This window comes from Streptomyces sp. NPDC050085 (assembly GCF_044460595.1).
GTDB lineage: Bacteria > Actinomycetota > Actinomycetes > Streptomycetales > Streptomycetaceae > Streptomyces.
The window spans coordinates 1-56,709 of the sequence record NZ_JBITJZ010000006.1 but is presented as its reverse complement, the minus strand read 5'-3'; the positions used below and the strand labels follow the sequence as shown (position 1 = coordinate 56,709).

Below are 56,709 nucleotides of genomic sequence, written 5' to 3'. Positions count from 1 at the left end.
CCGTACGCCGGATCCGCCGTGCGCGGTGCGCGGTGCGGGCAGCGAGCGTCACGTCTTGGATGGTGCGGCTCGGTGATCGCATTGCGACTGGGGCATGCGCTGAGCAAGGCGTGGATCTCGGGATGGCGTGGGTGGTCACCAGGATCGCGCGGGTCGTCCGGGCCGCGGACGAGGGGGGAGAGCCGGTCGGGCCTCGAGCACGCCGGGGTGGTGGCCGCGCGCGGTGAGGAGGCGACCTCCCGGCTGGACCGACGCCGCCGCACCTGCCGGACGGCCGTCCTCACCGGACACGACGCCCAGGTCACACAGGAGGGCTTCACGGCAGGCCAGAGCACGCTGGTTCTGGGCGCCACCACCGCGGTCGGGTGTCGACATCGACGTCATGCTCGCCAAGCGGAAGACGTCCGTGGGCGACCCCCCTGTGCCGGCACCGGCGGGATCCTGACGTCGGCTGTGACCCGGTCGGGGCCCGGGCGTTGAGCAGATGACGTCCTGTTGCCCATGAGCGGGGAGAGCACCCCATGTCCATCCGTACCGTCATCGCCGGCGCCGTCCTGGCCCTGACCGCGCCCGTCGCCTGGTCCGGTTCGGCGCAGGCCGTCGAGCCGGAACCCGGCACTGGCACGGTCGTGCTGTCGAACGAGGCGTACGACGGCTTCGTCCGCACAGACAAAGGCGAACAGGAGCTGATCGTGCGGGACCCGTCCTACCGGGAGGCGTGGCTCGCCTGTCTCGGCTCAAAGGAGCCGAGCCACGTCGAACCGAACGGCTGGGGCCCCGGCTACGTGTGCCTCCCGGACGGCGCGGTGCAGTGAAGGAGGCCTACGACCCGATCAGGGGTCGTGTGCCTGCAGCCCGCTGCCGCGGCACCTGCGCCAGCCGTTCCAGTCACCGGTCCTGAAGTTGGTTGCTCGTGCCCGCCGCCGTCCCCATCGGTGACCAGGCACCTGCTGTTGCACTTGTACTCGCCCTGCTGGTGGCAGCGGACGATCTCGCAGTGGCGCGTGCGTCGCTGGACCGGGCGATCGGCGCCGACGTGCGCTGTGCGGCTGCGTTGCCCGGGACCGACACCGCGATCGGAACGGTGGCCGCGACGACCGCGATGAGCACGGACGCGTGGGCGAATCGGCGACCGTCACGACACCAAAGCCGTCGAGCCGCACTTCGACCAGGACGCACGGCACAGTGAACCCTGCCAATCAGTGCCAGGGAGGAACACGTGCTCGGTCTGGAACTTGTCGTGCTGTTGGGGATCGCCGTGCTGGTCGGTTCCGCCCTGGGCGACCGGCTGCGCATCGCCCCGCCCGTGGTCCTCATGGCCATGGGCGTGCTGATCGGTCTGATCCCCGCACTGAGCAAGGTCGAACTGCCCTCCGAGGTGGTGCTGCTGCTGTTCCTGCCCGCACTTTTGGCATGGGAGAGCCTCAACACCTCCCTGCGTGAGATCCGCCGCCACCTCACCGACGTCGCCCTGGCCGCCACGTTGCTGGTCATCGCCTCGGCGGCGTCGGTGGCGTGCGTCGCGCACGCGCTCGGCATCGACTGGGGTCCCGCCTGGGCACTGGGTGCGGCGGTCGCACCGACCGACGCGACCGCGGTGAACGTCGTGGCGCGTCTCCTGCCCCGCCGGGACATCACGCTCCTGCGTGCCGAGAGCCTGCTCAACGACGGTACGGCGTTGGTCGTCTACGGCATCGCGGTCGGCGTCACCGTCGGCACCGAGGACGTCACCGTCCCGCACGTCGGATGGCTCTTCGTGCTCGGTTACGGAGGTGGCGCGCTGATCGGCTTCGTCACGGGCACCGTGGTGCAGTGGATCCGGGTCCGGATGACGCAGACGGACGCACTGCGCGGCCAGGTGCTGATGCTGCTCGCCCCGTTCTCCTCGTACCTGCTCGCGGAGGACATCGACGCCTCCGGGGTGGTCGCCGTCGTGGTGTGCGGACTGATGCTCAGTCAGAGCGGGCCGCGTACGGTGCGTGCCGAAGTGAGGGTCCAGGCGCAGAACTTCTGGATGGTCGCCACCTATCTCCTCAACGGCTCCCTCTTCGTGCTCATCGGTGTCGAACTCGACTTCTCCGTGCGCACGATGGGCGACGACGGGATCCCCCGAGCGCTGGGCACCGGATTCGCCGTGGCCGGCACGCTCATCGCCGTGCGGTTCGCCTACTACTTCGGCGTCGCCGCCTTCTTCCGGATCGCCCGCAGGGGTACGGCCCGGGCATCGGGCACGACGTACTCGCAGCGGCGTTTGACCGTCAGCGCCCTGTCCGGATTCCGCGGGGCCATCTCCCTGGCCGCGGCTCTGGGCATCCCCTCCCACCTCGACAACGGCGATGCGTTCCCCTCCCGCCAGCTCATCGTCTTCGTCACCGGTGTGGTGATCGTCGTGACGATGGCGCAGGCGCTGGTCCTGCCGCGGGTGGTGCGGTGGGCGAGGATCCCGCACGACAAGTCCGTGGCCCGGGAGGAGTGGCTCGCCGAGTCGGCCGCGTTCGAGACGGCGCTCGCCGCGCTGCCCGACCTGGCCGAGCGCCTAAGGACGGCGCCCGACGTGCGTGCGGCGATCCTGCGCTCCCACCAACTGCAGGCGGACACCCTGGCCCAGCGCTGCGCCGCGATCCCGGATGACCCGGACGAACTCGCCCTCCACCCCAGGCGCCTGACCGACGACCACACGGCTCTCAGCCTCGCTCTGCTCGCGGAGCGCCGCGCCGTGGTGGTCCGGTTGCGGGACACGGGCGACATCGACGACACGGTGCTGCGACGTATCCAGGGCCGCCTGGACACCGAGGAACTCCACCTGCTGGGGCACGCACCGGTGGAGTGAGACACACGGGTGTCGACGGTCGGGCGTGCGCCGGCCCTTTACACCCTCCCAGAGCGTTGGCATGGTCATGCCCCTATATGCGCATCAGCCGCACATGTCGGGGGGACATCATGCTGACCCGCCTGCTCCACTCCTTGGCGCACCACAGACTCAGATCCACCGGACTCATAGCCGTCGCGCTCGCCGCCGTCGTCGCCGCGCTGCTCCCGCTGACGGGAAGCAGCCCGGCCACCGCGGCCATCGGCCCCGCCGCCGCTGGAAGCGTCGACCCGCGGCACCCCATGGCGGCGCCCCACGAACCGGTGGTGCCGGCCGACGCGATGGAACCGACCGCTCCCGTACTTCCGCGCAACGGCTGGACCGTCTCCGCGAGCGACGAGGAGACGGCGTCCGAGAACGGACGCGCCGTGAACGTGCTCGACGGCAGCACCGCCACCATCTGGCACAGCAAGTGGAGCGGCACCGCCGCACCGCTGCCGCACACCCTCACCCTCGACATGCACCGCAGTGCCGTCGTGTCCGCACTCGTCTACCAGCCGCGTACCAACAGCGCCAACGGCAGGGTGGGTTCGTACACCATCCAGTTGAGCGCCGACGGCACGAGCTGGGGTTCCGCCGTCGCCTCGGGCACGCTCGGCGACGACGCCACGGCCAAGACGCTGAGCTTCGCCGCGCAGGGCACCCGCTATGTGCGGCTCACCGCGACGAGCGAGGCCGGGAACCGCGGCCCCTGGTCATCGGCGGCCGAGATCAACCTCCTCGGCGATCCCGGCTCACCGGCCGCCGTCGTCGACCTGTCGCGTACGGGGTGGACGGCCTCGGCGAGCGACGAGGAGACCGCCGCCTCGGGGAACGCCGCCGCCCAGGTCCTCGACGGCGATCCGGACACCATCTGGCACAGCCGCTACTCAGGCACCGCGCAGCCCCTGCCGCACAGCATCACCATCGACATGAAGAGCGTCCGCGACGTCTCGGCCCTGACCTACCAGCCGCGCAGGTCCGGAGCGAACGGCCGGATCGGCGCCTACACCGTGACGGCCAGCACGGACGGCACCACCTTCGGGACGCCCGTCGCCAGAGGCACGTGGAAGGACGACGACACCGTGAAGGGCGCCACCTTCTTGCGCACCGTCAGCGCGCGTTACGTCCGTCTGACGGCCACCACGGAGGCGGGCGGGCGCGGGCCGTGGTCGTCGGCGGCGGAGATCCGGCTCAGCGCTCCGGCGAACCCGGCGACCGCCGGCTCCTGGGGCCGGATCACCGGGTTCCCGCTGGTCCCCGTGGCCACCGCCCTGTTGCCGAACAACAAGCTGCTTGCCTGGTCCGCGTACGGTGTCGACCGCTTCGGGGGGAGCAACGGCTACACGCAGACCGCGATCATGGACCTCGGCACCGGAGCCGTCACACAGCGGCGCGTCGACAACACGCACCACGACATGTTCTGCCCCGGCATCGCGCTCCTCAGGGACGGCCGGGTCCTGGTCACCGGCGGGAGCAACGCCGAGCGGGCGAGCCTCTACGATCCGGCCACCGACACCTGGTCCGCCACCGAGGACATGCACATCGCCCGCGGTTACCAGGCCATGACCCTGCTCTCCACCGGCGACGCCTTCGTCCTCGGCGGCTCCTGGAGCGGCGGGCAGGGCGGCAAGGACGGAGAGGTCTGGTCGGCGTCCACCGGCAGTTGGCGCACCCTGCCCGGCGTGCCGGTGACCGACACCATGACCGCCGACCCTGCGGGCCCCTACCGGGCCGACAACCACCAATGGCTGCACGCGACTTCAGACGGCCGCGTCCTCCAACTGGGGCCGAGCAAGCAGATGAACTGGATCTCGACGCAGGGGGACGGCTCCGTCACCGCCGCCGGAACGCGAGCCGACAGCGCGGACGCCATGAACGGCAACGCCGTCGCGTACGACATCGGCAAACTCCTCACGCTGGGCGGCGCCCCCGCCTACGACAACGCGACGGCCACGCGGCGCGCCTACACGGTCGACCTCGGCACGGGCGGGCAGCCGCAGGCCGCGCGGACCGGCGACATGGCCTTCGCCCGTTCCTTCAGCAATAGCGTGGTCCTGCCGGACGGCAAGGTCGCCGTGTTCGGAGGTCAGTCCTATCCCGTGCCGTTCAGCGACGCGACCTCCACGCTCACGCCCGAGATCTGGGACCCGGCGACAGGGCGCTTCACCGAGATGGCGAGCATGGCCGTACCGCGCAATTACCACAGCGTGGCCAACCTGCTGCCCGACGGGCGCATCTTCTCCGGCGGCGGCGGCCTGTGCGGCGACTGCGCCACGAACCACGCAGACGGAGCCGTCTTCACACCGCCCTACCTGCTCAACGCCGACGGCACCGAACGCACCCGGCCGGTCATCACCGGCACCGTGCCCGCCCACGTGGCGGGAGGGGCGGCGCTTCCCGTGACCACGGATTCGGCGGTCACCTCGTTCGCCCTGGTGAGGGCCGGCGCGGCGACCCACTCCACGGACAACGACCAGCGACGCGTACCGCTCACGTTCACCCGTCACAGCACGACGTCGTACACCCTCAGCGTCCCCTCGGACCCCGGGGTGGTGCTGCCCGGCAGTTACCTGCTGTTCGCGCTGAACTCGGCCGGGGTCCCGAGCCGAGCCCGGATGGTGAACGTGGGCTGACCGCGCATGGGGCCGTGCATCCACGAGACCTCGGCGACGTTCATGTCGGTGCCCGCCGGTCACTCGTACGGCAGTGAAGTGACGCTGTCGTGCGGGTGGTTGGCGGTGTCGGTCCTTTCGTGTCCACTCCTTGCCGTCCTGTTGCAGCCGATGTGCGACCACAGGCGCAGGCTGATCGACCCGGCCCTTCGGCTCGCGAGACCACGTGGTGGGCCGGGTGTGGTGAGTGGAGATCATTCCGACCAGATCGCCGGTCAGGGAGATGACCGGCAGAGAGGCCACCGCCGACACTCCCGCGTCCTGGAGGACCTCCAACGCCGTGGTCCCCACGAACGTCGAGGCGCGCGAATGTCCGCGGCGAAGACGGACCGTTGCCGCTGAGCCGCCGCGCCGCAGCTGCTTGCGTGACCGGTGGCCTCGACGCGGCGAAAGAACGACAAGAACGGCTGGTGGAAACCCCGTTGCACGGAAATGCGCAGATTTCCAGAGACGGGGTCGAAGAGCTGGGAATTTCCCATCGGCGCCCCGGTCACACGCAATGCCGTTGCCAACGCCTCCCTCGGCACCCGCTCATTGCGCTCCTGGGCCCTGGCGGCCGATCCGGCACGGCGGTCCTCGTGACGTACAAAGCCCGTAGCCCGCCGTTGAGACGGAGCGCCCGCAGCCTGGGATCACCGGTTCCCGCACTTGAAGTTCCCGGCCTGCGGCTCGCACCAGCTTTTCCAGCGCCACGACCATTTCCACTGCGGCTAAGCCCAGAAACGAGACGCCACTGAGATCGAGCACCATACGGCAGCCGTGGTCCGGGAGTCGTTGAGACGTCGATACCGGCCACTGACAAAGATTGGGTCATGCGCATCACGTCCGTCCCAACCCAAGGGCGCGAGGAACAAGCAAGGCTAGCGAGAGGAGGTGCCAACACGTCCTGGCCGCAGGGGAGTTCAGGTGGGTGACCGATACGGGTCGACTAACGTGAACGGTGGATGACATCGCGGGCCGCGGCGAGCGTCGTACCAGGGCCGAGTTCGACCAGCCACCACGTCGCACCGGCTGCCACGTAGGGGGCCGGATCGGTGTCCGGCGGGAGAACCGCGGCGATGTCTCCCGTCTCGTCGCCACGCAGTTCCCTCAACGTCTCGGCGATCGCAGCGAGTTGACCAGGATGCTCCAGATTGACCGGCACGAAGCCGTCGTGTCGTGCCGCCCGCCGCAACGGCGCGACTTTGCCGGGGAAACCCGCCACCCAGACCGGCACGCCGGGACGCTGTACGGGGCGCGGCAGGAACCGGATGCCGTCGACCACGTAGTGCGTACCGAGCAGATGCACCGGTTCGCCGCTCCACGCCTGCGTGAGTACGTCGAGGGACTCGTCGAGCATGCGAGCCCGCGTCCGGGCATCGAGCTCCTCGCCCGTGCGCGACCATTCCTCGCCGAATCGGTCGTCCCCGAGACCGACACCGAGTGTGAGGCGTCCGCCGGACAACCGGTCGAGGGTGGCCGTCTCGCGAGCCACCTTGACGGGACGCCTGCGTGCCAGCGGTGTCACCATCGGCCCGAGCCGGATCCGGCTCGTCGCAGTGGCCACCGCCGCCAAGGACACCCACGGGTCGGCCAACTCCCGGACCGGCGGCCGCCACTGCACGTGGTCCCAGAGGAAGAAGCCGTCCCATCCGGCCTCCTCCGCTTCGACCGCCAGGTCCGCGACGATCCGCGGATCCGCAAGCTCGTCGAACGGGGCCAAGAAGAGTGCCGATCTCATCGCATCACCCCAGGATCGTCGACGTACGCGTCGCAAGTGACAGTGCCACAGCGCTTCTCGCGGCGCACCGGTCCGACAAGCAACTCTCGCGGCGGCGACGTCGACGTCGACCCTCAGATGCCGCGGGGCGGGATCGCGTACGGCGAGGCTGTCTCCCACGAACAGTCCTGGCGGGCCAGGCCGGTGCCTGAACCGATTGATGTTTCTCCGACCTGGCCGAGAACCTGACCTGACAGGAGACGCAGACGCAGCACAGTGGACGGCGATCCAGAAGTCCTGCTGGGACCCTTCTCCTCCCCGGGTCCGAACGCGAACAGGCGGCCGCGGACCTCGACCGGAAGCCCGGCGCCCACCTGATCGGTCCTGAGGAAGGTGACGGACGCCGAGTATCACCTGGTTTGAGTAGGATCGTCGTCATGAGTGGCGAGACTGACCTGCGGAAGTTGCTGAACGGCATGAGCCCCGAGCTGCGGCCGGGCCGCTATGTGTTCACCGTCGTCGAGGGCGATGTCCCGCCAGGCCTCACCCCCGTGGTCACCGTTGCCGAGCAGGAGGGGCTCACCCTGGTGCTCCGGCGTGAGGACGCCGACGCGGCCGGGCTTCCCTACGACTACGTGGCCGCCTGGATCACGCTGCGCGTCCATTCCGCCCTGGATGCCGTCGGACTCACCGCCGCAGTTGCCCAGGAGCTCGCCGCGGCGGGCCTGAGCTGCAACGTCGTGGCCGGATTCCATCACGACCACCTCTTCATCCCCTACGAGCGTGGAGCCGAGGCGGTCACGTTGCTGACAGACCTCGCACAACGGTCCGTCTGACCCGGCCAACTGACCTGACCGCAGGCATTCGTTGACGGCCAGGCCGGTACTCCGGCACGTCGCACTGCCGCGTGCGACACAGTGACGCCTAGAGGCTGATGCCGATGTGGATTCCGCTCCTTTTCGGGAGGACGGGGTAGTCGTCGAATCCCGGCAGGACGCCCCGGTAGGGGTGGCGCGAGCCGGCCTGGGCCTCGGGCACACACACTCCCGAACAGTCGGCGCCGCCGGCGGCCGGGTCGCAACTGTCGCGGGGATCGTCGAGGCAGGCGTAGCCCTCGGGGCACGGAAGACCTGCGAACCCGGCGCACATCTGGCCTTCGGGGCATCGTGTGGCTACGGGTGAGGCGTGGACGGCAGGGACTGCCAGGCCGAAGCCGGACAGGGCGAGGACGCCGGTCAGGACAGCGGCGCGCAGGTTGATCATCGGGGGCCTCCAGGGTTGGTCGGCGGATTGTCGTATGACTTCCAGCGAGGGCGCTCGGGTGCGTCCGGCGCGGTGGCCAGGGGGTCCCTACGTGTGCCGCCATCTGGTCGATGGCTGGGCGGGAACGACAGTGCTCGTGCTGCTGCTCGGTCGTGCGGTCGCCGCACCGATGCCCGCGCCCGCGCCGCCGAGAAGGGCCGTCCGGAGGTCGGGCTGATGGCGAACGCGTATCTGGTGGGCAGTGCCTTCGCCTCCCTGTCGGAACCGGTAGACCCCGCCGACCAGGTTCGCTGTCCGGGCGGCGGGCGGCGGGCGGCGGGCGGCGGGCGGGAGGAGCGCGGGGGAGTCGTCGGTGCCGGTGCGCCGCGGCTCAGTGGTGTGGGTGTGCCGTCGGGCGCGACGTCCTCGAACCGCACCCCCGCTCGCCGTCGCTGGTGCTGGCCTTCGCGCCGGCAGCAGCAATTCCTACGCGACTTGCGGTGCATCCACAGCGCAGTCGTCGCCGCGATTGGGCCGGCCGATCAGCAGCCCCGACGTTGGTCATCACCAACGTGTACTTGGCTGTTGTGATCAGTGCCGTTGGAATGCCAGATCTCGTGGCCGCAAGTGCTCGCGTGGCCCCGCCGCTTGCAGGACCACGTCCAGTACCCGTGCCGGATCGGCTGCGTAGGCATGCGAGAACCACGCCATGTTGGCCTCCACCACGGCCCAGCGGCGGCCTGGGCGGTACGGGTCCAGCAACTGCCCGACATCCACGACGACGGCACTCGGCAGTGTGTGCCCGGCTGCGGCGGTCAGCCGGTCGGTGAACTCCGTGATCTGGTCGGCGACCGCCCGGTCCGCGCGGTCCGCGCCGAGCGGGCAGGGGTCGAGCCGGCCGAACACTGCGTACCGGCTCGCCGTGGCGATCCGTCCGTCCAGCAGGAACAGCCGGTACTCGGCCGCGAAGGTCACCACATCGGACAGCAGCACCGGTGTTGCCGGGTCCAGGCCGGAGGACAGCCGCGAGCCGTCGGTGTAGACATCGGCCGGGAAGGACTTGTCACGGGGCGGCTTGACGAACGTCGGCCGGTCGATCGCCCGTGCGTCCGCGATGGTCCCCGCCCGTACCCGGCGGCCGGTGAACTCTTCCGGCAACCCGGTGAGCCAGCCGTCTGCCGGCTCCAGCAACGCGAACCCGAGTCGACCGGCCAGCCGCGCGCCCGCGACCGGTCCGCCGTACCAGTACGCGGGGCCGGTCAGGCCGGGCTCCTCCGCCGCCCTGACCGACATGCCTCGGCCCGCCGCCTCGACGGCCAACAGTTCCATCGTCGACGTCCGCCGCCCAGGCATGACCAGCACCGCGAGTCCCTCCAGTACTCCGCGAAACCGCCACGCCAACCCCACCGGGCCCACCACCGCAGCGGAGAATCCTCCGCCGCAGGCCCGGACGAGCGGTCCTCAAGGTCCTCAACGACACGGGGCGCCGCGACACTTGGCGACTCCGGAGCGGGAGGCCGGTGCGACGCCTCCACTTCGCGCCGGCCGAGCACGAGTTCGCCGTCACCGCGGGAATTGTCACAGAGACCGCGCGTGCTGCCCACGCCGGACCCCAGCATGGGCAGCGGCGGATGTGGCGTCATGTCAGTCGACGGCAGTGCCCTCGAGCTCGACCATCTGGCCGGGGATCGCCAGACGCGTCACGCCGAGCATGGTGGTGGTCGGCGCGACCTCGGCCGCGCCGAGTCGGCCCGCCAATACACCGTAGTGCTGGAAGAGAAGGTCGACGTCGGTCGTGTAGACGTTGAGCCGGACGAGGTTCGCGAGGGTCATGCCGGCCTCGGCGAGCACCGCCTCGATGTTGTCGACGCTCAGCGCCAACTGCGCTGCCATGTCCCCGTCGTGCTCGGGCCTGCCCTCTTTGCTCATCGCGGTCTGCCCCGAGAGGTACAGGGTCCGCGAGTGCCCGGAGACGACCTCACCCTGGTTGAAACCCATCTCGACCGACCACGTCACTGGGTTGACCGCGTTACGTTCCATTACCGACTCGCTCCGTCCATTCGGTCCGCTGAACTGCGTACGGTCAACAACGCGGCATTCGCCGGGCGTTGACGTCACACACAGCAGCGTTCCATCAATACGTGACACCCTTGGTCATGTATTTGGTTAGGGTTTTCGTATGCGCGCGGACCGGCTGGTTTCCCTGGTGCTCCTGCTGCGGCAGCGCGGTCGGATGACCGCGGAGACACTGGCTCTTGAGCTGGAGGTGTCCACCCGCACTGTGCTGCGCGACATAGAGGCACTGTCCACGGCGGGCGTCCCGGTCTATGCCGAGCGTGGTCGCAACGGCGGCTTCGCGCTCCTGCCCGACTTCCGGACAGCGCTCACCGGACTGAATCACAACGAGGCGCTCGCCCTGCTCGTGGCGGGATCGCGCCGCGGAGCCCAGTTGTTCGGCCTCGGTTCGGCCCTTGCCTCGGCCATGCTCAAGGTGGTCGACGCGCTGCCCGAGGGGCTTCGGGACACCGCAGCCGATGCGGCACAGCGATTACTCATCGACCCGGAGACCGACCTCCTCTCGCGTCCCGTGGCGGCCGAGGACGTACCCGACGCCATCGTGGCGGAGGTCCGGTGCGCGGTGCTCGCCGGCCACAAGTTGCGCATTCACTATGCGGCGGTGGACCAGGACCCGAAGTGGCGCACGGTGGACCCGATCGGCCTGGTCACCGTACGAGGACAGGGCTACCTGCTGGCCGAGAGAGCAGGCGAGGACCGCACGTACCGCTTGTCCCGGGTGCTGGCCGCCAAGGAACTCGACGAGCCCGCGCAGCGACCGGACACGATCGACCTGGACCGGGCCTGGCAGGAACGCAACGCGCGGTTCCGGTCCGGCGGCGACAAGGTTGCCGTGCTGGTCCGGGTGGACCCGAAAGGTAGGGACCACTTGGTCGGCACCGCCTTGGCCGTCTACGCGGAGGAAGCGGAGGAAGCGGAGGAAGCGGAGGAAGCCGACACGGACGGCCGGCTGCGGCTCAACGTGATCTTCCAAGACGCGAGGCACGCCGAGTGGGCTCTGTGGCAGCACGCAACCGACGCGGAGGTCCTGGCCCCGCAGTGGCTGCGCACCTCCCTGTACAACCGCGCCGTCACGGTCGCCGCCCGCTACGGGCCGTCCGACTGAGCCAATGGTTCGGGTGGGGCCGGTCACGAGGTCGGTGCCCGGGGAGCCACCGTCGCGAGCATGCTCTTCCATTCAGGATGTGTGTCGGACATTCAGGATGTGTGTCGGACCAACTTCGTCGGCCATCGGACTTCGCCGTACTGACCGAGGGGCAATCGGGCGGGGATTTCGCGGGACCCGGCAGCGCTGTGGAATCCGGTCCAACTACGTGCACCTGCAGGCCAGTTGGAGCAAGCAACCGAACCCCGCTCGCTGAGGCTCTCGCTACCCGTGGCCGCGCGTCAGCGGTCTGGTCCACCGACGGCCCGGTTGCCAGTCAGCGGGTCGCGCTCGTGTTCCGCACAGTACGTTCGTTGTTGTGCAGGCCATGGTCCATGCCCTGCTCCCGTTCCAGGCGGATCATGTCTGCCGATCGGTAGTTGAGGATGTACGCGCGCCGGTGTCGCTCGGTGCTGTTTCCGCGCGAATAGTGCAGGGTTCCGCCGCCGTGGGCGGCGCCCTCGCCCGGTGCGAGCGGTACCGGTACCGCACCTGGTTCCGCTTCCGAACAAGGACACTCGAGTGCCCCACCGCCGCTGCCGGCCGGGCGGTGCGGACGAAGAGGAGCGCGGTGCGAGCCGCGTAGGTACCACATGCAGCCGTTGTCCGGGGTGGCCGCATCCAGGGCCACCCAGATCGAGACGGCCCGGGTGTCGGGCAGGTCGACCCAGTAGGCGGCGTCCTGGTGCCACGGAGTGGGAGTGGCGGTGTGCGGCGCCTTGTCGATCAGCATGTCGAAGTCCAGAACCAGGTCGTCACCGGCCAGTTCCCTGGCCACGTTCAGGGCCCGTTCGTGCAGCGGCAGGTTCGCCAGTTCGGGGCAGAGGGCGGAGGGCCACATGATCTGGGTGATGGACTCCGGCGCCTTGCCCTGGGCTCCGGACACCTGGGTGGCGGTGCGTCCTTCCGCGCCGGCTCCCAGGTCCGAGCGTTTGGCGCCGCAGTCGATCTCGCCGCTGAGGAAGCGGTCGTAGATGTTGCGGTAGACATCGACCTCTTCGTCGGACAGGAGGGATCCCACGGGGGTGAACCCGTCGGTGCGGAACCGTTCGGACCGGGTGGTTTCGGTCTCGGTCTCGGTGTCGCCGATGGAGGGGGAGGGGGAGGGAGTACTCGAGCGAGTCGTCATGGCGGGAACCCTAGGAGCGCCTCCGGCACCTTGGCGTTGCCGTTCCTCCACCGTAAATTCTGCTCATGCCCCTGCTCACGCCCGTGCCGCCGAGCGACGCCATCGACGTGATCTCCACCGACGAGCGCACCATTGTCGACCTCGCCGATCGGATACCGGAACCGTTCATGGCGCTGGGCCGGTACCGCTACTTGCAGGCCCGCGATCCATTGCCCGTCCAGAGGCACCACGAACTGCTGGTTCTGGCCGTGCCGGTCCGTGGTGCGTTCGCCTTCGACATCGACGGAGTCGAGCACCGGGTGCACCCCGGACAGTGGCTGCGCATACCCCCGGGGCGGGCGTACCGGACCGGTGCGGGTGCAGAGCCCCGCGGCGAACTGATGTGGCTCATCGTCCGCGCGGTGACGGAGCCCGCCGGCGCCGTGCACCGAGCCGTGGAGCTGCTCGCGCAGAACACGGGGCCAGTGATCCGGACCCTTCCGCACCAGACGGAGTCGGACCTGCGGCGGGTCTTCGGTGTTTGCGCGGCCGAACGGTCCTGGATCAACGACGCGCTGACTCATCACCTGCTCAGTACCGTGGTCCTCGGCCTGGCCGCCGGCACCACTCCGGCCGGCGCGGAGGGGCGCACCTGGCCGCACCGCGCCATCGCCCACACACTCACCTGGATCGAGGACCATCTGACGGAGCCGATGGACGCGGCGGGGCTCGCCGCCCTGTCCGGCCTGTCGACCAGTCACTTCTACGAGGAGTTCCGCGCCGCCACCGGTACCAGCCCCAAGGACTACATCCTGAGGTGCAAGGCCGACCGGGCGAGGGACTGGTTGGCCGAGGGGTCGGCCATGAGCGTCACCGAGATCGCGCAGGCGCTCGGCTTCTCCTCGTCTCAGCAATTCGCCCGCGTATTTCGCCGCTACCAGCACTGCGCACCGTCCGCGATGCGCAGTGCTGGCGAGGGTGCTGGACGTTCCGCCAGGAGAATCGACCCGCAGTCAGCGGGTGCCGGCCTTGAGCAGCGGAGGCAGGAGGCACATTCCCGGTGAGGTTCGGGTGAGGAAGCTGCACCTGTTAACCGGTGTGGTCCCCGAAACCACCTTCCCGCACAGTTGCATCCGCGACTGGTGCGGGTCGATGTAGTCGAGGGTGCCGACTGCGTACGCGGCGTCGTACGGTTCGGTCTCCCGCAGGTGGCGGACGACGTCGCCGAGAAGGAAGTTCACGCCGGGTTCGTCGCCGAAGTGCTGGATGGCGCGGCGGTGCTGGGTGGGCGACTGCTCGATGCCGGTCACGCGGGCACCGTGAGCGCGGGCGACGTGGACGGCGTGGTGGCCGGGGCCGCAGCCGATGTCCAGGACGCGTTGGCTGGTGAGATCGCCGAGTACTTCGGATCCCGGTCCGACGCCTTCCCAAGGGCCCCATTGGAGGCGCTCCGGAACGGGTGGCATGTAGGCGTGGCCGAGCTGTCGCTGCCCGTACGTGTTCCAGTCCTCGGCGTTGATCTCGTGGGTGTGCATGCGGGATCCCTCCCCTTTCGGCTGGTCGTGTTACGGGCGGAGCGCGAAGCAGCAGTAGGCGTCGTCGAGTTGCGTCACGTCGGCGCGCGACCACGTGCAGGTGAGCAGTTCCTCATCGGCGGCCGTGATCTCCCAGTCGTGGGGATCGCGGTCCCGGCTGCGGTGAACGGACGTCGCCACCCAGAACGTCCCGCCCGGGACGAGGAGTTGGCGGACCCGGGCGAGGAACGCCGCCTTGTCCGGCGCCCACCGGTAGACCAGGCGGCAGGTGATCAAGGCGAAGGCGGGTGCGGGCAGGCCGGTGGGGTCGTCGTGGTCGAAGTCGTGGAGCCGGAAGTCCAAGCCGGGGTGGCCACGGCGTGCGAGGGCCAGGGCCTCGGGCGCGCAGTCGATTCCGGTGGGCCGGTGGCCGAGGTCGGCAAGGGCGTGGACGAGGGCGCCGTCCCCGGAGCCGATGTCGAGTGCGGGTCTGCCGTGTCCGACCCCGACCTGTCGGCGCAGTGCTTCGCGTTCCGGGCCGTCGATGCTCCGGTAGCGGCGGCCCGACTGCCACAGGCGTTCCCAGTAGGCACCCGCCTCGTGTCCTTCGTACGCCCGTCTCGGCGCGGCAGGGGATGAGTCGATCACAGGATTCCCTTTCGACCGGAGGCCGGATCAGACGGATTCTGGGGCGCTCGGCCCCTGGGGCAGCGGGAGTTCGGGCTGCTGGGTGTCGGCGGGAGTCAGGTCGCGATCGATGATGCGCTGAACATGCCGGGCGAAGACGGCCTCGCCGTCGGCGTTGAGGCGCATCAGCGCGACCATGCCGGTCACGATGACGTCGCAGACCTCGGCCTCCACGTCCTGCCAGGTGTGCGAGTAGCCCTTGCGGGGGTTCTGCCCCGCCGCGCCGATGGCGGCTTCCGCGACTTCCCCTGCCTCCTCTTGGATCTTGAGCAGTTGGAACAGGATGCGTTGGTCGTGCGGGAGATCGGAGTGGTCGTCGAGCAGGCCGACGAGCTGCCTGATGGCCTGCCAGGCGTTGGTCATGTTGGTCATGTTGGTCTCGTCTCGTTTCGTTTCGTCTCGGGAAGTGAGGAGAAGGTCAGCGGTCCTTGGCGAGCGCGACGAGGTCGGCGAAGTGACCGCCTGCGTGGACGAGTTCGTCGTACGTGCCGTGCTCGATCACGCGCCCCTTGTCCATCACCAGGACACGGTCGGCGAGCCTGGTGTTCTCCAGTTGGTGGGTGACGACGATCGTCATGCGTTCCGCGGCGAGGCGCTTGATCTGCATGAAGATCGCGTGTTCACCGCGGGCGTCCATCTGCGACGTCGGCTCGTCCAGGACGATCAGGGGAGTGCGCCGGTACAGGGCGCGGCCGCACACGAGGCGCTGCCACTGACCTCCCGAGAGCTCGGCGCCGCCCCACAACTCCCGGGCCAGCAGTGTGTCGAGCCGGTGGGGCAGCTTCTCGATCTCGTCGCGCATCCCGACGGCGTCGATGACGTCCCACACCGGGCCGTCGTCGTAGGTCTTGGGCTGACCGAGCGTGATGTTCTCGCGGACTCGCAGGGGCCAGGCGGCGAAGTTCTGCGGCACCAGCGCCGTGCGGCTCCACACGGAGTCCGGTGCGGCCTGCGCGAGGTCGATGCCGTCCCACAGGACCCGGCCCTTGTCCGCGAGCAGGATTCCGGAGATGGCCTTCACCAGGGTCGACTTGCCGGAGCCGTTCTCCCCGACGACGGCCAGGATCTCGCCGCGCCGGAGCGTGAGCGAGACCCCGTCGACCGCCGGTTCGTCCTTGCCGGGGTACTGGTAGACGACTTCGTCCAGACGGATCTCCTCAACGGTGTCCGGGATGGTCAACTCGCCACGCTTGGGTGCGCGTTCGCGGGCCATGTCCAGGAAGTTCTGCATGTCGGCGAGGTAGAGCGAGGTGTGGAACATCGCGGCACCGTGGATGACGAACTGGGACAGGGCCGCCAGGGTGGTCTGCACGGCCACCACCGCGGTGGCCGCGACCGGCAGCGCGATGCGGTGGGCGGAGGCCAGCCAGGCGAGCGTTGCCCAGGTGCTGAGCAGGAAGACGCCGCCCAGCGCACTGGTGACGAGGACGATCCGCAGCATTCGGGGGGCCGCGGTCAGGATGCGCTCGTCGATCCGCTCGGACAGTGCCCGGTACCAGTACGTGAGGTAGCCGGTCATGCCGTTGGCACGGACTTCGTCGCCGTAGCGGGAGTAGGTCGCCACCCAGCGCATCATCGAACGGACGTTGCGGTCACCGACGTTGAGGTAGTGGGTCTCGTAGTCGACGCGCGCGGACAGTACGGCGCCCGCGCCGGCCGGGATCACGGCGAGCAGGAGCAGCGGCAGCAGGACGGGGTGCAGCGCGGTGATGACGCTGCTCGCTGCGACCATGCGGAGCAGGGCGGACATGAACCGCTGGGCGTCCTGCACCATGAGACGGGTGCGGGTCACTCCGACCTCCGCGGCCTCCTGCCGGTCCGCGAACCCGTCCTCGGCGTACACGGCCGACTCCACGCGGCACACGGCCTCGACGAGCGCGACGTCCGCCTCCGTCAGGAGCACCGGCGTGATGCGGCCGTCGGCGTAGGAGGACAGAGCACTACTGATTCGGCCAACGAGGGCGGCCGCCGTCACCACGATCAGAGCGGGCAGGGCGGCGTGCAGCCGTTCGGACACATCTCCCGTTCCGAGCAGGTGCTTCATGGCGAGCGCGGTGAACGCGAGCAGCACGGCGGCGGCGATGCCGGTGAGCACCTGGCAGGCGAGCAGCAGGAGCACGCCGGTCCTGTCGACGGCCCAGGCCATCCGCGCGCTCTGGGCGAGCACGGTGGGAAGGCGTCGGCACATCGCCCCGAAACTGGCATCTGCCAGCGGGTTTTGGCCGTGCTTGCCCTCGAAGGTGATGGCGGCCGGGGGTGGAGGGGGTGGTGTTTCGGGGGTTGATGTCGAGGCGTCAGTCACTGTTACCTGGTCCCTCCTCGGGCCTGGGGTGCCGCACCTGAATGGCTCGGCAGTGCACGGCATAACGACGCGGCCGGAGATTCGAACGCGCTCGATTCCGGACGCTGTTGAGCCCTTGGAGCGCAGGGGATCCGGGCCGGGGAACCTGCTGCACGGCCTCTGAGAGGTGGCGCGGTGTGGCCGAAACGCCGAGGATTGAAACCCCTGTGTCGGATGGGGCTTTTGAGGTTCCGGGGCGCACCGCGTACCTGACCTGACCTGACCTGACGCGAACTCGGCGAGCCCGCCACGATGGACGGAGATCAGCCGCTGGCGCGGCGAGGCGCGGCGCGGCGCGGCGGGAGCGCGGGCGACAGCTCCCGGGCCCAGCGGCGCAACCGCGGGCCCAACGCCGAGCCTGCGGGCCGGCAGGAAGAAGGTTCAACTGGGTGGTCGAGCCTCTTCGCCGCGATGCAAGTCGGCGATCCGAAGCACCCTGCGTACGTGCTCATCACATGTGATCCCGTTGGGGGATCGGGACCGAGGACTGCCGAGTGCCTGACGAGCCGGCGTCGAAGGGATACCGGGCCTCGCAGGACTGATGACTGGGCGTCGATCCAGCGGACGCGGCTGTCGTGACCGTGCCCGTGAACCCGTGAACCCGTGAACCCGTGAACCCGTGAACCCGTGAACCCGTGAACCCGTGAACCCGTGAACCCGTGAACCCGTGAACGACCATCGCCGTCTCCAGGTCCGAGACCAGATCGGGCTGCGGCCTGAATGCGGGCCTCGAGCCGACCACGCACTGGCTGCCTCGCCGATGCGGCGAGTGCAGAGGCGGCGGTCAAACGTGCGGGGTCCTGTATCGGCTGGCGGTGCTGGCGGCATCGCCCGACAGGCTGGCCATCGAGCGCGCCACACGCCGCGTGTGGACTACGAGTTGGCGAAGATTTCCTCATTGGTCTCGAAGAGGTGCTCGTCCAGGGGAAGGTCGGGGAAGTACTCGGACTCGATCTCCCCGGTCATCAGCGCCAGCAGGAAGGTGGTGCAGGGGCCGGTGTGCCGTTCCCATTCCGGTCCGCGGCCCTCGTTGATGAGGATGGGCCAGTTCTCCGGCTTCTGTCCCGGCGTGGACAGGAAGTAGAGGATCTCACCACCCTCATCTTCGTAGGCCCAGGGAATGAGGCGGGCGCCGTCTTGGTCGAGTTCGGTGGGGCGGGGCTCGCCGCGGTCCCACAGGAGCTGGAGCGCCTCGCGGCTCTGCGTGTCCATGGAGATCAGGTCGTAGCGCGGGCGGGGACAGCCAGGGACGAGCAGCCAGACGTTCTCGTCGAAGAGGCCGCCGCCGTAGGTGTCGACCAGTTCCTTGTAGTCCTCGGGCAGTTCAGTGCCCAACTGCTCCTGCACGGCGGCCCAGTCGTGAGGGGCCACGTTGTGGGGTGGCAGAAGCTCGGTGAGACGGGTGAGCGCGGGGTTCATCAACGTTCCTCAGGGGCGAGCATGCGGGCCTTCACACGAGCTGCCCTCCGCGTGCGTCCGTGCGGGGTGCTCGTCGGCTTGTGCCGGATGCTGTCGGGTGTCGATCGTGGTTGTCCAGTGTGACCGTCGCGGCCGTCGAGGCCGTCGCGGCCGTCGCGGCCGTCGCGGTCGGATCCCTGCGAGCGATGTCCCTCCGGACAGCGGTTGGTTGTGGGGTGTCGGATGACGGAGGCATTTCGACGAGGTCGTCCTGGTAGACGATCGCGACGGCCCGCATGCCGAGCGCTTCGTAGAAGGCCTGGCCGTCCCGGTTCCTGGGTGAGCAGTGCACCAAGAGTGTTCGTCGGGGCCGGCGAGGACGTAGCCGTGATCGGTCCGGTGCTTCATGCCACCGGGGGTGCGGAACGTTCGGGGTCGAAGGGCATCGGTCAGGCTTCCTTTCAGGGCAAGCGCGGGGTCGGCCGGGCCAGACCCCACCGCCGTGATGCCCAGCGCGCCACGGTATCGGCGAGGTGGCGTTGACAGCGGTCGCGGAGACGATGCGCGGCCGTTTCGCAGCCGGGACAGTCCACCGCGCGGTCGTCAGGAGTACGCGCGGTGACGTGCACCGTGACGAGCTGTTGGACATCGTGTTTCCGCACCCGAAGGCGGTGCTGGTGGAGCAGGTGTTTGTGGAGGGTTGGCGAACGGGAGCTTGATGTGGAGTGCAAAGTCCGTAGCCGGTAGTCCGCCTTCAGGGCGGTGGCGGGCAGTACGGACGTGCGAGGCTGCACCCCGCCCTTCATGCACGACAGGTCAAAGGCCGGGCCCGCCCGCCCTCCGGAGCACGTGGCCGGGCCCCGTCGATCCGTGACACCTGAGTGTCAGTGTCGCGGAGCGGGCCCCGTGCTGCGGCGGGTGATGAGGTGGACGGGGACGACCGTCTTGGTGTCGGCCGTGGCAGGGCCGTCGATGCGGTTCAAGAGCAGGTGCAGCGCGCGTGTGCCGATCTCGGCGAAGTCGGTGCGGACGGAGGTGAGCGGGGGCAGCAGATGGGCGGCCTCGGGGATGTCGTCGTAGCCGACCACGCTGACGTCGTCGGGTACGCGGCGGCCGGCTTCGTGGAACGCCCGCAGCGCGCCGAGGGCCATCTGGTCGTTCGAGGCGAACACCGCGGTGACGTCGGCGCGTTCGGCCAGCAGGCGGCCGAGGTCATAGCCGGAGTCGGCGCTCCAGTTGCCGACCAGAGGGGTGGGGACGGTCGCGCCGGCCGCTTCCAGCGTGGCGCGCCAGCTTGCCACGCGGCGGTCGGCGGAGATCCAGCCGGTCGGCCCGGCGATGTGGTGGACCGTGGCGTGGCCGAGGTTCAGCAGGTGTTCGGTGGCCATGCGCGCGCCTGCGCAGGAGTCGGCGGTGACGAACGGAGTGCCGTCCTCGAGGTCGCTCTCCAGGACGACGAGCGGAGTGTCGAGGCGGGCTTCGGCCAACGCCTTGCCGACGTGCTGCTGAGGGGCGATGGCGATGACGCCGTCGGCGCCTTCGGCCGTGAGCCGGGCGGCGGCGCGGACGACGGTGTCGCGGTCCGCGGTCTCGACGGCGATCGAGCTGACCAGGTAACCGGCCTCCTGCGCCGCCGTGTTGATGGCGGTGAGGGTCGATGCCGGACCGAAGCGGGCCGCGTCGAAGGAGATCACGCCGAGCATGCGGGTACGGCCGCTGGCCAGGGATCGTGCGCTGCGGCTGGGGCGGTAGCCCAGGGTGCGCATCGCCGCTCGGACCGCCTCGCGGGTCTCGGGGCGGACCGCCGGGTGGTCGTTCAGGACGCGGGAGACCGTCTGCTTGGAGACCCCGGCCAGCTGTGCCACGTCGTCCATCACGGGGCGGGTGCCCGCGAAACTGCGCCGACTGCGCCCCTTGGGGGCAGGGACGTCGGCGGGGTGTGGCGGCATGGCGGGGGTTCCTCCGGCTGGCGTGGGTCGGGACACGGCCTCGGCCCGCCCGGCTGGCACACAGGATAGGCCGGGCGGGCCGGGGCGTTCGCGGGGGTGGTTGGGTCAGCGGCGGATCACCCAGGTGCGGGTCGTTGTTGCCGCGGCGCTGTGGACCGCTGCCTGCCGTCCGTCCCCGGCGCCCTCGGGCACGTACACGGGAGCGCCGGCGGCCCGGGGCAGCACCCGTACCTGCAGACCGTGCGTGCGCAGCGTCTCGGCGGGGAGCCGGTCCAGGGCGATGTCCCAGGCGGGCTGTCCGGCGTGGAACTGGTCGGCCACCAGGGTGTCGCCCACGTAGGCGCGGGCGATGTCACCGCTCCAGTGCAGGTGCAGGAGTGTGCCGTGCGGGTCGGACAGCAGGTCCTCGGGGAGGTCGATGCGGTACTCGGCGGCCGCGGACTCGAAGTACTTGTCCTCGGGAGCGCTTGCCCGGTCCAGAACTCCTGTGACGGGCACGGGGGCGGTACCCGAAGCCCGTACGAGAGTCACGGGGAGCGCGCCGTCGCGGACCGCGAGGGGTCGTTCGGGTTCGACCGTGTAGCGGGTGAGGACGCCGTCGGTGCCCGTGCGCAGCCGTGCCCCTGCGACCATCGGCGTGTGCCGGGGCGCGGGCAGGACGGCGAACGACGGTCGCGGGGCCGTGCTGTGGACGCGCACCTCGTCCGCCTCCTGGTCGAAGACGACCGAGTCGGTGGACAGCACCAGGCGTTCGGCTCCCCAGGCCCGGCCCCGGTAGGCCGTGCGCGCTGTCGTCGCGTCCAGGACGAGGAGCGCGACGCGGCCGCCGTCCGCGGTGCGTACCTCGACCAGGGCGTCGGTGCCGGGGCGCAGTCCCGACACCAGGACGCGGCCGTCGACGTGGGTGATGTCGGCGAAGGGCGCGCTGACGGAATCCACCGTGGCCGCGTCCAGGGCGAGTTCGGGGAGGATGCCGTCGGTGGCGGCGAGGACGAGGAGGGGACGCCCGTCGTCGTCGAGCCGGCACACCGGCTGGGCAGTGGCCCAGTCCAGACGCAGGCCCCCGATGTCCAGGCGCAGTGGCCAGCAGAAGTACGCGCCGGTGGGGACGGTGACGGGTGTGCTGGGCAGGGACAGCGCGTTCGCACCCTCGAACTCGACCGTGAACGCCGTGCCGGGGCGCTCCGGCAGCGGTTCGTGCGGCTGGTGGTTGTTGACGAACAGGAAGCCCGAGCCGTCGCTGTCCGCGCGGACCGCCCAGCGCAGCGTGGACCGGTCGGCCTGTCCGCTCGGCTGCTCCTCGGGCAGCACCGACTCCATGGGCGCGATGCGATGCCCGAAGTCTGCCAACAGCAGGTGTTGCAGGCGCAGTTCGTCGTACGAGGGACGGACCTGGCCGTACTCGCCGAGCGGGGCCTGGAAGTCGTAGGTGAGGACGGGCATGTCGTTGGGGTAGTCGGTGGCGTGCGATTCCTGCAGGGTGGTGAGCTCGCCGGCCGGGTTGGTGCCGCCGTGGAACATGTAGTAGCCCTGCCACACCGAACCGCAGCCGATCTTGGTGAGGCCGAGTGCGCCGATGTCGGCGGCGTCCACGCGCGGGCGCCGGTGGTAGGCGAGCGCCATGCCGCCGCCCAACTCGCAGGTGGCCCACGGGAATCGGTCCGTGGGCAGTGGGTCGCCGCCGCGTACGGTCGTGGGCCGCAGGTCGGCGCCGATGCCCTCGTCGTCGCGCTGGTGGGTGAAGAAGAAGTGCTTGCGGCAGGTGTCGGACCAGCCGGCGTCCCACTCGGTCCAGAACGTCTCGGTGTAGCCGCCGTACAACGGCAGCAGTTCGTCGGGCGGCAACTGGACCCCGCCCCACGCCGTCGACGTCCACACCGGGGCCGACAGGCCCGCCTCCTCGGCCATCCGCTTCAGGGTCAGCAGATGGCCGGGCTGGTCGTAGAGCTCGTTCTCGATCTGGATCGCGACGATCGGCCCGCCGTGGGCCCGGTCCAGGCCGCGCAGTTGCCCGGCGAGCGCCTCGAACCAGGTGCGCACGGCGTCCAGGTAGCCCGGGTCGTCGGTGCGGGGCGTCACCTCGCGGGCGAGCAGCCAGTCGGGCAGTCCTCCGTTGCGGACCTCGGCGTGTGACCACGGGCCGACGCGGGGGATGAAGTCCAGGCCGTGGCGGGCGCAGAGTTCGGCGAAGCGCCGCACGTCGCGGTCGCCGTCGAAGCGGATGCGGCCCTCGGTCTCCTCGTGGTGGATCCAGATGATGTAGCTCGCGACGGCGGTGATGCCGCCGGCCTTCATCTTCAGCAGTTCCTCCTCCCACTGCCCGGCCGGGAAGCGGCTGTAGTGGAACTCGCCGGAGACCGGGAACCAGGGGCGGCCGCCGCGCATCAGGTAGCGGCTGGTCACCTCGATCGGGTCGGGCACGCCGGGGGCGTCCGCGAACGGCAGATGGCCGGTGAGCGTGGGCGTGGTCGGCGAGGTGACGCGCAGGTGGTGACGGTTCATCAGGCGGCCTTCTCCGGTCCGAGGTCCGGGGTGGTGGTGAGCTGGGCGCGTGCGGTGGTGGTCCCGTGCAGCTCCAGCAGGACGAGGTCGTTGCGGCCGGCGCGCAGCACGGGCGCGGGGACGTACAGGGTGTGCTGGGGGCCTCGGTTCCAGTAACGGCCGAGGTGGAATCCGTTGATCCAGGCCTGGCCCTTGGTCCAGCCGGGCAGGGCGAGGAAGGTGTCGGCGGGGGTGTCCACGTCGAAGGTGCCGCGGTGGAACGCGGGGCCGGCGGCGTCGTGCGAGCCGCGCGGTATCCCGTCCACGTCGTCGAGGGGCAGCGGATGGCAGTCCCAGCCCCGCAGCGGCGTCGTGTCGAAGGTGACCGGGCCGAGCAGGCCCTTGGGCGCGCCGATGCGCGGACCGTAGTTGACGCCGCCCATGTTCTCCACCAGGACGTCGAGGGTCGCGCCGGCCCGCGGAACGCGTACGGGCAGGGTCTCCTCGTGGCGTTCGCGCTCCAGTACGCCGACGGGGGCGCCGTCGACGAACACCTGGGCCCGGTCGCCCACCCCGCCCGTGAAGTGGAGCAGGCCGTCACCTTCGGTGGGCAGGCAGGTGCGGTACAGCACGTACCCGGAGCGCAGTCCGAGCTCGTCCATGGTCGGCGGCTGCTCGGCGTACGCGAGCTCGGCCAGCGTGTCGACGTGTGCGAGGAGTGGCGTCCGGCAGGTCAACTCCACGTCGGTGGGCGGGAGTTTGGGTCCGGGAGCGGGGGCCGGCTCGTCGGGTACGGGGGCGTGGCGGGCGATGACCTCGCGGAAGGCGTGGTACTTCGGGCCGGGGTCGCCCGACTCGGTGAGCGGTGCGTCGTAGTCGTAGGACGTGACCGTGGGGGAGTAGGCGTGGTCGTGGTTGGCGCCGTTGGTGAAGCCGAAGTTGGTGCCGCCGTGGAACATGTAGATGTTCACGGAGGCGCCCGCCGAAAGCAGCCGGTCGAGGTCGGCGGCGGCGTTGGCGGCGTCGCGCACATGGTGCGGCTCGCCCCAGTGGTCGAACCAGCCGATCCAGAACTCCGCGCACATCAGGGGGCCTTCGGGCTGGTGGGCGCTCAGCTGGTCGAGGGCGTCGGTGACCCTGCTGCCGAACGTCGCGGTGGCGAGCACGCCGGGCAGGCCGCCGGCCGCGAGATGTTCGGCGTTGGCCTGGTCGCAGGTGAACAGGAGTTCCTCGACGCCGCGGGCGCGCAGCCCGTCCGCGAGGTGGCGCAGATAGGCGGTGTCGTCACCGTAGGCCCCGTACTCGTTCTCCACCTGTACGGCGATCACAGGACCCCCGGACGAGGCCATGTGAGGCAGTAGCGGGGGCAGCAGGAGGTCGAGGAAGCGGTCCACGGCTCCGGTGAACCTCGGGTCGCTGGAGCGCAGTTGGATCTCCGGATCGCTGGTGAGCCAGGACGGCAGGCCGCCGCCGTCCCACTCGGCGCAGATGTACGGGCCGGGCCGCAGCAGTACGTGCAGGCCCTCGGCGTGGGCCAGGCTCAGATAGCGCGGCAGGTCGAGCAGGCCGTCGAGGGCGAGGGGGCCGTCCGCCGCGGGCTGGTGCAGGTTCCACGGGACGTACGTCTCGACGGTGTTGAGGCCCATCAGACGGGCCTTGCGCAACCGGTCCGCCCACTGGTCGGGGTGGATGCGGAAGTAGTGCATCGCGCCGGAGATGATCCGGAAGGGGGCGCCGTGCAGCAGGAAACCGTCGGACGTCGTCGTCAGAGCGGACATGGAGAACCGTTCCTTTCGCAGAGTGAGGGGAGTGAGGGGAGTGAGAGGAGTGCGTAGAGCGCAGGACAGCAGCCGCAGAGCGTGGTGCGGTGCGGGGGGCACGGTCAGTAGGCGCGTGTGCGGGTGGCGTGGATCAGCCAGAGCGTGGCGGCCAGGCACAGCGCCGAGACACCGCACAGCAGCAGCGGCACCGCCCGGATCCCCGACCACTCGATGGCCTTGCCCAGGGCCGGACCCGCCACGACGCCGCCGATCATGGACGCGGCGATGACGACGGCGCCGGCCCGGCGGGCCTGCGGTGCCGCCCTGCCCAGCCACGGCAGCCCCGTCGGGAAGATCGGCGCGATGAACAGGCCGACCCCGGCGTACGCGTAGGGCGCCAGACCCGGCACGGCGGCCAGCAGCAGGCACACCGTCATGCCCGCGCAGGAGACCGTGATGATGGCCTGGGCCGAGTACCGCAGCGCGATCGGTGCGACCAGGAACCGGCCCACCGTCATCATCAGCCAGTACACGGATGTGGCGGTCGCGGCCGCTCCCGCGGAGAAGCCGACCGTCTCCAGGTGTGTGGGCTCCCAGCCGCCGACGCCCGCCTCGATGCCGACGTGCAGTACGTACAGGGTCACGAATATGGTGAGCACCGAGGCCAGACTGCGGGTGAGCGCGCCGGTGGACGACGCGTCCCGCTCCGTTCCGGCGGGCTCCGGCGCCTTGTCGCGTACGCCCCTGAGGCACAGCAGGAGCGGCAGGTTGGCCACGGCGAAGCCCAGGAAGACAGCCGGGTAGTGGGCGGAGCCGACCGCGCCGATCAGTACCGGGCCGAGAATCGCGCCGACCCCGAAGTGCGCGTTGAGGATGTTCAGCATGGCGGTCGAGCGGCGGCCGAAGCCGACCGCGAAGAGCTGGTTGAGGCCGTAGTCGATGCCACCGAAGCCGAGTCCCGCGAGCAGCGCGGCGGCCAGGGCCAGGGGCCAGGCCGGTGCGAGCGCGACGCCCGCGGCGCCGACCGCCATCAGTACGTACGAACTGGCGAGGATCTGCCGGTTGCCGAGCCGGCCGAAGAGCCGGTCGAAGAGCAGCACCCCGGCGACACCGCCGACGAAGTGGGCGCTCAGACCGAGCCCCGCACCCGAGGGGGAGAGCCCGAACTCGTCGCGGAAGGCAGGGATCGCCGGACCGTACAGGGCCTGCAGCGCGCCGATGAGGACGAAGCCGACGCAGGAGGCGACGACGGCGGATGTGCTGAACAGCGGTGCGGGGGAGGTCGGTTGGGCCGCCTCGGCCCGCTCGACGGTGTGGTCGCTCACGCGGACTCCAGATGACGGCCCACTATCTCGTGGGCATAGGACATGATCGTTCCCTGTGGGCTGATGCCGGGCGCGCCGGGCAGCACGCTGGCGTCGCACACGTACAGGTTCGTGAAACCGTGCGGTCGTCCCTCCTCGTCGCACACCCCGCCGCGTTCGGGCCGTGCCATGGGGCAGCTGGCCATGCCGTGCACGGACACCAACTCCCAGTCGGACAGGCGCACGTGGGCGAGGTAGACGTCCACATCGGCCATGTCGCGCAGTGGCCCGGCCGCCGACGTGGGCGGCAGCAGCTCGACGGCGCCCGCGGCGAACAGCAGCCGCGCGGTCCTGCGGAACGCCAGCCGCAGCGCGTGCTGGTCCGCACCGGTCATGGAGTGCCGCAGCAGCGGCGCGCCACCGACCGTCGCCGCGATGCCCGCAGCCCCCTGCATCCGGACCTGCGTGGTGAACATGCCCAAGTAGGCCCGGGAATCGAGGAGTTCGTCGACCTGACGCGGGTCGCGCCCGGCCAGCGCCGCACCCAGGCCGCCCGCCGTGAGGTTGGACGGCATGACGAGGATGCCCAGCCCGGAGTGCTCCTGGACCTGCGCGGTGAACATGGTGCCGCGCACCGCGTCGACGACCCGGGGAAAGCGGGCCACGGTCCGCAGATTGAGGTGCAGCGCGAGGCGGCGGCCCGCCGTGCGCCGGTGGATCGAGCTGCGGCGCAGGAGCACGGGCGTGCCGATGGGCCCGGCCGCGGTGAACACGGTGCGCGGGCGATAGAGCACGGATCGCCCGTTGCTGTCCGTGGCCTCCACGCCGGTGACCACGCCTCGCCGGTGGATCAGACGCCGTACCCGCACCCCGTCGCGGATCTGCGCGCCGAGTTCCTCCGCCTGCGGCAGATAGCTGACCGCCATGCTCTGCTTGGCGCCGCTGGGGCAGCCGGTGGCGCACTGGTTGCGGTGCGCGCAGCCGCGCACCACGCGTTGCGGATGCTGCCAGCGCCAGCCGAGCGAGTCGGCGGCACGGGCCAGGAGCCGGGAGTCCTCGTTGCCCTCCCCGTGCTCCTGGACGATCATTCCGAGGCGTCGCTGGACGTCGGCGAAGTGGGCGCCGATGACGGGGGAGCGGTAGCCGCCGTAACCGGACCAGGCCGCCCAGCGGTCCAGGACCGTCGCGGACGGTTCCCACAGCAGGCCACCGTTGACGACGGTGGTGCCGCCGACCGCGCGGGCCTCACCGTAGGCGATGGTCGGCGTGCCGAACACTGCGGTCGCCCCGCCGCCCCGGTAGAGGCGGCGCATCGAATCCGCCGGACTCGCCGCCGCGAGTTCGGCGGTGGTGACGCGGGGGCCCTCCTCCAGGACGGTCACCTGCCGCCCGGCGCGGGCGAGTTCGAGCGCCGCGACGCTGCCGCCCGCGCCGGACCCGATCACCAGGGCGTCGCACGCGATGCCGTACGCAGCGCGGCTCATCGCACGGCCTCCCCGAGCTGGAGCGCGGCCCGTGGGGCCGTGCCGTCCAGGGCGCCGTACAGCGCCAACGCCGTGGTGGCGCGCAGTATGTCGCTGTAGCCGGGCCAGGTGCGCAACCGCGCGAGTCCGAGGCGCAGCCGCTCGGGCGCGGCCCGGTGCGGGCCGGCCTGTGCCGCCGCACGGAACGCGGCCGGGAACAGGCGCAGCGCCGCGAGCGTGCCCCACCTGTAGGCGGCGGGCATCAGAGCGAGGGTCGCCGCGGTGTGGCGGACCGCCCGTTCCAGCGCGTGCGCATCGCGCAGCGCCGCGTAGGACCCGGCCCAACAGGTGGGCAGCGCGCTGTCGTACAGGGCACGCTCGATCGCCCGCGCCCTCGGCGTACGGTCGTCGCTCACGCGGTCACCTTCTCCCGCACCAGACCGGCCAGCAGCTTCGGGGCGCCCTGCCCGAGCACGTCGTCCAGGGCCTTCAGGAACAGGTCCACCTCGTCGTCCTGCGCCACCAGCGGCGGCGAGACGATCAGCGCGATGAGCCGGTTGGAGCCGAAGAAGGTGAGGATGCCGTGGTCGCGGTAGAGCGCGGCGACCACGGCACCGGTCAGCAGCTTGGAGACGGTCTGCGGGTCCTTGGCCAGCGACGTCGGCAGCAACTCGCGCAGCCCGGCCGGGACGTCGGGCCCGGGCGTGAGGAACACACCGTGCAGCGCGCCGCGCCCTTTCACCTGCTTCACCAGGCGCGGATGCCGGGCGGCCACTTCCGCGAGGCCCTTTTCGAGGCGCTCTCCGAGCGTGCGGGCGCGGCCGGGAAAGTCCTCCTCGACGGCGATGGCCACCGCTTCCAGAGCGGTCGCGGTTTCCTCGCCGAAGCCGTAGTACGTGGTGCTGTGCAGCGTCGCATCGGACAGGTTGTCGTAGGCGGCGCGGAAGACGGGCTCCCGGGCGATGTAGCCGGAGATCGACGCCTTGCCGCCGCCGAACGACTTCGACGTCGTCACGATGTCGGGCACCAGGCCCGGGTGGTGCATGAAGTGGAAGAGGGCGCCCGTCTTTCCCCAGCCGGTGTACACCTCGTCGAAGACCAGCACGATGTCCCGCTCGGTGCACAGCCGACGCACCTGGTGCAGGAACTCGGGCGAGCACGCACGCAGACTCGAAGCGCTGAACGGCTCCAGCACGACGGCGTACACATCGCTCTCCCCCGAGGAGGAGGTGTGCCGGTCCAGCGCGAGCAGGAAGGACGACAGGTCGTCGTACGCGAACGTGTCCGTGCCCGGGATCTGCGGATACGGGAAGTGGATCTCGGGAGAGGCGGTCAGGCTGCCCGCGCCCAGGAGCTTTCCGTGGAAGGCGATGTCCGTGTGCAGGACGGTGCCGCGCCGCCCCCGGTGGTACTTGTAGGCGAGCTTCACCGCGCCTTCCACCGCCTCCGCACCGGAGTTGGGGAAGTAGCTGATGTTGAGATCGCCCGGCAGCAACTGGGCGAGATTGTGGCTGAGCGCCGCGACGTACGGCGAGAAGTAGTTCTTGTGCACCTCCATACGGCGCTGCTCCTGGAAGCGGCGGCGCGCGGCGAGGATGCGCGGATGGTTGTGGCCGTGGCTCAGCACACCGACGCCGCCGGTGAAGTCGAGGATCCGGCGCCCGTCACGCAGATGGACCCAGGCACCCTCGGCGTGGTCGACGAGGTCGCGGCCGAAGCCGAACGAGCCGATGAGGGAGACCTGGCTGCGGGACACGTACCGCCGGTACAGGTCGTGCACCTGCTCGGTGGTCAGTTCCTCCGCCTGGTCCAGGGTGATCAGCTCAGACACGTGCGCCCCCGCTCGCGGCCGCGGCACGGAGCCGGTCGGCGATCAGACGCCCGGCGCGCCGGCCGTCGCGCACCGCGTAGTTGGTGCCGCGGTCCTCGGGGAACACCTGCGCCATGCTCGCCAGGTACAGGCCCCGCACCCGCGACTCCAGCGCGGGCATGACCCGGGTGTAGTGCGGCGTGATGACGGGCTGTGCGTGCTCGGCCCGCCAGACGTGGAACCGCTCGACCCAACTGCGGTCGAAGCCGGGGAACATGCGCTGGATGTGCGGGAGGCTGTACGCGAAGACCTCCTCGTCCGACATCCGGTACAGCTCGGCGTCGGTCGGCAGGTACTTCGACAGATAGACGACGTGCTTGCCGTCGTAGCGCTCGGGCCGGTCGAGATTGGTGTGCTCGATGACGCCGACGAACGGGAACTCGGGGTCGTTGACGTTCAGCCAGTACGTGTCGGAGAGCCTGCGGTTGTTCTCCAGGACCAGGCACACATTCCCGAGGTAGTCGACGGCCGACCAGCGCCGCTGGAGCTCGGGCACGGCCGGGTGATCGGCATCGGCGTGGTCGAGCAGCCCGGCGGCCAGCTGCGGGGCGAGGGTCACGAGGACCTGGCCGGCGGGGTGGAACACACCACCGGCGCTCACTCCGCTCACCCCGGGACCTTCGGTGTGCACGGCGTCGACCGCAACGCCGGTGAGGAACTCGACGCCCAAGGACTCGAGCCGCCGCCGCAGCGCGCCGAGCAGCGCCTCGCTGCCTCCCTTGATGTAGTAGAGGGTCTCCTTGCCCGAGCGGGTGCGGCTGCCGCCGCGCAGGTGCAGCTTCGTCCACATCCAGGTGGCGCCGACCTGGTCGGCGTACTTGCCGAACTTGCCCTCGAGGAGCGGCCGCCACACCACCTCGTAGACCCGCCGCCCACCCAGCGACATCAGCCACTCGCGGGCCGTCAGCGACTCCAACTCCCGCCAGTGCTTGACCCGTTGTGCGCGGAGCGCGAGCACACCGAGCCGGATCCGGTCGCGCAGCGGCAGCGGTGCGAAGCGCAGCACGTCCAGCGGTGCGGACAGCCGGTAGACCGAGTTGGCGTAGTAGACGCCCGTACGGGTCTCGTGCGCCTCCAGGAGATGGGAGATCCCGAGGCTCTCGCACAGCCGGATCATCTCCGTGTCGGAGGAGAACCAGTGGTGGTAGAAGCGCTCGAGCCGCTTGTCGTCGCCGATGTCGAAACTGGAGGCGAGGCCGCCGACCGTCTCCTCGCGTTCGATGACGCGCACGCTGCGGCCCTGGAGGGCGAGTTCGAGGGCCGCCGACAGGCCGGTGAATCCGGCGCCGACGATGACGACGTCCACGGGATCCGCTGCCGTGGCCGACGACGCGGGTCTGATCTCGGTGCTCACAGGGCGACACGCTCCTTGAGGGTCTGTCGGGATGGGGAGGACGAAGAAGAGGGGGAGGCGAGGGGCGGGGGGAGGTCCGCTCCACCGAGCCGGTCCTGGACGACGTAGTCGGGACGGCCCTGCACCTGGCGGAAGACGGCGTGCAGGTACTCACCGACGACGCCGAGCGCGAGGGCGTGCGCGCCGAAGGCTCCCGGCCGGGCGAGCAGCCGGGCGTCCCGCTGCACCGCGGCGGCGGCAACGCCCGCTGCCAGTACGGCTGTTCCGATGTACGTGGACAGCCGCAGCGGCGCCACCGATCCGGCCAGCAGGCCGCGCCGGGACAGGTCGAGCATCTTGCGCAGGGTGTACTTCGTCTCGCCGCCCTGCCGGGCGTCGCGGTCGAACGTCACGCTGGTCTCGGGCAGTCCGAACCAGCTGACTGCGCCGCGCAGGAACAGGTTCTTGTCCGGTACGCCGGTCAGCAGCGCCACCACCTCCCGGTCCAGGAGCCGGAAGTCACCGGTGTCGAGGGCGAGCGCGTGGTCGGACAGGGAGTTCAGCAGGCGGTAGAAGGCGTAGGCGCTGGCCTTCTTGAACAGCGTTTCGCCGTCGCGGCTGCGGCGTCGCGCGGACACCACGGACCAGCCGTCCCGCCACAGTGCGGCGAGCTCCGGGATCAACTCCGGCGGGTCCTGGAGGTCCGCGTCGATGACGACGGTCGCGTCGCCCGCTGACTCGCGCAGCCCGGCGAGGCAGGCGGCCTGATGCCCGAAGTTCCGGCTGAGCCGCACGGCCCGTACGGAACGGCACGTAGCAGCAAGGGAGTTGATGATGTCCCAGGTGTCGTCGGCGCTGCCGTCGTCCACGTAGATCAGCTCGTACTCGAATCCGGCGAGTCCTTCGAGTACCCGGACCAAGCGGGCATGGGTGCGGGCCAGTACCTCCGCTTCGTTGTAACAGGGGACGACGACCCCGAGCACGGGTCGCCGCTGGTTGTCGACGCGTCTTTCCCTCGGCACGGCACACCTTTCGCATGTGGAACACGGAGGGGGAAATGGGCTGGTGGTACGCGGATCGCGGGCGCGACTGAGCCGGCACGAACGGTGACGGCCCGGGTGAGCGGCGCCCCGACGGGCAGAAGTGTTACCGGTAACATTCGCTGAGTCAAGATCCTTACGTCCACCCGGGGCGCCGGGCCTTGAGCGGCCAACTGCCAGGGAGGGTTCACTGATTGGAGGATCGGACGGCGAGCGAAGCGGGCTCGGCCGACCCCGGGGCTTCCGCCTGCTCGACCCGCGCCAGGGGCCGGCCTGCCTTGCGGCTCGGAACGCCGATCCGGTGGTGCAGTGCGCCGAAGCGCTCTGGTGGCCGGGTGGCGCTCCAGATGGCCCAGGCAATGTGCTGGACGCCGTCGGCGGTGTTGCGGAGGGCGTTCGCGCTCGCGCTGTCGGCGAGGGCGAGGAGGCGTTCTCCGGCCTGACGGGCGCGGTCGGTCCCGGCGCGCAGATGAACGGCGGAGGGCGGCCGGATCGTCCGCCGTATGACCCCGCCCGATTCCGTGATCGTCTCCGATCTGGATGCCCTGGACCAACATGCGGCTGCACTCGGCGCGTGCGGATCCCGGACCTGCTCGAGCAGCGCACCGCTGGCGTCTGCGCCCTGGAACCCGGGAAGATGTCCGACGAGGACTTGCTGGACCTGGCAGTTCAGGTGGGCGCGCGTATCGTCTACGCCGACCTCGACCTCGTCGACAGGGAGAACCTGCTCCAGGTCCTCGGGGACTTCGGCGGCGCAGGTTTGCAGGGGTGGGACGGATCGGCTGGGGACCGCATGGTCCGCAGGCAGGTAGGGGTGGGTTGTAGGCCGCCTTCACCGGCTCGAGACACGGGGCGAGGTGCGTGCCGGTCGGGGTACCGCGGCGTCCGGATCAAACCTGGAACGGTTCGCTGCGCTCCGCGTCAGCTCACGACGGCGGTCGGTGGCCTTCGTGAACCTCCCGGTCCCAGGTCGAGGGGCGCTTGTGCAACACGTCTGCGATCGGGACGTTCTCGGCACCCAGCCAGTTGAACGTCCATCCACGCTCCTCTGCGAAAGCGGCGATCTGGGTGGCGAGCAGGTCGTTGGCGAGCGTGAGTGCCTGAAGCGCGTCGATGCCGTAGATCATCCATACCCGGGAGTCGTCCAGTCCCCGGATGCGGCACGGGCAGATCCAGTCCTTGTCGGGCGCGGGGCGTGGGGTCCCGAGCTCCAGCGCGAGGTCGATGACGCGTCCGTCTGGTTCCACGGCTTGGAAGGCGCGGCCGGCCACGACCACCCCAAGAGTGGACGGATGTTCGTCTGCAATTTCGGTGCTCATCCGTAGCCTCTCCGTGTCTCCGCCTGCCCGAACGGCGGCGCGATCTTGAGCGTACGTCGCCGGTGCCCGCCCGAGGCGTCGGCGCGCAGGGAGCCGCTGAGCTGCGGCGCCCTCCCGCGAAGGCCGAAGATGCGTGTTTCACCTACGCCCGGTGGCGCAACGGGAAGCTGCTCCGTGCTGCCGGTGCCGATGAACTCGTCGTCCGGACGGCCGGATTGGTCAGGTGCCGTGCCCGGCCAGTTCCTGCCCGACCCGGGCGGCGGTCTCGCGCAGCCAGATGTGTCCGGCGTCGTGCGTGTGGACGGGATGCCACCACAGCGCTTCCTGCAACGGCACGGCCTCGTAGGGCGGTTCCAGTACGCGGACGGCAGCGATCGGCGCCAGGAGGCGGGCGAGGCGGGCCTGGATCAGGGCGATGCGCCGGGTGCCTGCGACCAGCAGCGGCAGCAACTGGAAGTTGTCGACGGAGACTTCGACCTGCGGCTCGATGCCGAGCATGCCGAGCTGGCGGACGGCCGGGGCGTCGTAGGTGCGCTGGTAGGTGACCCAGGGGAGGGCGGCCAGGTCGGCGCGGGTGAGTCGGTCGGCGACGTCGGGGTGGTCGTCGGCGACGAGGAAGACCCAGCGGTCGTCGTAGAGATCGGTGGCGGGGAAGTCGCTGATGACACCGTGCGGCATGAGCAGTCCGTCGACGGCGCTGAGCAGGGTGGCCGTGCCGTCGACCACGGCGGGCGGGGTCTGGGTGAAGCGCAGTCGGATACCGGGGGCCTGTGCGTGGACGACGCGGGCGAGTTCGGCGCCGAAGACGGAGACGGCGTAGTCGGAGGCCACCAGCTTGAACTCACGGCTCTCCCCGGCCGGGTCGAAGACGGCCTGGCTGGCGAAGAGGCGCTCCAGGACGTCGTAGGCGGTGGAGGTGCGGTCGAGGAGGACCTGGCCGAGGGCGGTGAGCTCGTAGTGGCCGCCGACCCGGGCGAGCAGGTCGTCGTCGAAGTGGCGGCGCAGCCGGGCGAGGGCGGCGCTCATGGCGGGCTGGCTCAGCCCGACGCGCTGTCCGGCGCGGGTGACGTTGCGCTCCTCGAGCAGGGCGCGCAGCGCGACGACGAGGTTGAGGTCAAGCCGGGCCAGGTTCACGGAATTCCCTCGGTGCAGGCGCCGGGCGGCGCTGACGCTGACCAGCCGAAATCGATCCGGTGGATGACGGTCATCCACACGATCTATTTCCCTGATCGCGATGGGCGGGTCCAGATTAGTCCCACCGCTATCAGGAGGACATGTCCGTGAAGCCTGCTCCCGCGTCCGCGCCCTTCGCCGGCCCCTTCGCCCTCGCGACCCTCTCGACCGTGGACGGCCCGCCGTTTCCCGCCCTGGTCACTTCCGAGCGGGGCGTCGTCGATCTGCGCGAGGCCCTGGGCGACGGGCGGTTGACCGTCCTGCACCTCCTCGAGGACTGGCCCGCCGTGCTGCCGCGACTGCGGGCCCTGGCCGCGGACGCCTCAGTGGAGCGCAGGCCGCTGGCGGAATTCCGGACGCATGCTCCGCTCCAGCCGCGCCAGGTGTTCCAGTCCGGTGCCAACTACCGGCAGCACGTGATCGATCTGCATGTCGCCCACCGTGCGCCCGGCGACGACCGCCCGGCGCACGAGCGGCGCGCCGAGGCCGCCGCGCTCATGGACCGGCGGACCGCCGAGGACCTGCCGTACGTGTTCATCGGGCTGCCGAGCGCGATCACCGGACCGCACGACGATGTCGTACTGCCCGCGTGGGCCGCACAGCCGGACTGGGAGCTGGAGTTGGCGGCCGTCATCGGCCGCCCGGCGTACCGGGTGTCCGTCGCGGAGGCACTGGAGCACGTCGCCGGGTACACGATCGCCAACGACCTCACCGACCGCGCCACCGTCTTCCGCCGCGACATGCCGCAGATCGGCACCGACTGGCTGCGCAGCAAGAACGCGCCCGGCTTCACGCCGCTCGGCCCGTGGATCGTGCCGGCTGAGTCGGTCGGCGACCCCGGCGATCTGCGGCTGGTCCTCAAGCTGAACGGCGAGACCATGCAGGACGAGTCCACCAAGGACATGGTCTTCGACGTGGCGCGGATGGTGTCCTACGCCTCGCAGTCCGCCCAACTCCTGCCCGGAGACCTGGTGTTGACGGGTTCCCCGGCCGGGAACGGCATCCACCGGGGCCGACTGCTGCGCGACGGCGACGTGATGGACGGCTCGATCAGCGGACTCGGCGCGCAGCGCACCCGGTGCGTGGCGGAGGCGACGGCGTGAGGGCGCCGGACCGCACCGACCCCGAAGGCGCGATCGCCGAGGCCGCGAAGGCGTACTCGAACTGGGGGCGTTGGGGCGCCGGCGACGTGCTCGGCACGCTGAACTTCCTCGACGAGGCCAAGCGACGCGAGGGCGCCGCGCTCGTCCGCAGGGGCGTCACCTTCTCGCTGTCCCAGCGTTTCGACATGGACGGTCCGCAGAAGGGATGGCGGCGGCGCACCAACCCCGTCCACACGATGCTCGACACCGGCACCGACGCGGCCCTCGGCAACCAGGACTTCCCGCACGGCCTGGGCGGCGCCGACGACGTGATCGCGATGCCGCTGCAGTGCTCCACCCAGTGGGACGGCCTCGGCCACATCTTCGACCACGGCAAGGCGTGGAACGGCCGCGACGCGGCGACCACGGTCACCTCCGACGGTGACCTGGTCACCGGCATCGAGCACATGGCCCCGCACGTCGCCGGGCGGGGCGTCCTGCTGGACGTGGGCCGCGTCATCGGCGAGCACGGCGAACTCCCCGACGGCTTCGCGATCACCGAGGCGCATCTGACCGCCACCGCGCGGGCGCACGGCGTGCGCGTCGGCCGCGGCGACATCGCCCTCGTACGCACCGGACGCCTCACGCGGGCCCGGCGCGAGGGCTGGGGCGATTACGCGGGCGGCCCCGCGCCCGGCCTGTCGTTCACCACGGCGAGCTGGCTGCACCGCACGGAGATCGCCGCGATCGCCACCGACACCTGGGGCTTCGAAGTCCGCCCGAACGAGTTCGAGCACGCCTTCCAGCCGCTCCACCAGGTCGCGATCCCCAACATGGGGCTGCTCATCGGCGAGATGTGGGACCTGGACGCACTCGCCGAGGACTGCGCGGCCGACGGCGTGTACGACGTCTGGCTCACGGCCGCTCCCTTGCCGATCACCGGCGCCGTGGGCTCCCCGGTCAGTCCCATCGCCGTCAAGTAGTCCTCAACCATCCAGCGGAACAAGGGAGTTCACTTCATGGCCACACCCCGCACGGTCCTTGTCATAGGCGGCGGCGCGGCCGGCAACGCCGCCACGATCCTGCTGCGCCGCGCCGGGATCACCGTCGATCTGATCGAGGCGCAGGCCGATGGGAACGCCACCGCGGGCTCCGGCATCACCCTCCAGGGCAACGCCCTGCGCGTGCTGCGCGAACTCGGCGTCTGGGACCAGGTCGAGAAGTCCGGGTACGGCTTCGACGCGGTCGGCATCACCGCCCCCGACGGCACCGTCCTGCACGTCGCGGACGACCTGCGGACGGGCGGCGACGACCTGCCCGCCACCGTCGGCATGCAGCGCCCGCGGCTTCAGCGCATCCTCAGCGACGCGGTCCGCGCCAGTGGCGCCGGCATCCGCCTCGGCGTGCGCGCCGTGTCCCTGGCCCAGCCGCCCGACGACCCAGGCGTCACCGTCCGCTTCACCGACGGCACCGAGGGCCGCTACGACCTCGTGATCGCCGCCGACGGACTGGGCTCCGCCACCCGCGCGGCCATCGGCATCACGGACAGGCCCGAGCCCACCGGCATGGCCGTCTGGCGGATCGCGGCGCCCCGCCCTGCCGGAGTGACCCGCACCGACCTCGCCTTCGGCGGCCCCGCCTACATCGCCGGATACTGCCCCACCGGTGACGACACGCTCTACGCGTACGTCGTCGAGGCGAACCGCGACCGGGCCGCCCTCCCACGCGCGTCGTACGCCGACGAGATGCGCGCGCTCGCCCGGCACTACGGCGGCAACTGGCCGGAGATCACCGCGCACATCACGGACCCGTCCCAGGTCAACTACACCTGGTGCGACCGGATGCTGGTCGAGGGCTCCTGGCATCGCGGCCGTGTCGTGCTCACCGGGGACGCCGCCCACTGCTGCCCGCCCACGCTGGCCCAGGGCGCAGCCCTGTCCCTGGAGGACTCCTGGGTGCTCGCACAGCTCCTGACCTCCACCGACACGTGGGACGACGCCCTGCTCCAGGCGTACTACGAGCGCCGGATCACCCGCGTACGCCCGGTCGTCGAGGCCTCCGTCCAGATCGGCCAGTGGCAGATCGACGGCGTCCGCGACGCCGACGTACCCGGTCTGATGGGCCGCACCATGACCATGCTGCGGGAACTGCCGTGACGACGACCCCGCCCACCGTCGACGTGCACGCGCACGTCCTGCTCCTCGAAGTCGACGCGCTGGTCGAGGGCCTGCCGGGCCATGCCGAGGCGAAGGCCCTGGATGCCCGCCGCAACGGGCCGGACGCGCTGCGGGTCAACGGCCCGATGGTCGGTGAACGCATCCCCCGCCTCACCGACCCCTTTGCCCGGCTCGCCGCGATGGACGGCCAGGGTGTGGACGTACAGCTGGTCAGTCCGTCTCCCTCGCACTACCACTACTGGGCGGACGAGGAGACGGCGGAGCAGGTCCACCGGCTGGCCGCCGAAGCCACCGCCGCGCACTGTTCGACCGCCCCCGACCGGCTGCGCGGCCTCGGCCTCGTCCCGCTGCAACACCCCGCTCTGACGGTGCGGGTGCTCGACCACGCGCTGAGCCTGGGCCTGCGCGGAGTGGAGATCTCCAGCCACGCCCCCGGACGCGAACTGTCCGACCCGGCCTACGAACCGTTCTGGTCGAGGGTCGAGGAGACGGGTGCGCTCGTCTTCCTGCACCCCTTCGGCTGCACGCTCGACGAGCGGCTCGACCGCTGGTACCTGGCCAACTCCGTCGGCCAGCCCACCGAGAACGCCGTCGCCCTCTCGCACCTGATCTTCTCCGGTGTCCTGGACCGCTTCCCGGGCCTGCGGATCATCGCCGCGCACGGCGGCGGATATCTGCCCACGCACATCGGCCGCGCCGACCACGCCTGGTCCGTTCGGCCCGACGCGCGGTCCGGCTGCGCCCACCTGCCGAGCAGCTACCTCCAACGGATCTACTTCGACTCGCTGGTCCACGACCCGTACGTACTGCGGGAGTTGGTGCGCGTGGCGGGCGCGGACCGCGTGCTGCTCGGCTCCGACTTCCCGTTCGACATGGGCGCCGGGGACCCGGTGGCCGCGTTGCGCGCCGCCGGCCTGTCCGACGCCGACTTCGCAGCGGTGCGCGGCGGCACCGCGGCCGCCCTCCTCCGGAAGGACTGACCCCTCATGGGCAACCGTCTGCTCACTCACCTGCGGCACGTCGACCTCGCCGTGCCCGACTACGACAAGCAGCTCGACTTCTACTCCGGCGTCTGGGGCCTGACCAAGGTGGCCGAGGACTCCGGCCTTTCCTTCCTCGCCGCCGAAGGCAGCCCGGAGAACTACGTCATCCGGCTGCGCAAGGCCGAGGACAAGCGCCTCGACCTCGTCTCCTACGGAGCAGCCGGCGCCGCCGACGTGGACACCCTCGCCGAGCAACTCCTCTCCCAAGGCGTGCAGTTGATCTGCCGGCCAGGGAAGGTCGACACCCCGGGCGGCGGGTACGGCTTCCGCTTCTTCGACGTCGACGGCCGCACCATCGAGGTCTCCTCCGACGTGGAGGCCAGGCGGCACCGCAAGATCGAGGAGAAGGAGGCCATCCCGGTCAAGCTCTCCCACGTCGTCCTCAATTCCCCCGACCTGAACCGGACCCGGGAGTGGTACGAGCGCCACCTGGGCTTCGCCCTGTCGGACACGCTGTCCTCGCCGCACATGGGCGAGGTCATGCACTTCATGCGGATCTCCACCCAGCACCACTCGATGGCGATCGCCCAGGGCCCGCACACGGCACTGCACCACGTCTCGTTCGAGATGCGGGGTCTGGACGAGTACATGCGGGGTTCCGGCCGGGTGATGCGCGCCGGGTTCCGCAAGATCTGGGGTCCGGGCCGGCACATGGCGGGCGACAACACGTTCACCTACTTCCTCGATCCGCACGGCAACACCGTGGAGTACACGACCGAGTTGGAGTGCCTGGACGAGGACACCTGGCACCCGCACGTCTACGACTTCTCGCAGCCCGAGGTCACCGACCAATGGGGCACGGCGAACCCGATGAACGAACTGGTCGCCAAGGAGTCCTTCAACGACCCCGACCACGGCGTGTTCACCGCCCCGCCGGTCTGACCCCACCCCGAGTTCCGGGGGAGCGGCGGCCCTGTGCATGCCCTGCTGCCACCTGCCGCGCCCGCGGCCCTGCCCGCGCCAGGAGCCCGAATGCGATTCGCCACCTACGAGCACCGACACCGCACCCGCGTCGCCGTCGTCGAGACCGACGGCACGCTCCACCAACTGCCCACTCCGGCCTCGCTCACCGATCTGCTGCGCTCCACCGACGGTCTGCCCGCCCTGCTCGACGCGGGGACCACCGCACTCGACGGTCCGCCCGGCCCGCACGTCTCCCAGGTACGCCTGCTGCCCCCGCTCCAGCCCACGTCCGTAAGGGACTTCGTCACTTTCGAGGAGCACGTGGAGGGCGTACGCCGATCGATCGACGGCGTCGGCGGCGTGCCCGAACAGTGGTACGCCGCCCCCACCTTCTACTTCACCAATCCACACGCGATCTACGGACCCGGCGACGACATCCCGATGCCGCCCGGATCCACGGTCCTCGACTACGAGCTCGAAGTCGCCGCCGTCATCGGCCGCGAGGGCCAGGACCTCACGCCTGAGCGGGCCCGCGACCACATCGTCGGCTACACCGTCCTCAACGACTGGTCGGCCCGCGACCTCCAGTCGGCCGAGATGAAGGTGGGCCTGGGCCCCTGCAAGGGCAAGGACACCGCCACCACGCTCGGCCCCTACCTGGTCACCGCCGACGAACTGGACCCGTACCGCGACGGCGAGGGCTTCCTCCGCCTGGCGCTGACCGCCGAGGTCAACGGCCAGGTGATCGGCAAGGACCTGCTGTCCAACATGAGCTGGACCTTCGAGGAGATGGTCGCCCACGCCTCGCGCGGCACCCGTGTCGTACCCGGTGACGTCCTCGGCTCCGGCACCTGCGGCAACGGCGGCTGCCTCGCCGAACTGTGGGGCCTGCGCGGCGAACAGACTCCAGCGCCACTGAAACCCGGAGACACCGTCACCCTCACCGTCGAGGGCATCGGCTCCGTCTCCAACACAGTGGTCACCGGCACTGCCCCTGTCCCCCTCGCCGCGGCCCGACGCCGCTCCCGGGAAAGACCGTGAGAGCCCTGTGCCTCAAGGGGCCTTTCGACAAAGGTTCTGATCTGCGCACGGCATGACAGGGCCCGCACTGCTTCGTCGGTTTCCTCGGTGCGGGCCCTGCACATATGCGTACGCAGATTCTCTACGCGGTCGTGAGCAGTCCGCTGCGGAGCTTGTTCAGGATGCGGCCGAGGAGGCGGGAGACGTGCATCTGCGAGAGGCCGAGCTCGTCGGCGATCTGCTGCTGCGTGCGCTCTTCGACGAAGCGGAGATGGACGATGGTGCGGCTGCGTTCGTCGAGTTCAGCGATGAGAGGGGCCAGGGACCGGTAGTTCTCGATGAGTTCGTACGAGTTCTCCTCGATGCCGATGAAGTCGACCAGCGCGGTATCGGACTCGTCGCCGTGCGCCAGGACCGCGGCGTCGAGAGAGACGGTGTTGTACCCGTTGACCGCCTTCTGGGCCTCCGAGACCTCCGCCGGCTCCAGCTGCATGAGCTCGGCGAGTTCCTGCGTCGTGGGGAGCCGACCCAGCCGGGTCTGCAGTTCCTCGGTGGCCTTGGACAACTCGACACGGGCTTCCTGGAGGCGGCGCGGCACGTGGACGGCCCAAGTGGTGTCGCGGAAGAAGCGCTTGATCTCACCGGTGATGTAGGGGACGGCGAACGAGGTGAATTCGACCTCGCGGGAGAGTTCGAACCGGTCGATGGCCTTGATGAGTCCGATGGTGCCGACCTGGACGATGTCCTCCATCTCCTGGGGCCCGCGGTGCTTGAAGCGGGAGGCGGCGTACTGGACCAGGGAGAGGTTCATCTCGATGAGCACGTTGCGGACGTACTGGTGCTCATGCGTGCCTTCTTCGAGGTGGGCGAGCCGGTTGAAGAAGTGCCTGCCCACGTCGCGGGCGTCGCGAGGAGCGATGGAGGCCGGATCGGCGTAGGCGCGCTCGATCAGGTCGTGCTGGGTCCGTGAGGCTGAGTGATGTGAACGCTCGGTTGCCGTCACGGTGTTCATGAGGTTGCCCCCTTGGCAGTAGTGATGCTGGCGGGTTGCGGTGGGGTGTTACGCGGACTGCGCCTGGGCCGTCTGCCCGTGCGGGCTGCTTGAAGGTGCCGTCCGTGCGCGGGAGTTGGCCGGAGGCGGGGTGACAGGGAGCTGTGTGGGCATGGCGCGTTCGCGGGGCGCGTGGTCTGTTGCCGTCTCAGTGGCGGTCGCCGCGTTGAACAGGGTGTCGGTGCGGGTGATGCGCAGCAGTCGAGCGAGGGGAGGGCCGGCCGAGCAGATGTGCACGGTTTTGCCCGCCTGCAATGCCGCCCGACGGACCTGTAACAGCACCCTGAGACCGGCGCAGTCGCAGAACCGCAAGGGCTCGAGTTCCAGATCCAGCCCTGTCGCCGATCGGTCCAGGGCTGCGTTCAGCGCCTCGTGCAAGGCGGCGGTGACATCGATGTCGACCTCTCCGTGCACCACCACACAAGTGCGTTCGCCGCGCTCGTACGTTTCGATGAGCGGCGCCGAGGGAGCAATGCAGATGGACTGTGGACCGCCGTTCATGCGCAGTGCGGTCCAGACTGCTGGCTGCGTACCGTCGAGCACCGTTCCACCTCCCGCTGTCTCCGTTGGGCGACCCACAGCTTGGTACGAACTTTGAATCACGTCAACTGAGACCGGAAATCTGTTTCGTGTTTCAGATGGCTGGGATGGTTCTAGACTGGGCGCATGCAGGAACAGAACGAGTCGCGCACCGGGTGGACGTTCTTGACCAACCACGCCCGGGTCCTTGCGGCGATCGCCGACAACCGGCAGGCCCGCATGCGGGACCTGGCCGCGCATTGCCGCCTGACCGAGCGGGCCGTGCAGCGCATCATCACCGACCTCGAAGAAGCCGGTTACCTCTCCCACATGCGTGAGGGCCGCGGCAACGTGTACGCGATCGATCCTTCCAAGATCCTGCGTCACCCCGCGGAGGCCGACGTGAGCGTGGCCTCCTTGCTGACCTTGCTCGTGCGGGACGAGGTCGACCGCACCACACCCGTCCCGCACATGTCCTGAAGTCCCGTCGCTTCGCGGGGTGAGCCGGGCCGCGGGCGTGGTCCTGCGTGCGCGGCCCGGGATGGCGACGTGACCGTGGTGTCCATCGCAAAGATCACCATGCGCGGTGGACGTCTTTCCGCTGAATCGGTCAGGCGGCGGGTGTCCAGTCGTCGGCGTGTGCGGTGTCTGCTGCCCGGTCGCGTTGCAGGAGGCGCCTTTCGTACGCGCGGGCTGTGGCCCAGAGCAGGGCGGTGAGGGGCAGGGCGGCCCAGGTGACGTACAGGCCGGTGCGGTGGGTGCGGATCCCGGTGAGGGCGAATCCGGCTGCCCCGGACATGGCGAGGGTCAGGTGCCAGCCGAGGGCGCGGCCGAGGCGGCGGGTGAGGGCGGTGGCGGTGTGGGTGGTGTTCACCAGTACTCCTGGGCTGAATGCCGGTGGTGACGCGGCGGATGACGGTGCCGAGCAGGAGTGGGGGGAAGTGGTGCGGGTCGTGCGGGTGGTGCGCGGGGGTGGTCTCACAGTGCCCGTTGTGCGGGATGCGATGCCTGTCCGATATGGCCTTTCCTGAAAACGCCTGATTTCGGGGCAGAGTGGTGGCCAAAATGGCGTAGACCATGACGGAAAGCGGCGATCCGGCGGTGTGGCCATGGCGTGAATGCGACACTCCGTTCGCGCGCGGGCTGCGGTCGTGTGTCGATCCGTCGGTTACCTGTCGGTTTCCCGTCGCTATTCAGTCGGCGTTGTGCGCGTGTAGGGCTGCTTGATGACGGGTGGACGTCGATCTGTGCATGTACGCGCGGTACTTGCCCTGGTAGGGGAGGGGCTGATTCCGGCCTATGCGATGCGTGTGTTCGACGGCAGCGCGCGGCGATTCGTGTGGCTTCTGCGTCAGGTTGTGGGCTCCTCGCGACCATTGGGGGTCTGCGGTATGGAACCGGTACAGCACCGCAAAGGCGCGCACACTCCTCGACTGGCAGCCGCGCCCCGCCGGCCAGTCCGTCCCGGACTGCGCCAACAACATGCTCGCCCATAACGCGATCTGACTGGGCACACTGGTTGGCCCGCCCCCTGACCAAGCCCGACGCCGAGCTTTCACGAGCGATCAGCGAAGCCAGATCGGCTCCTTCGCAACCGCACATCGGCAGCGTCCGCTCCGGGCAACCAGAACACCACCGGACTTCGAGGAACGCACCGCCCTCACCCCGGCTCTCATCACCCTGACGGCCATGACCACCGGCCGCCCGCCGGGCCGAGACGGGATCATCGCAGGCTCGAGCCCTCCTGATGCTCATGGACAGCAGCCTGCGGCGGTTTCGGATCGGGATGACTGTGCCCAGTGACCAGGGGCCATGAGTCGATGTCGCGATACCGCCGTGCGCTCGACTGGCTTCTTACCGTGCTGCCCACCAGATGGAGGCGTTCGGTCTGCCAAGGGCGTCCGGTGAAGCCGTCGAGGCCGGCGGCCGCCGCTGGTACGGACACGTTGTCGTAGCGGCGAGCGCGGGCCAGCGTGAGATGGGGGCGCAGCGGACGTTCGACGAAGGTCACGCCGCAGTCCCTGACCTGGGCGCGTACTGCTTCAGCCAACTCGTGCAGTTGGTCGAGATCGCCGTCGATGCCGCTCCAAAGCACTCGCTCGTCGAAGTGTCCACCACCGAGCAGCGCCAGTTCGAGAGCGGGTCGGGCAGTGGCCAGGTCGGCGAGGGGCGAACGAAGCCGCTGGACAGTCCGCACCGGCAGCTCGCCCAGGAACGCGAGGGTGATGTGCCAGTCCTCGATGCGGTTCCAGCGCAAGTCGGGATAGGCGGCACAGGCCGGTCCCAGCGCGTGCGCCAGCTCGTCCTTCGCACTGTCGGGCGGCGCAAGGGCAATGAACGCGTGCTGGGTGGCGGCGGTCTGGGGTGGCTCGGTCACGGACGTCTTCCTACCTGATGCGTCCGCGGAACCGAAGCCTGACGTCCGGGCAGGGAGCGCGCGCCTCTGCCAGGCACCCGGCGATGACTTCCGCGCGATCCAGGGAGGGATCAGCCGGAGGCTTCGGTCGCGGACGGGTCACTCCTCCGCCCGCCGCGTCGACACCTCGGTGACCCGCGAACTCACCAACTACCGGTACAGGTGCGGGTCATGCGGATGGGTGACCGGCGCAGGATGCTTCCTGCACCATTCCACGAGACGGTCCGTCAGACGATCGAACGGCGTGTCATCGGCGGGATTCTCCGGATCGCTGATCAGGGTCAGGTCATCAGCGATCGCTTGGGACGCTGATGCGTCGAAGACCAGTGGGGTCGCGCAGAGTGCGCTGAAGGAACAGGACCAGCCGTTCGAAGCCGTCGTCCCAGTTGATGTTGCCGTTGCGACCCGCCTCGTCGCGGCGCTCAGCCCGCACCGCGGAGACGACGTGCTGCGCCTCGGCGACTACGGCGCTGCCACCCATCACATCCCGCGGCCCCTGCGACAGCGCGCTTCGCCTTCCAGCGGACGGCCTCTGACGATGTTCTCTTGTGAGCGACAGTCAAGGTGAGCGGAAACCCTGTGGAGCCCGCCTGTGGGGCGTGGAATGATCTTGGGTGGCTGTGCCGAAGGAAGGGAAGGTCAAGAGGTGTACGTCCCGTCATCTGTACGAGCTCTCGATGATGATGAGCGTGAGCTCGTGGAGCTGGCACGCCGCACCGTAGACGCGCATACCGACGCCGGGCCCGATGAAGAGGGGATCCACACAGTGGGCGCCGCGGTCATGGCCGCCGACTACCGGATGTTCGCCGGCGTGAACCTCTACCACTTCACCGGCGGGCCCTGCGCCGAACTCGTAGCTCTGGGAGCTGCCCGGGCCCAGGGCGCCCGCCAGATGCGCTGCATCGTCGCCGTGGGGAACCATGGGCGCGGGGTCATCGGCCCGTGCGGACGCGATCGGCAGGTCTTCGTGGACTACTACCCCGCCATGCGTGTCATCGTTCCCACCCCCGCAGGGCTCAGGTCCGTGCTTGCCGCCGACCTGATGCCGCTGGCCCAGCGATGGACCCCGGAGTCGGGCATGAACGGTCTCGACCCCTTGCTCTACCAAGACCCCGAGACGGCCGGACCCCCGATCATTCGGTTCAACCCCCGCTACCTCGAAGTCGTCTCCTCCGGCGCCAAGACCAAGACCACCCGCTTCCGGGATCCTGCGCAGCTTGGCCCGGCACGACTGGTGTTTGAGAGCGACCCTGAAGTCGTCCTGTCGGCAGAGGTGACCGGCATCAGGCACTGCCTGGTCCGTGACCTCACCGACCGGGACGCCCAAGCTGAAGGGCTGACGACCGCAGCCGAACTCCGGGAAGCTCTCGAAGGCCACTACCCAGGTCTGGCGGCAACCGACGAGGTCGATGTCATCACCTTCCGGATCGACGACTAGAGGGGCGCCGCCTCATCCGTGGATGCGCCAACGACGGCTGGGCCGCAAGGCGACGATGAGCACCCAGGAAACCGAGATCACCGCGCAGCCTTTCGGCCTGCCTCGGTGCTGGACCACGCATATTGACGGCATCGCACCGCACCGCATTGCTCAGCGGGCCTTCCCGCAGACGCCCGCGCGCACTCTGTTCCGGCCCCGCGTGAGGAAGAGGAACAGGTGCGGGTTCTGCGCGAGGTCAGCTTGCGCCGCGCTGCACTCGCAGGTCCCGGCACAAGGGTGACCGGACCCCGAGTACGCCGAGGGCCGTCATGACATGGGTGGCCGCGGCCGGTAGAAGTGGACGAACATGCGCTGCGTCGGGCCGCGCTGATCATCTGTGGGGAGCCGTGGCGAGCACTGCATCACCGCACCAGTCCGCCGACACCGTCGACTGGCAGGGACTCAAAGGACTGCGGGTCGTCCTCGAGACCCGCTGGATGCAGGACGACGATGAGCGCCCTGGACGAGAAGCCAAACACCAGGGCGTGGTGACCGACGTCCAAGAAGGCACCGGCCAGGTCGAGTTGACGCTGACCCGCTATGACGGACGCTCCCTCGTGCTGCGCCCACTGGGCCGGTTCACCGTCACCGACGACGCCACCGGCACGGCGCTCTACACGCCCGCGGTGCCCGTCACCCGGCGCATCCCGGCGGACTTTCTCGCCGCGGTGCGGCAGGTGGCGCCCGAACGCCGCGACGACCTGGACTGGATGAGGCGAGGCCCGGTTGGCGAACTGCCCGCGCACAAGGCCCTGGAATTCGTCGAGCTCGCCGGGCAGGTGGAGTGGGAGTGCACCCGGGAAGGCGACCTGCTCGCGGACGCCGATTCACCGGCCGCCCGGTGGGCCGAGGCGGCCCGATTCGTTGCACAAACCTGGGCCTCTGACGCCGGACTCCAGCCCGCCGAGTGAGGGAGCCGGGGGCAGGGCGACCGGTCGAAGGTCACGCTCCGAGACACCAGGGGGCACGATCGGAGGGGCGCGAGCAGGTGGACGCTCGTAGCGATCGTGTCGGTGGGAAGCGGCAACGCGTGAACGCGCGAGATAGGTGTGCAAAGTGTGGCCGGCGTGGACCCAGCTGACTTCCACACAGGCATCGTCGCAGAGCTCTATGGACCGCTGAAGTCCTTCCCCCCCCCAGGACCCCGAGCCCTATGCGGCCTTCATTCAGCAAACCGGCATGCCGGCACTGGAGCAGGGATGCGGGGACGGTGACCCTCTGCTGCGTATGGAGGTCCTGGACCTGCCCCGCCGATACCGGGCGATCTTCCTCGCCGGGCCCGCCTTCACCCTGCTCCCCGACGGCGCCGAGCTTCGGGTGTCCGTCGTCGACGAACATCGCGATGAGGCAGCTCGGACACAGACGACGCTTCTGCGCTATGAACGCCACCACGGCTCAGACAGCAGCGTTGTGGAGAGGCCGTGGGTTCTTGCACTGGTATACCCGCGATGGGTTCGAGGAACTGGCCACGGCCGCTGGCCTGGCCGTGACAGCGGTCACCGATCAGCACGGAAAATCCGCTTCCTCCAGCGCTGCCGCCGTGCACTTCCGGCTCCAGGCTGCCGCCTGACCACCTCCTTTGAGTAGGGGTGGGGACGCGACACCGGGCATCGCCCGCCGTGCTGGTTCCAGCCCTCCTCAGATCATGGTGGCCCGTTCGTCCTTGGCCCGGGACTGGGCAGGACGAGAGGAGTCGGTGCCGGTCTCGATGAACATGGTGGGCCTTCTTGAGGCGTCGCCGACAGATGAAGCTCCGCCTGCCGTTCGCGAAGTTCAGGGGGTGGGGCGTGCTTGCTACCGATTGGCCGCGAGGAAGTCTTCCAGGATCTCGACGAACCGTGCCGGCTGCTCCTCGGCCGGGTAATGGCCGCAGTCGTCGAGGACGACCTCCGTGACGTCGTCGGCCGCCAGCCGCATCGTCCGGGCGGCACCGTCACCGCTCCACAGCGCGCCGCCGACGGCGAGCACCGGCAGCGTCAGCCGGGTCTTGCTGCGCTGCTCGTTCTGCGCGATCGTCTCGTCCAGCGCCCGGTAGTACGCGAAACTCGCCCGCAGCGCGCGAGGATCCGCGGTGATCGCGTCGACGTAGACGTCGACGGCGTACGTGGGAATCGCGGTCGGCGTGGCGGCCTTGGTGGCGAACTGCCAGCCGAAGAAGAGCCGTTCCCGTCCCCGGACCAGTTCCTCGTTGAGGTCGGTGAGCCGGTTGAAGCCGAACTGCCAGAGCTTCAGGTTGGCCGCGGCCGGGCCGAAGAACGGCGGGGACGGCGTGAGACCGGGGATCAGTGCTTCGAGGATGGCGAGCCGTCCCACCCGCTCGGGGTGATCGGCGGCAAGGGCGTATCCGGTCCAGGTACCGATGTCGTGGCCGACCACGTCGAACCGGTCGTGCCCGAGCGCGGCCATCAGCGCGACCAGATCGGCGGCGAGTGTGCCGGCGTCGTACCCGTCGTCGGGCTTGTCGGAGAGCCCTGCGCCGCGCGAGTCGACGGCGACGACGGTGTGCCGGCGGGCGAGCGCGGGCATCACTTCCCGCCAGGCGTACCAGGTCTGGGGCCACCCGCCGACCAGCAGCAGTGCCGGGCCGTCCCCGCCGGTGACCGCATGCAGCCGCAGCCCGTTCACCTCCACGAGCCGGCTGGTGAAGACGTCAAGGAATCCGTCGGGCAGGCGCAGCGAACGCAAGCTTGTCATGCCGTCGACCCTACCCATCTTTGAACGATCGGTACAAGATGTGTAGGCTGACGAACCATGGCAGGCCGCAAGCAATTCGACGTGGACGAGGCGCTACGACGTGCGATGCACGTCTTCTGGCGCTGGGGGTATTCGGAGGCCTCGATCGATCGCCTCACCGAGGGCACGGGACTGGGCCGGGGCTCGCTCTACGGCACCTTCGGCGACAAGGGTGCTCTCTTCCGCAAAAGCCTCCAACGGTACGGGCAGACTTACCAACCGCTGTACGAGCAGGCACTGTCCGGCCCCCACTCGAGCCCGAGCGCCGTGGTGACCGCCTTCCTGCAGGTCGCCCTGAACCGCATCGCCGACCCGACGGTCCCGGATGGTTGCTTGCTCACGGTATCGGCAACGCAGTTCCCGGCCCTCGACGCGGAGGGCCGGGCGATGGTCCGGGCCATGATTGAGGGATTGCGGGCAAGGCTGGAGCAGGCGTTGCTGGCGGCGGGGGCCAGTGAACAGGAGGCGGCAGAGCTGGCGTTGTGCACGCTGGCGACGAACAAGTCTCTGGCGGTGCTGAGCCGCGCCGGCTTCTCGGGCGAAGACCTGGCGACCGTCGCGGCAGCCGCCGCCAAGAATGCCTAGGCTCTGCCGGATCGACCGGCCGAACCGTCGGGGCCGCGATAGGCGGGAACGGCTCCGTCGCCAATGGGTCAGCAGAGACCTTGGGACAGCCGGCGGTGGGTCTGTCGAACGTTCGGTGCAACGAGGCACTTGAGGTTAACGAGGCACTTGAGGTTACTGGCAGGCCGCCGACAGGCGGCCGTCGAAGGTGGTGTCGAAGGCGTTCAACGTGGTCTTTCACCGCATGGTCCAGCGGCCCTGTCCCTTGCCGGTCAGCTGAAGGCGCTTTGCGTCTCCTGCCGCGGCTGGGGCAAGGAGGCCCGCCCCGGACACGACGAGGGGGAGGTGCGGTGGGAGGACGAGACCCGGTTCAACGACGCGATCGCCCACGCGCACCAGGCCTGGACCACGAACGGCCTGAACCAGGTCAAGGTGAAACCCGACAACGCCACCTCGATCGCCGACCTGCAGTGGCACGACAAGAACAACACCGGACCCGGCTGAAAGAACGTCTACGGCCGCTACGCACCCGCGCCCGGCGCGGACACCATCTACCTCAACCGAGCCTGCCTCGACTCCGGCAAAGCGCACGGCCACACCAGCTCCCGGCGCCGGGTCGCCGCCCACGAGATGGGGCACGCGCTCGGCTTCTGCCACAAGAAGGCCGACTGGTACCGCACGCTGATGGCAGCCGACTTCGCCTGGCTGCCCGAAAACGGGATGCCCAAACTCTGGGGCTGAAGGCGTGAACCGCACCCGCACCATGGCGCTGGCCGTCCTCACCGTTGGTCTTACCCTGACCGGCGCCGGCTGGTACGCCTCCCAGCACACGAGCGCACCCGCACCCACCGAGGCAGTCACCGGCTACGACCCCGCCGATCCCGGCCAGGTCGCCGCGACCGCCGATGACGTTTTCACCGCCACCGTCCTCACCGACGGCACCCCCGGCACATCAGCGACCTCGACTGGACGCAGTACCGCGGCCGCGTCCGCCACCGCCGGGGTCACTTGCTCAGCGAGTGGATCCGGCAGGCCGAACAGTGTGACGTCGCGCCGATCCGTTCCCTCGCCAGTTTCCTGCGCCAGGACATCGACGCCGTCACTGCCGGACTTACCATGCCGTAAAGCTCTGGCGCCGTCGAAGACCACGTCTGCCGGATCAAACTGCTCAAGAGGAGCATGTACGGCCGAGCGTCGTTCTCGCTCTTGAGAGCGAGGATCCTCACTATCGCCAGGACATCGACGCCGTCACTGCCGGACTTACCATGCCGTAAAGCTCTGGCGCCGTCGAAGACCACGTCTGCCGGATCAAACTGCTCAAGAGGAGCATGTACGGCCGAGCGTCGTTCTCGCTCTTGAGAGCGAGGATCCTCACTATGCCGTGATCTCTCTTTGCGCTGGTCAGGGGGTCAGGTATCCCGCTGGTCTGCATGGCGCTGATCGAGCCATCGGCGACTAATGTCGGTCCACACCTCCTGTGCTCTTTGGAAGAACGGGTCGACGTCCTCGATGCGTATGAGGTCAGGCGCTGTCCTTACGAGGAGGTAGTCCAGCTCGTCTCTGATTCGGCGCAACCTGACCTCCGATTCCTCCATGAGGACCCAACGGGCCCTCCAGTTGAAGAAGGGTTCGACCGCATTGACGGCAACCCCGACGGCCCCGAGGGAAAAGGCGAGACTGGCCCAGAAGTTGAGGTCCTGAAGCCCCAAGATCACTGTCGAGGCAACGGAGAATGCCAGGGATAGCAACTTGACCAGCGAGGCGGACCGGCGGAAACGCGCTCTGCGGCTCTCGGACCACACCATCCCGGCCGTGAGCTGCCCCTGAACCCAGCGGGCCAACTCCGCCGGTGGTAGCCCAGCCGGAGGTTGTGGGTTCTCAGCCATCTCACTGTCCTCATGTCGACAACTCGCGCCCGATCCACACTGATGTTCATCTTCCCGCCCCTGGGCTCCGGCTATCGCCTGGTCGCTCCATGCGGCTTCACGCAACTACTGACAGAACCAAGTTCCACGAGCCCCATCACGAATTGGCCAGGCAGGTGTACTGACCGCTGCTGTACAACGATCGCTATGAGCTGGGTGGCGAACGTGATGATTTCGGCTGATGTGGCGGACAGCGCAAGCGTGGAGGCATTGAGCGAGTGGTTGCGCACTGACGCCCCTCGTCGTGCTCATTCAGAGTCCCACGGGGTCGGCTTCTTGAAGCTGCTCACGAGTCCCAAGACGCACGGCTGGGGCGGGTGGAAGAACCCGGAGTGCGAGGTGTGGGCGGGTGCGTTGAACCATGCCGATCTTGAAGCTCTCAAGCAGCGCGTGTTCGAGATGCCGTGGCGTGAGCCGAATCTGGTGCAGCTCCTGGTGATGGACCAGGAGGAGGAGTTCTTCCGCATGTGGATGATCAGGGGCGGCAGACTGCGACAGTTCGCACCGCTGGAGCCGAACGAGGAAGACGGCGACTTCCATCGAGGCCGGTGAGGTGGGCTCGTAGCGGCGCAGCGTGGCGGTGCGTTGGGTGTTGGGGGAGGGCGTCGCCCCACCCCAGCCCGCAGGACTCGCCACGGAAGCTGTCCACCCTGCCGCCCGCCCCAGAACCTGCCTCCGCCAGCAGAACGTACCCGCCCAACGGCGCGCCACCACCAGCAGAACGCTGCTCGGGCCGGATACGCCCTCTGTCCGCGGCTGCTGTTCTCGGCGACGATCGGGGCATGCGCCTGGAGGGCATCCTGTATGCGGACCGCTACGGAACGATGCTGCAGGACCTGGTGCGCGCTCACCGAGGCGTCTCCCGCTGCTACTACCTCCACGTCCCCTTCGAGGAGACGCTGGTGCGGCACGCGACGAAGCGCGATGCCGAGTAGCGCAAGCACGTCATCGGGGTCCACTTGCGCGACTGGTACGAGGAGATGGATCTGCTGCCCGGTGACCTGGCGGCTGTCATCGACGAGGCCGGCACCCTGGACGACACGGTCCAGCAGATCCTGCGCGAGAGCGGCCTGGACCGGGTCTCCCCGATCGACCGCTGACGTGAGTGATCAGCGGTTAGAACCCCTAACAGAATGGTCAGCACGGTGCTGTTCGGGTCACGGCCGTAGAGCGCATCATGTGATCGAGGTGGGGAGACGGCCATGGGGAAGTGGAAGATCCGGCAGACCCGAATTCTGACGGGCCAGAGCAAGTGGCCCTTCTACGTGTTCACTCGGGTTACTGACCCTGTCGCGCTGGAGGCCCTGCACACGCATCTCCATGAGGATCATGGTGCGTTGTGGTGGCCGGATCGGTTGTGGGAGGGCATGGTGGCCGACCACTGCGCCCGGCATGACCGGGAAGGTTGGGACGCGCATTCCCATGCCCATATCCCGGAGACCAGCTGGGAGTGAAGGCGCCACCCGCGGTGGCCGGTCAACCCCGCTGGAGCCGCGATACGAACCGCCGCCAGCAGAGACCAGTACCGGCGCAGCAGCGGCTGCGGTGGGAGAGGGGGAACCGGCCACGCGAGGGCGCTTGCGGAATGCGCTCGCGGGGTCGGCGCGCGGGTGTTACGGGGTGCGGGCCCGGTGGGTCAGTTGAAGGTGACGTCGCTGCACAGGAAGTACTTCTGGCCCATGTGGCCTGCGATGCCTTCCAGATGGCGACCACGACATGGCGTCCGCTGTAGCCGGAGGTGGCGACGTCGGTGACGCAGTGCGCCTGGGAGGGGTAGCGGCAGGTCTTCTTCACCAGCTCCAGACCGCCCCGATTGAGGAACTGGTACTCGGGGTTGAAGCCCTGCTCGGTGACGTAGATCTCCAGCCGGTCCGCGCCGTGCCGGGCCTTCCTCGTGTTCGTGACGCCGATCCTGTGGGCCTGGAATTCGGAGTGCGTGTTCAAGTACAAGGACGCTGGGTCCGCCGTGCTTCTTGCGTTTCCCGGAGTGGAACGGGCGGTCGGCGGCGATACGGTCGATCGGCAGCAGCGTGCCGTCGAGGATCACGAACGCCTTGCGTGCAGCGATCTTCATCGCGGCAGCCAAGTCCGGGTCGAGGGCAGCCAGAACCTCGACGGTCTCGGCGATGTACCGGTAGACGGTAGGTGCCGACACCGAACCCGGCCGCGAGCTGAGCACAGGTGCGCCCGCACCACAGATGGGCCAGCGCCAGCAGAGCCTGGCGGTCGGCGCTCAAACACCGTCGGCGTGTGCCACGACGCCAGCGGTGCGCCCGCAACTGAGCCGACAGGAAGCGCAGGGCGGGAGCCTACACGTCGATCCCGGACGGGTAGGCAAGCATGCGAAGCCTCTGGTGGAGATAGTTCTCTTGGCCGAAACCTGACCTATCAGGGCTTCACTGTGCTGTCAGCCAAACCACCTGTCCTGGGCACGAAGTTGCAACAGGCTCAGTGAACCGGGGGTTATCCCCCTGCCGATCCGGTTGATCACCCCATCGCGGTGTCCTCACACTTCGAAGATGCTGAACCTGCGTGCACAGAGCGGAAGTTGCTGCCTCTGTGACACGCAGGCCGCTGTAACCGCCGTGGCCTCGGCAGCCATTCAGGAGGAACTCGTGATCAAGCACAAGCAGGCGCTGGGTGGGGCACTCGCGCTGACCGTGGCGGTCGGTGTGGCGGCAGGCGCGCTGCCGGCGAGCGCCAACACGGTGCCGACGGCCCGATCCGGCGCCGCCCGCCCTGCCGCCACCACGGACACTGCGCAACTGCGTGCGCTGATGCAGCGGCTGACCACCGCCGACGGTGCACCCGGCGCGCTCCTGCAAACCCGGGACCAGCACGGCAGCACCGTGCTGACCAGCGGTGTCGCGGACGTGAACAGCCAGCTACCGATGGCTGGCGGCAGCAGATTCCGGATCGGCAGCATGACGAAGCCGTTCGTGGCCACGGTTGTGCTGCAACTAGTGGGGGAGCATCGCATCGGCCTTGATGTCCCGGTGGAGCACTACCTGCCCGGCCTCTTCCACGGCCACGGTCATGAGGAAGACGACCGTGAGATCACCGTTCGTCAGCTGCTGCAGCACACCAGTGGCCTGCCCGACTACCTTGCCGTCCTCGGTCCGCAAGCCATCCTCGAGGACCCACTCGCCCATCACGACACCCGCGACTCAGTCAACCTCGCGCTGGCCCGGCCGAGGACGTTCAAGCCTGACGGCGGCTGGCGCTACTCCAACACCAACTACCTGATCGCGGGGATGCTCATCGAGAAGGTGACGGGCCACCCGTACGGAGAGGAGATCCTTCGGCGCATCATCAAGCCCATACACCTGCGGCAGACCTCCGTACCGGGTGACGACAGCGCGATCGCCGGCCCGCACCCGCGCGGCTACGTACGCCCCGGCGAGGACGCGCCGCTGATGGACCTCACTGCGATCAACCCGTCGGTCGCGGGAGCCTCCGGCGAGATGATCTCCAGCGCCGGTGATCTCAACCGCTTCCTCAGTGCCCTCGTCGGCGGCAGGCTGCTGCGCCCGGCCCAGCTCAAGGAGATGATGCACACCAAGGAGACCGGCGACGAAGGCCGCACCTACGGCCTCGGCCTGGAACGCAGAGAGCCCACCAACGGCAGCGGTTGCGTGTATTGGGGGCACGGCGGCGACATCTTCGGCTACCAGACCGCGGTCGGCGCCACCACCGACGGCCACCAGGTCACGGTGATGGCCAACGTCGACCCTGGCGGCACCGACATGCAGGACGACGACATCGAGGCTGCCGTCCAGACCGCGTTGTGCGAAGAACGGCCGGGCTCCAAGCCCCCGATCGATCTCGCTGCCCCTCGCCACAGGTGAGGGGCAGCGAGCAGATGCCGAGATGGACCAATGCCGCTCGCCGCTCGCTGGTGAGCTTCCCGGCGCCGAGGTCAGGAGGGGTCCGATCGGGGCGGCAGTCACTAGCCGAACATCGGAAGCTCGCGCTGTTCCATGGACGGTTGCACCCGGTGAGTGGGTGGCCGCCGGTGGCGCAGCTGGTCCGGTCTTCATCGGATCAACCCGCTACTTGACGGCCCTCGGACAGGCACCGCCCCCGGCTCTACCGAGCGTTCAGGAACAGGCTTGCAGGTCGAATGGGGCAAGGCTGGCCTGATGGGCTTGCCCCAGAACGCCCGCGACGTATACGTCGCGGGCACACTGTCACCGCGTCCAAGTCGCGGACCCACACGACGAATTCGTCCGCGTCCGTCGTACGGGGGACGCTGCGTGCTGGATGAGTCCGTTGGGGGAGTTTTGTAGGTCAGAGGCACGGTGGCCGGTAGCCGTGGATGCGCAGTCCGCGGAAGTTGAGTTCGTTCGCGGTCTTGCCGACGAAAACCAGACCTCGTGCCTCGGTGAGTGCCGAAGCGAACGAGTACGTGGGCGTGCCCAGTTCAGGTAGCGTCGTCCAGTTGTCGGGGGAGAAGCTGAAGAATTTCTTCATGACCTTGCCGCCTGTGGAGGGCACTCGTGTGAGCCACTTGTCGCCGCCGCTCCAGTGTGACGCCGGCCGTAGCTGGACGTAGAGGTCGTCGGTCGCGCTGTAGGTCATCCAGAAGCCACGCGACCGGGAAAGGTCGCTCTGAGCCTCGAACTGGTTACCGAGCCAGACGACGACCACGTGCCATTCGGCGTTGAGGAAGGTCACCTTGGCTGCATACCTGCCGCGTTCGCGAACGAGCAGACTGCCAGTTGCCGGAACGGTGGAGCCCTCGCCGCTGGCGATCCACTGTTGCAGCCGATCGATCGAGGGGGTTGCGCACTCGCGGTTCGGCGAACCGGACTTGGCCCCGCTGGCGACCGCCGCCGGGCCGATGAGGGAGAGCGGCAGCGCGACCATGAAGGCCGCGAGCGTCCTCAGTACAGCGTGCATCCCACGACCGTGCGTCGACCGTATGCGCATGCGAGGGAAGCTAACACAAATCGCGAAAGGTCTAAACCTATCTGGGGCATGCTCACCTTTCGGGGCAGCAAGATGAGGCAGTTCTGACCTCCAGTGGTGGTGGGTTGATCCAGTCAGAAGCGCCCGTGTTCGCGGTTGAGTAGTTTGCCGACAGGAAAGATCGGGGAGTGTTCTCGCTCAGTATGCGAACCAGCCGAATGTTAAAGGGAATTGACGGGCAGTCAATTCCCTGAACCGGGAAGCTCTCGAGGAGCCCTGTCTTGCAGTCAGCCCCAGAAATTCGCGGAGCGAATTTCTGTAGGCCGAATTGCGGAGCAATTCGAGCCGCGGGCAACGGAGTTGTCCGTACCGGACGGCGGAGCCGGCCGGTGGGCCACGCGGAGCGTGGCCGTCTTTCCGCCACGTAGTGGCGGCGCGTCGTGTCTGCGGAGCAGACCGCGCGC

52 protein-coding genes and 1 pseudogene are annotated in these 56,709 nt (G+C 69.5%); 22 read left to right on the top strand and 31 right to left on the bottom strand.

What is annotated here, in order from left to right; genetic code table 11:
* Positions 1 to 521 precede the first annotated feature (521 nt).
* The 3 genes from ACIBUY_RS23325 to ACIBUY_RS23315 all read left to right on the top strand — a co-directional run bounded on the left by ACIBUY_RS23325 (position 522) and on the right by ACIBUY_RS23315 (position 5,484).
* Complete coding sequence (locus tag ACIBUY_RS23325; RefSeq protein ID WP_399153543.1) at positions 522 to 815, top strand: hypothetical protein; 294 nt, start codon at positions 522 to 524, stop codon at positions 813 to 815.
* 404 nt (positions 816 to 1,219) lie between these two features.
* The gene (locus tag ACIBUY_RS23320) at positions 1,220 to 2,830 is read left to right on the top strand and encodes a Na+/H+ antiporter (RefSeq protein WP_399153542.1); all 1,611 of its coding nucleotides are present in this window, start codon (positions 1,220 to 1,222) and stop codon (positions 2,828 to 2,830) included.
* Positions 2,831 to 2,940: 110 nt separating this feature from the next.
* A complete protein-coding gene (locus ACIBUY_RS23315; protein ID WP_399153541.1) occupies positions 2,941 to 5,484 on the top strand; it encodes a discoidin domain-containing protein in 2,544 nt (847 codons plus the stop codon).
* Between the two features lie 967 nt (positions 5,485 to 6,451).
* Here the strand turns inward: ACIBUY_RS23315 and ACIBUY_RS23310 are convergent.
* Complete coding sequence (locus ACIBUY_RS23310; protein WP_365565329.1) at positions 6,452 to 7,243, bottom strand: LLM class flavin-dependent oxidoreductase; 792 nt, start codon at positions 7,241 to 7,243, stop codon at positions 6,452 to 6,454.
* A gap of 416 nt (positions 7,244 to 7,659) precedes the next feature.
* Between ACIBUY_RS23310 and ACIBUY_RS23305 the strand changes: the two genes are divergently transcribed.
* Positions 7,660 to 8,058, top strand: a complete 399-nt coding sequence (locus tag ACIBUY_RS23305) for an ACT domain-containing protein (protein WP_399153540.1) — start codon at positions 7,660 to 7,662, stop codon at positions 8,056 to 8,058.
* A gap of 88 nt (positions 8,059 to 8,146) precedes the next feature.
* Here the strand turns inward: ACIBUY_RS23305 and ACIBUY_RS23300 are convergent, their stop codons facing one another.
* The 3 genes from ACIBUY_RS23300 to ACIBUY_RS23290 all read right to left on the bottom strand — a co-directional run bounded on the left by ACIBUY_RS23300 (position 8,147) and on the right by ACIBUY_RS23290 (position 10,504).
* Complete coding sequence (locus tag ACIBUY_RS23300) at positions 8,147 to 8,485, bottom strand: hypothetical protein (RefSeq protein ID WP_365565324.1); 339 nt, start codon at positions 8,483 to 8,485, stop codon at positions 8,147 to 8,149.
* 570 nt (positions 8,486 to 9,055) lie between these two features.
* Positions 9,056 to 9,793, bottom strand: a complete 738-nt coding sequence (locus ACIBUY_RS23295; protein ID WP_365565750.1) for an ATP-grasp domain-containing protein — start codon at positions 9,791 to 9,793, stop codon at positions 9,056 to 9,058.
* A gap of 315 nt (positions 9,794 to 10,108) precedes the next feature.
* Entirely contained in the window at positions 10,109 to 10,504 is a 396-nt protein-coding gene (locus ACIBUY_RS23290; RefSeq protein ID WP_365565322.1) for a RidA family protein, read from the bottom strand.
* A gap of 139 nt (positions 10,505 to 10,643) precedes the next feature.
* Between ACIBUY_RS23290 and ACIBUY_RS23285 the strand changes: the two genes are divergently transcribed.
* The gene (locus ACIBUY_RS23285; protein WP_399153539.1) at positions 10,644 to 11,645 is read left to right on the top strand and encodes a helix-turn-helix transcriptional regulator; all 1,002 of its coding nucleotides are present in this window, start codon (positions 10,644 to 10,646) and stop codon (positions 11,643 to 11,645) included.
* Between the two features lie 316 nt (positions 11,646 to 11,961).
* Here ACIBUY_RS23285 and ACIBUY_RS23280 read toward each other — a convergent pair whose 3' ends face one another.
* A complete protein-coding gene (locus ACIBUY_RS23280) occupies positions 11,962 to 12,813 on the bottom strand; it encodes a phytanoyl-CoA dioxygenase family protein (protein WP_399153538.1) in 852 nt (283 codons plus the stop codon).
* Positions 12,814 to 12,878: 65 nt separating this feature from the next.
* On the opposite strand from ACIBUY_RS23280, the gene ACIBUY_RS23275 reads away from it, so the two are divergent.
* Entirely contained in the window at positions 12,879 to 13,856 is a 978-nt protein-coding gene (locus tag ACIBUY_RS23275) for a helix-turn-helix transcriptional regulator (protein ID WP_399153537.1), read from the top strand.
* Here the strand turns inward: ACIBUY_RS23275 and ACIBUY_RS23270 are convergent.
* From ACIBUY_RS23270 to ACIBUY_RS23195, 16 genes are all read right to left on the bottom strand, one after another.
* The gene (locus ACIBUY_RS23270; RefSeq protein ID WP_399153536.1) at positions 13,806 to 14,327 is read right to left on the bottom strand and encodes an SAM-dependent methyltransferase; all 522 of its coding nucleotides are present in this window, start codon (positions 14,325 to 14,327) and stop codon (positions 13,806 to 13,808) included. The genes ACIBUY_RS23275 and ACIBUY_RS23270 overlap by 51 nt on opposite strands.
* A gap of 30 nt (positions 14,328 to 14,357) precedes the next feature.
* Positions 14,358 to 14,954 carry a class I SAM-dependent methyltransferase gene (locus ACIBUY_RS23265; RefSeq protein ID WP_399153535.1) on the bottom strand — a complete coding sequence of 199 codons (597 nt, stop codon included), beginning with the start codon at positions 14,952 to 14,954 and terminating at the stop codon, positions 14,358 to 14,360.
* 27 nt (positions 14,955 to 14,981) lie between these two features.
* Positions 14,982 to 15,365, bottom strand: coding sequence for a hypothetical protein (locus ACIBUY_RS23260; protein ID WP_399153534.1), 384 nt, complete (start codon positions 15,363 to 15,365; stop codon positions 14,982 to 14,984).
* A gap of 46 nt (positions 15,366 to 15,411) precedes the next feature.
* Positions 15,412 to 17,295: an ATP-binding cassette domain-containing protein gene (locus tag ACIBUY_RS23255; protein ID WP_399153533.1), complete on the bottom strand. Its 1,884-nt coding sequence runs from the start codon at positions 17,293 to 17,295 to the stop codon at positions 15,412 to 15,414.
* Positions 17,296 to 18,207: 912 nt separating this feature from the next.
* Positions 18,208 to 18,753: an SMI1/KNR4 family protein gene (locus ACIBUY_RS23250; protein ID WP_399153532.1), complete on the bottom strand. Its 546-nt coding sequence runs from the start codon at positions 18,751 to 18,753 to the stop codon at positions 18,208 to 18,210.
* 863 nt (positions 18,754 to 19,616) lie between these two features.
* On the bottom strand, positions 19,617 to 20,681 hold the full coding sequence (locus tag ACIBUY_RS23245) for a LacI family DNA-binding transcriptional regulator (protein ID WP_365565299.1): 1,065 nt from the start codon (positions 20,679 to 20,681) through the stop codon (positions 19,617 to 19,619).
* 105 nt (positions 20,682 to 20,786) lie between these two features.
* Complete coding sequence (locus ACIBUY_RS23240; RefSeq protein ID WP_399153531.1) at positions 20,787 to 23,183, bottom strand: beta-galactosidase; 2,397 nt, start codon at positions 23,181 to 23,183, stop codon at positions 20,787 to 20,789.
* Positions 23,183 to 24,940: a beta-galactosidase gene (locus tag ACIBUY_RS23235; protein ID WP_399153530.1), complete on the bottom strand. Its 1,758-nt coding sequence runs from the start codon at positions 24,938 to 24,940 to the stop codon at positions 23,183 to 23,185. Before ACIBUY_RS23235 ends, ACIBUY_RS23240 begins: the two co-directional genes overlap by 1 nt.
* A gap of 104 nt (positions 24,941 to 25,044) precedes the next feature.
* Complete coding sequence (locus ACIBUY_RS23230; RefSeq protein WP_399153529.1) at positions 25,045 to 26,247, bottom strand: MFS transporter; 1,203 nt, start codon at positions 26,245 to 26,247, stop codon at positions 25,045 to 25,047.
* On the bottom strand, positions 26,244 to 27,710 hold the full coding sequence (locus ACIBUY_RS23225) for a GMC family oxidoreductase N-terminal domain-containing protein (protein WP_399153528.1): 1,467 nt from the start codon (positions 27,708 to 27,710) through the stop codon (positions 26,244 to 26,246). The genes ACIBUY_RS23230 and ACIBUY_RS23225 overlap by 4 nt, the downstream gene beginning before the upstream one ends.
* Positions 27,707 to 28,105 (bottom strand): hypothetical protein, encoded by a 399-nt coding sequence (locus tag ACIBUY_RS23220; protein ID WP_399153527.1) that lies wholly within the window; start codon positions 28,103 to 28,105, stop codon positions 27,707 to 27,709. Before ACIBUY_RS23220 ends, ACIBUY_RS23225 begins: the two co-directional genes overlap by 4 nt.
* The gene (locus ACIBUY_RS23215; RefSeq protein WP_399153526.1) at positions 28,102 to 29,520 is read right to left on the bottom strand and encodes an aspartate aminotransferase family protein; all 1,419 of its coding nucleotides are present in this window, start codon (positions 29,518 to 29,520) and stop codon (positions 28,102 to 28,104) included. The genes ACIBUY_RS23220 and ACIBUY_RS23215 overlap by 4 nt, the downstream gene beginning before the upstream one ends.
* Positions 29,513 to 30,913, bottom strand: coding sequence for an NAD(P)/FAD-dependent oxidoreductase (locus tag ACIBUY_RS23210; RefSeq protein WP_399153525.1), 1,401 nt, complete (start codon positions 30,911 to 30,913; stop codon positions 29,513 to 29,515). The genes ACIBUY_RS23215 and ACIBUY_RS23210 overlap by 8 nt, the downstream gene beginning before the upstream one ends.
* Positions 30,910 to 31,914 (bottom strand): glycosyltransferase family 2 protein, encoded by a 1,005-nt coding sequence (locus tag ACIBUY_RS23205; protein WP_365565278.1) that lies wholly within the window; start codon positions 31,912 to 31,914, stop codon positions 30,910 to 30,912. The genes ACIBUY_RS23210 and ACIBUY_RS23205 overlap by 4 nt, the downstream gene beginning before the upstream one ends.
* A 944-nt stretch (positions 31,915 to 32,858) precedes the next feature.
* Positions 32,859 to 33,251 carry a DUF6968 family protein gene (locus ACIBUY_RS23200; RefSeq protein ID WP_399153524.1) on the bottom strand — a complete coding sequence of 131 codons (393 nt, stop codon included), beginning with the start codon at positions 33,249 to 33,251 and terminating at the stop codon, positions 32,859 to 32,861.
* A 219-nt stretch (positions 33,252 to 33,470) separates the two neighbouring features.
* On the bottom strand, positions 33,471 to 34,385 hold the full coding sequence (locus tag ACIBUY_RS23195) for a LysR family transcriptional regulator (protein WP_399153523.1): 915 nt from the start codon (positions 34,383 to 34,385) through the stop codon (positions 33,471 to 33,473).
* 140 nt (positions 34,386 to 34,525) lie between these two features.
* Between ACIBUY_RS23195 and ACIBUY_RS23190 the strand changes: the two genes are divergently transcribed.
* From ACIBUY_RS23190 to ACIBUY_RS23165, 6 genes are all read left to right on the top strand, one after another.
* Positions 34,526 to 35,527 carry a fumarylacetoacetate hydrolase family protein gene (locus tag ACIBUY_RS23190; protein WP_399153522.1) on the top strand — a complete coding sequence of 334 codons (1,002 nt, stop codon included), beginning with the start codon at positions 34,526 to 34,528 and terminating at the stop codon, positions 35,525 to 35,527.
* Positions 35,524 to 36,489, top strand: a complete 966-nt coding sequence (locus ACIBUY_RS23185; protein ID WP_399153521.1) for a cyclase family protein — start codon at positions 35,524 to 35,526, stop codon at positions 36,487 to 36,489. The genes ACIBUY_RS23190 and ACIBUY_RS23185 overlap by 4 nt, the downstream gene beginning before the upstream one ends.
* 36 nt (positions 36,490 to 36,525) lie before the next feature.
* On the top strand, positions 36,526 to 37,662 hold the full coding sequence (locus tag ACIBUY_RS23180) for an FAD-dependent oxidoreductase (RefSeq protein ID WP_399153520.1): 1,137 nt from the start codon (positions 36,526 to 36,528) through the stop codon (positions 37,660 to 37,662).
* Positions 37,659 to 38,663, top strand: a complete 1,005-nt coding sequence (locus tag ACIBUY_RS23175) for an amidohydrolase family protein (RefSeq protein WP_399153519.1) — start codon at positions 37,659 to 37,661, stop codon at positions 38,661 to 38,663. Before ACIBUY_RS23180 ends, ACIBUY_RS23175 begins: the two co-directional genes overlap by 4 nt.
* Before the next feature lie 6 nt (positions 38,664 to 38,669).
* Positions 38,670 to 39,608 carry a VOC family protein gene (locus tag ACIBUY_RS23170; RefSeq protein ID WP_399153518.1) on the top strand — a complete coding sequence of 313 codons (939 nt, stop codon included), beginning with the start codon at positions 38,670 to 38,672 and terminating at the stop codon, positions 39,606 to 39,608.
* Between the two features lie 90 nt (positions 39,609 to 39,698).
* A complete protein-coding gene (locus tag ACIBUY_RS23165) occupies positions 39,699 to 40,670 on the top strand; it encodes a fumarylacetoacetate hydrolase family protein (protein WP_399153517.1) in 972 nt (323 codons plus the stop codon).
* A gap of 121 nt (positions 40,671 to 40,791) precedes the next feature.
* Here the strand turns inward: ACIBUY_RS23165 and ACIBUY_RS23160 are convergent, their stop codons facing one another.
* The gene (locus ACIBUY_RS23160) at positions 40,792 to 41,661 is read right to left on the bottom strand and encodes a SigB/SigF/SigG family RNA polymerase sigma factor (RefSeq protein WP_399153516.1); all 870 of its coding nucleotides are present in this window, start codon (positions 41,659 to 41,661) and stop codon (positions 40,792 to 40,794) included.
* A 48-nt stretch (positions 41,662 to 41,709) separates the two neighbouring features.
* Positions 41,710 to 42,243, bottom strand: a complete 534-nt coding sequence (locus ACIBUY_RS23155) for an STAS domain-containing protein (protein WP_399153515.1) — start codon at positions 42,241 to 42,243, stop codon at positions 41,710 to 41,712.
* 123 nt (positions 42,244 to 42,366) lie between these two features.
* On the opposite strand from ACIBUY_RS23155, the gene ACIBUY_RS23150 reads away from it, so the two are divergent.
* A complete protein-coding gene (locus ACIBUY_RS23150) occupies positions 42,367 to 42,699 on the top strand; it encodes a helix-turn-helix transcriptional regulator (protein ID WP_399153514.1) in 333 nt (110 codons plus the stop codon).
* A 130-nt stretch (positions 42,700 to 42,829) separates the two neighbouring features.
* On the opposite strand, the gene ACIBUY_RS23145 is transcribed toward ACIBUY_RS23150, so the two are convergent.
* The 3 genes from ACIBUY_RS23145 to ACIBUY_RS23135 all read right to left on the bottom strand — a co-directional run bounded on the left by ACIBUY_RS23145 (position 42,830) and on the right by ACIBUY_RS23135 (position 45,116).
* On the bottom strand, positions 42,830 to 43,093 hold the full coding sequence (locus ACIBUY_RS23145; RefSeq protein ID WP_365565248.1) for a hypothetical protein: 264 nt from the start codon (positions 43,091 to 43,093) through the stop codon (positions 42,830 to 42,832).
* 849 nt (positions 43,094 to 43,942) lie between these two features.
* Positions 43,943 to 44,596: an RNA 2',3'-cyclic phosphodiesterase gene (thpR, locus tag ACIBUY_RS23140; protein WP_399153513.1), complete on the bottom strand. Its 654-nt coding sequence runs from the start codon at positions 44,594 to 44,596 to the stop codon at positions 43,943 to 43,945.
* Between the two features lie 328 nt (positions 44,597 to 44,924).
* Complete coding sequence (locus ACIBUY_RS23135) at positions 44,925 to 45,116, bottom strand: hypothetical protein (protein WP_399153512.1); 192 nt, start codon at positions 45,114 to 45,116, stop codon at positions 44,925 to 44,927.
* A gap of 216 nt (positions 45,117 to 45,332) precedes the next feature.
* Between ACIBUY_RS23135 and ACIBUY_RS23130 the strand changes: the two genes are divergently transcribed.
* Positions 45,333 to 46,073, top strand: a complete 741-nt coding sequence (locus ACIBUY_RS23130; protein WP_365565240.1) for an ASCH domain-containing protein — start codon at positions 45,333 to 45,335, stop codon at positions 46,071 to 46,073.
* Between the two features lie 386 nt (positions 46,074 to 46,459).
* Positions 46,460 to 47,023 carry a hypothetical protein gene (locus ACIBUY_RS23125; protein ID WP_399153511.1) on the top strand — a complete coding sequence of 188 codons (564 nt, stop codon included), beginning with the start codon at positions 46,460 to 46,462 and terminating at the stop codon, positions 47,021 to 47,023.
* Between the two features lie 883 nt (positions 47,024 to 47,906).
* Here the strand turns inward: ACIBUY_RS23125 and ACIBUY_RS23120 are convergent.
* Positions 47,907 to 48,806, bottom strand: coding sequence for an alpha/beta hydrolase (locus ACIBUY_RS23120; RefSeq protein ID WP_365565235.1), 900 nt, complete (start codon positions 48,804 to 48,806; stop codon positions 47,907 to 47,909).
* Between the two features lie 57 nt (positions 48,807 to 48,863).
* Between ACIBUY_RS23120 and ACIBUY_RS23115 the strand changes: the two genes are divergently transcribed.
* Both ACIBUY_RS23115 and ACIBUY_RS23110 read left to right on the top strand, forming a co-directional pair.
* Positions 48,864 to 49,430, top strand: a complete 567-nt coding sequence (locus ACIBUY_RS23115; RefSeq protein ID WP_399153510.1) for a TetR/AcrR family transcriptional regulator — start codon at positions 48,864 to 48,866, stop codon at positions 49,428 to 49,430.
* 324 nt (positions 49,431 to 49,754) lie between these two features.
* Complete coding sequence (locus tag ACIBUY_RS23110) at positions 49,755 to 49,913, top strand: hypothetical protein (RefSeq protein ID WP_399153509.1); 159 nt, start codon at positions 49,755 to 49,757, stop codon at positions 49,911 to 49,913.
* Between the two features lie 905 nt (positions 49,914 to 50,818).
* On the opposite strand, the gene ACIBUY_RS23105 is transcribed toward ACIBUY_RS23110, so the two are convergent.
* Entirely contained in the window at positions 50,819 to 51,295 is a 477-nt protein-coding gene (locus tag ACIBUY_RS23105) for a DUF4231 domain-containing protein (RefSeq protein ID WP_399153508.1), read from the bottom strand.
* 186 nt (positions 51,296 to 51,481) lie between these two features.
* On the opposite strand from ACIBUY_RS23105, the gene ACIBUY_RS23100 reads away from it, so the two are divergent.
* The 4 genes from ACIBUY_RS23100 (at position 51,482) to ACIBUY_RS23085 (ending at position 52,788) form a co-directional block, all read left to right on the top strand.
* The gene (locus ACIBUY_RS23100) at positions 51,482 to 51,886 is read left to right on the top strand and encodes a squamosa promoter-binding protein 15 (RefSeq protein ID WP_399153507.1); all 405 of its coding nucleotides are present in this window, start codon (positions 51,482 to 51,484) and stop codon (positions 51,884 to 51,886) included.
* 230 nt (positions 51,887 to 52,116) lie between these two features.
* Complete coding sequence (locus tag ACIBUY_RS23095) at positions 52,117 to 52,269, top strand: hypothetical protein (protein WP_365571738.1); 153 nt, start codon at positions 52,117 to 52,119, stop codon at positions 52,267 to 52,269.
* Positions 52,270 to 52,293: 24 nt separating this feature from the next.
* Entirely contained in the window at positions 52,294 to 52,434 is a 141-nt protein-coding gene (locus ACIBUY_RS23090; protein ID WP_399153506.1) for a hypothetical protein, read from the top strand.
* A 102-nt stretch (positions 52,435 to 52,536) separates the two neighbouring features.
* Positions 52,537 to 52,788 (top strand): hypothetical protein, encoded by a 252-nt coding sequence (locus ACIBUY_RS23085; protein ID WP_399153505.1) that lies wholly within the window; start codon positions 52,537 to 52,539, stop codon positions 52,786 to 52,788.
* A 22-nt stretch (positions 52,789 to 52,810) separates the two neighbouring features.
* Here the strand turns inward: ACIBUY_RS23085 and ACIBUY_RS23080 are convergent, their stop codons facing one another.
* Together ACIBUY_RS23080 and ACIBUY_RS23075 are read right to left on the bottom strand one after the other, a co-directional pair.
* Positions 52,811 to 53,278: a lytic polysaccharide monooxygenase gene (locus ACIBUY_RS23080; protein WP_399153504.1), complete on the bottom strand. Its 468-nt coding sequence runs from the start codon at positions 53,276 to 53,278 to the stop codon at positions 52,811 to 52,813.
* Between the two features lie 19 nt (positions 53,279 to 53,297).
* Positions 53,298 to 53,634, bottom strand: a pseudogene (locus ACIBUY_RS23075) (transposase family protein); the annotation flags it as partial.
* Positions 53,635 to 53,853: 219 nt separating this feature from the next.
* Between ACIBUY_RS23075 and ACIBUY_RS23070 the strand changes: the two are divergent.
* Entirely contained in the window at positions 53,854 to 55,182 is a 1,329-nt protein-coding gene (locus ACIBUY_RS23070) for a serine hydrolase domain-containing protein (RefSeq protein ID WP_399153503.1), read from the top strand.
* 442 nt (positions 55,183 to 55,624) lie between these two features.
* On the opposite strand, the gene ACIBUY_RS23065 is transcribed toward ACIBUY_RS23070, so the two are convergent.
* Entirely contained in the window at positions 55,625 to 56,236 is a 612-nt protein-coding gene (locus ACIBUY_RS23065) for a hypothetical protein (protein ID WP_365571726.1), read from the bottom strand.
* Positions 56,237 to 56,709: the final 473 nt, after the last annotated feature.

Coding starts and splice junctions, on each gene's coding strand:
- ACIBUY_RS23285 (WP_399153539.1), top strand. CDS start 10,644: ATGCGCGCGGACCGGCTGGTTTCCCTGGTGCTCCTGCTGCGGCAGCGC.
- ACIBUY_RS23105 (WP_399153508.1), bottom strand. CDS start 51,295: ATGGCTGAGAACCCACAACCTCCGGCTGGGCTACCACCGGCGGAGTTG.
- ACIBUY_RS23290 (WP_365565322.1), bottom strand. CDS start 10,504: ATGGAACGTAACGCGGTCAACCCAGTGACGTGGTCGGTCGAGATGGGT.
- ACIBUY_RS23235 (WP_399153530.1), bottom strand. CDS start 24,940: ATGTCCGCTCTGACGACGACGTCCGACGGTTTCCTGCTGCACGGCGCC.
- ACIBUY_RS23275 (WP_399153537.1), top strand. CDS start 12,879: ATGCCCCTGCTCACGCCCGTGCCGCCGAGCGACGCCATCGACGTGATC.
- ACIBUY_RS23200 (WP_399153524.1), bottom strand. CDS start 33,251: ATGAGCACCGAAATTGCAGACGAACATCCGTCCACTCTTGGGGTGGTC.
- ACIBUY_RS23085 (WP_399153505.1), top strand. CDS start 52,537: ATGGGGAAGTGGAAGATCCGGCAGACCCGAATTCTGACGGGCCAGAGC.
- ACIBUY_RS23095 (WP_365571738.1), top strand. CDS start 52,117: ATGCGCCTGGAGGGCATCCTGTATGCGGACCGCTACGGAACGATGCTG.
- ACIBUY_RS23065 (WP_365571726.1), bottom strand. CDS start 56,236: ATGCACGCTGTACTGAGGACGCTCGCGGCCTTCATGGTCGCGCTGCCG.
- ACIBUY_RS23270 (WP_399153536.1), bottom strand. CDS start 14,327: ATGCACACCCACGAGATCAACGCCGAGGACTGGAACACGTACGGGCAG.
- ACIBUY_RS23260 (WP_399153534.1), bottom strand. CDS start 15,365: ATGACCAACATGACCAACGCCTGGCAGGCCATCAGGCAGCTCGTCGGC.
- ACIBUY_RS23120 (WP_365565235.1), bottom strand. CDS start 48,806: ATGACAAGCTTGCGTTCGCTGCGCCTGCCCGACGGATTCCTTGACGTC.
- ACIBUY_RS23310 (WP_365565329.1), bottom strand. CDS start 7,243: ATGAGATCGGCACTCTTCTTGGCCCCGTTCGACGAGCTTGCGGATCCG.
- ACIBUY_RS23245 (WP_365565299.1), bottom strand. CDS start 20,681: ATGCCGCCACACCCCGCCGACGTCCCTGCCCCCAAGGGGCGCAGTCGG.
- ACIBUY_RS23325 (WP_399153543.1), top strand. CDS start 522: ATGTCCATCCGTACCGTCATCGCCGGCGCCGTCCTGGCCCTGACCGCG.
- ACIBUY_RS23250 (WP_399153532.1), bottom strand. CDS start 18,753: ATGAACCCCGCGCTCACCCGTCTCACCGAGCTTCTGCCACCCCACAAC.
- ACIBUY_RS23190 (WP_399153522.1), top strand. CDS start 34,526: ATGTCCGTGAAGCCTGCTCCCGCGTCCGCGCCCTTCGCCGGCCCCTTC.
- ACIBUY_RS23300 (WP_365565324.1), bottom strand. CDS start 8,485: ATGATCAACCTGCGCGCCGCTGTCCTGACCGGCGTCCTCGCCCTGTCC.
- ACIBUY_RS23315 (WP_399153541.1), top strand. CDS start 2,941: ATGCTGACCCGCCTGCTCCACTCCTTGGCGCACCACAGACTCAGATCC.
- ACIBUY_RS23295 (WP_365565750.1), bottom strand. CDS start 9,793: ATGGAACTGTTGGCCGTCGAGGCGGCGGGCCGAGGCATGTCGGTCAGG.
- ACIBUY_RS23165 (WP_399153517.1), top strand. CDS start 39,699: ATGCGATTCGCCACCTACGAGCACCGACACCGCACCCGCGTCGCCGTC.
- ACIBUY_RS23305 (WP_399153540.1), top strand. CDS start 7,660: ATGAGTGGCGAGACTGACCTGCGGAAGTTGCTGAACGGCATGAGCCCC.
- ACIBUY_RS23160 (WP_399153516.1), bottom strand. CDS start 41,661: ATGAACACCGTGACGGCAACCGAGCGTTCACATCACTCAGCCTCACGG.
- ACIBUY_RS23135 (WP_399153512.1), bottom strand. CDS start 45,116: ATGGGTGGCAGCGCCGTAGTCGCCGAGGCGCAGCACGTCGTCTCCGCG.
- ACIBUY_RS23070 (WP_399153503.1), top strand. CDS start 53,854: ATGCTGAACCTGCGTGCACAGAGCGGAAGTTGCTGCCTCTGTGACACG.
- ACIBUY_RS23115 (WP_399153510.1), top strand. CDS start 48,864: ATGGCAGGCCGCAAGCAATTCGACGTGGACGAGGCGCTACGACGTGCG.
- ACIBUY_RS23100 (WP_399153507.1), top strand. CDS start 51,482: ATGAGCTGGGTGGCGAACGTGATGATTTCGGCTGATGTGGCGGACAGC.
- ACIBUY_RS23225 (WP_399153528.1), bottom strand. CDS start 27,710: ATGAGCCGCGCTGCGTACGGCATCGCGTGCGACGCCCTGGTGATCGGG.
- ACIBUY_RS23150 (WP_399153514.1), top strand. CDS start 42,367: ATGCAGGAACAGAACGAGTCGCGCACCGGGTGGACGTTCTTGACCAAC.
- ACIBUY_RS23180 (WP_399153520.1), top strand. CDS start 36,526: ATGGCCACACCCCGCACGGTCCTTGTCATAGGCGGCGGCGCGGCCGGC.
- ACIBUY_RS23240 (WP_399153531.1), bottom strand. CDS start 23,183: ATGAACCGTCACCACCTGCGCGTCACCTCGCCGACCACGCCCACGCTC.
- ACIBUY_RS23170 (WP_399153518.1), top strand. CDS start 38,670: ATGGGCAACCGTCTGCTCACTCACCTGCGGCACGTCGACCTCGCCGTG.
- ACIBUY_RS23280 (WP_399153538.1), bottom strand. CDS start 12,813: ATGACGACTCGCTCGAGTACTCCCTCCCCCTCCCCCTCCATCGGCGAC.